This is a genomic window from Paenibacillus sp. Negev47, from assembly GCF_058313655.1.
Genome location: NZ_CM177754.1, coordinates 3,978,111 through 4,035,781 on the forward strand (window position 1 = coordinate 3,978,111; position 57,671 = coordinate 4,035,781).

Consider the following 57,671-nt stretch of genomic DNA (forward strand, 5'->3'; position numbering starts at 1 on the left):
ATTCTCATGGAAATGTATATCGAAAACCTCCCGTCATACCGGCTGGCTTATGTTCGACAAATCGGTCCTTACGGTCCAGCTAATGCCCAAGCGATGAATACGTTGAAACAATGGGCAGACAAAAACCAACTGCTTAATGAATCAGCAATTTTACTCGGTATTCCCCATGATGACCCGGCAAGCACACCCCCTCAGAACTGTAGATATGATGCCTCTATTGTTATTACTGAATCTGAACGTCTGGAAGATGATTCTATTGAGTTTGGCGAGCTATCAGGCGGAGATTATCTCATCAGTAAAGTGAAGCACACGGCAGAAGATATTCAGCATGCATGGAATGTGATCATTCCTCATTTGCAAACAAGTGGTTACAGGATGGATAACAAGCCGGTTATGGAAAGGTATCGATGGGATCTGCTCAATCAGCATTATTGCGAGATATGTGTGCCTGTAACACCCGTGTAATCTACGTTACGAGGAAACAAAAAAGTGACTTCATGTTGAAGTCACTTTTTCGTTAACGACTGCTACTACTAGCTAGTCAAGACTTGTTAAGAAATTAAAATGCCCAGTTGCCTTTACGGAATACCGGCTCGATTGTACCGTCTTGTAACTCACCATCGATATCCAGCTCTGCGGAACCGATCATGAAATCGACGTGAGTCAAACTCACATTGCACTCATGCTTTAACAATTCTTCGTTCGACATGGTTGTGCCATCTTTCATATTGAAAGGATACGCACTTCCCACGGCCAAATGACAGGACGCATTCTCATCAATCCCCGTATTGTAGAATATGCGATTCAGGTTGGAGATCGGGGAGTCATGCGGTACGAGAGCCACTTCACCCAGATAACGTGCACCTTCATCCGTAGCAAACAGGTTCTTCAGATGCTCTTCACCGGATGCTGCCGTAAACGCTACAACCTGACCATCCTTGAATGTGATTCTCATCTGGTCTACCAGTTGCCCGTTCAGATTCAGAGGCATGGTGCTGCTAACATAACCATTCACTCCGCTGCGCTTAGGCATGGTGAATACTTCTTCAGTCGGCATATTGGCAACCGTGTATACGCCTTGTTTATTTTCGCCACCACCGCCACCCCAGATGTGGTTATGGACTAGTTCAATTTTCAGGTCTGTACCTGGCGCACGGTAATGCAAGTTCTTATAGTTCTTCTTGTTCAGGAGATCACTCATGTTATTTAAGGCATCCAGATGCTCTCTCCAATTTTGTACGGCATCTCCGCCATCAACACGGTTCATTTTGAAGATCGTTTCCCACATCACGTTGATTCGGTCTTCTTCCGGGATATCTGCAAACACTTTGTTCGCCCAAGCCTTGGTCGGTGCCTTGATCAGACACCAGCTAATTTCATGGTTACGTGTATATTTTGCGTACCCTTTCCGTGCCTGAGCAGCCGCTTTGGTAGCCCGGGACACGCTGTCGGAGTCAATTCCGTTATACAGTTCTGGATCTGGAACTTTGATCGTCAGGGTGGCGCCGCCTGCTTCTGCAAATTTCTCCATCATATCCGCTTTCCACGCTGGATAGTAGTCGAAGCTGTCATTGGAACCATGCTGGAAACGACTGCGGGTAATGTTGTCATCATCGAAGTCCACCTGTACATAGTTTGCACCAGCCGCATAGGCTTTTTGTACAATCAGACGTGTGAATTCTAGCGTTTCGATAGGGGCGGTTACAAGCAAATCCTGTCCTTTTTGAATATTCACGCCGACTTTAACAACCAGTTCTGCGTATTGTTCCAACGATTTTTCAAAAGTTTGTTCAAATTGACTCATGGTTGTATTCACTCCTGTTTCAAATTTTATTATGACTCGGAATCTGCTGAGTGGCCGTTACAGCGAAGGATCGTTCTTTAGATCGTCGTTGTCTCCAAATTTTCTTCATCGTATTTTTCAAAGGTTATAATTTGGATACAAATACGACCGCTATCGCTTCTGCAGAATCGATTCCTTCTCTTTCACTACGCAGGCTTAATATCTAAAATTTCATTTATACAAAACGATTTAACTATTATGTTTTTCTTGTTCGCGAAGTTCGATCCGGCGGATTTTACCGGAGTTAGTCTTCGGCAGATCTGTAACAAACTCGATCTTACGTGGATATTTATAAGGTGCTGTGATTTCCTTGACGTGGTGCTGCAATTCACGCTTCAGTTCTGGTGAAGCCAACGAATCATCTCGCAGGACGACAAATGCTTTCACCACATTGCCACGGATCTCATCCGGACTTGCAACCACCGCGCATTCCTTCACACTGGCGTGTTTCATGAGTGCTTCTTCCACTTCGAATGGTCCAATCGTATAACCCGAACTGATGATGATGTCGTCACTGCGCCCTTCAAACCAGAAGTAACCTTCTTCGTCTTTACGTGCACGGTCTCCTGTTACAAAATAATCGCCACGCTGACTCGCTTCCTTCCGTCCCTCATCCTGATAATAGGACCGGAACAAAGCTGGCATCTCTTTGTGTACCGCGATATCTCCTACTTCACCCGCAGGAACAGGTTGTCCCTCTTCGTCAATAATTTCAATCAATCCTGGTGTAATCGACTGACCCATGGAACCAATACGTACAGGTGCATCTTTGAGACTGCCGATTAACAACGTGCTCTCGGTCTGTCCATATCCGTCCCGAATTGTGAGGTCGAAGTGACGCTGGAAGATTTCAATAACTTCCTGATTGAGCGGTTCACCCGCTGAAACAGCACTACGCAGATGGGAAAGGTCATAATGTCCAAGATCATCGGCTTTGGCCATCAACCGATATTCCGTTGGTGTACAGCAAAGGACATTAATCTGATGTTCTTGCATCAGCTCCAAATAACGCTTGGGTTGGAATGATCCATTGTAGACCAAGCCAGTCGCGCCTCTTCCGAGTACCGACAGGAACGGACTCCAGATCCATTTTTGCCAGCCAGGTGCAGCCGTTGCCCATACCGTGTCTGATGGCTGAATATCCAACCATAATGAAGAAGCGATCCGCAGATGGGCATATCCCCAACCGTGGCTATGTACAACTCCTTTGGGATTACCTGTTGTACCTGAGGTATACGCGAGAATTGCTGTATCATCACGGTGAGTCTCCACCGCCGCCATCTCATCGGGTTGATTCTGCATTAACTGATGCACATTGACCCAACCTTTAGCAGGTACGCTAACTTCACCATTCGGAGATGCCACGATGCGATGTGCAAGGGACGGCAGATCCGCGTCCATTTTTTCCACTTCCGAGGTCGTCTCTGACCATACAATAACAGCCCGCGCCTCAGAGTGACGCAGACGATATTCCAGATCTTTTGCCCGTAACATCTCGGAGGAAGGAATAACGGCAATCCCCAGTTTCAGACAAGCAATATAAATGACATAGGCAATAATCCGGCGTGGTACCATGACCAACACTCGATCACCCTTCTCTAGTCCAAGTTCACGCAAGCCACCAGCAAGACGATTCGCCTGCTTGAATAAATCACCATACGTAATCTCTTCCAATTCTCGTTGATCGCTGAGCCATCTAAGTGCAACCCGGTCTGATGGATGATTCTCCATCTCGGATGTCAGGTTATAGCTTTCAGGCGAAATCCACTGTTCAAAGTTCAAATGGAGCCTCTCCTTCATAGTTCAAATGTAAAGCTTCTATATATTATACCCTAAATCCTAGGACCAGGTGCTATGAACTAGGCTCATTCTGAAAAAAATAAACATAGGTCAATTAACGATAACTCCCATTATAATAGATCTGTTCTTATAAAGAAAATGACATAACTAAAAGTGGCACCTACCTGGTCGTCAGGAAGGTGCCACTTTTATAAGAGAATCTCACTATATTTTTTTCCTAGCTATACTGTGTATGTTACCAAGGATAATTACCCATTCCTTCCAGAATGCTCTCAATTTCATTGAGCTCTTCCGTTGTCAGATTCGGTGCCTGGAGCGCAGCCACGTTTTCTTCAATCTGGGACACACGGCTTGCACCAATCAGTGCGGAGGTAACACGGTTACCGCGCAAGATCCAGTTCAGAGCCAGTTGGGAGATCGTCTGTCCTCTTCGCTCGGCAACCGCCTGAAGCGCATCGAACTTGGCTATCCGCTCGTCTGTATATGCTTCTTTTTTCAATTGGCCTGTTGGATTGGCTCGTTCTGCCTTGATCTTGTCGACATATTTATTCGTCAGCTGACCGCGGCCGAGCGGACAGAATGCAATTGAACCAACGCCTTGCTCATCCAGTACGTCCTGCAAACCGTCTTCAATCCAGCGATTCAGCATCGAGTAGTTTGGCTGATGAACCAGGCATGGTGTACCCAGACGACGGAGAATGGTTACCGCTTCTTGCGTCTGTTCTGCATTATAATTGGATAAGCCCACATACAGTGCCTTACCTTGCCGCACGATATGATCCAGTGCCGTCATCGTTTCTTCCAATGGCGTATCCGGATCTGGACGGTGATGATAGAAAATGTCTACATAATCCAGCCCCATCCGACCAAGACTTTGATCCAGACTGGCAATCAGGTTTTTGCGGGAGCCCCACTCGCCGTAAGGTCCACTCCACATGTGATAGCCTGCCTTCGACGAGATAAGCAGTTCATCCCGATAAGGACGCAGATGTTTTTTGTAAATCACACCAAAGTTCTCTTCGGCTGATCCTGGAGGTGGGCCATAGTTATTCGCCAGATCGAAATGGTTAATTCCGAGATCGAAGGCACGCAAAATCATCTCTTCCTGAATATCCAATGTACGGTTGCCACCAAAGTTCTGCCATAATCCCAGCGCAATTTGCGGCAGTCTGATTCCGGATTTGCCTGAGCGCACATATTTCATCTCATCGTATCGTTGTTCACTCGCAGTATAGGGCATCGTTATTCTCACTTTCCTGTAAGGTTTGTTGAATTCCTTTTCATCTTAGACATTTTTCTGCCAAAACGATATGGCATTTCACTATAACCATATGGAAAAATGATTGTTATCTATCTATACTATTGTTAAATTCTTAATCTTTTCAGATATGTAGTATGTTAAAATGCAAGATGAGACGAAATCGTCAGGAGTGAATAACCTTGATTACGTATATGTTCAAGAACAATCATTTTCAGGAGCTTCAGCTCCTTCATTATGGAACCGAAGCCTGTACACCAGGTCATCACTTTGGCCCCGCGATGAGAGACTATTACAAGATTCATTATATTTTGAATGGCAAAGGCACCTTCGAAGTTGGTGGCAAAACGTATACCCTGCACAAAGGACAAGGATTTCTGATCGTTCCGCATTCCGTCGTGCATTACGAAGCAGATCAGGATGATCCATGGGAATACAGTTGGGTTGCTTTTCAAGGCAGCAATAGTCCATCCTTCTTACAGCAGGCCTGTCTGTCAGAGCATCACCCGATCTTTGATCTGGGCAATGAGGATGACGAGATGCGATCCTGCCTGCATCGAATGGTCCATTCGCGCAATACCCACAAAGGCTGGGAGATTAGCATGACTGGTTTGCTGTATCAATTCTTCTCCATTTTAATTGATCAGGCTAATTCAGAGCATCTTCAACCCATGCCGGATTATTCGAAGGAAACGTACGTAACGCAGGTAATGGACTTCATTGAAATGAACTATGCCAATGCAATTACCGTTCAATCCATTGCGTCCCATGTCGGTTTGCAGCGCAGTTACCTGTGCTCTCTCTTCAAGGATCAGATGGGAAGCAGTATTCAGTCGTATCTGGTCCATTACCGGATGCGCAGGGCAGCCGAATTGACCCTAGATCCGGGTCTGACCATTGGTGATATTGCCCGCTCGGTGGGCTATACGGATCAATTGCTTTTCTCCAAAATGTTCAAAAAAGTGATGGGTGAAGCTCCCACTTACTACCGCAAACATAAAACAGCACCCTCCCAGTTAAGTTGCTAATTGGGAAGGTGCTGTTTTTGCCAATCGTTTATCCTTACAATCGTTATTCCTTACATTCGTTTATACCGTCTCTTGCATGGATACGCCGACGACTTGTACTTTAATTTCATTCACCATAACACCAGCTAATTGCTCTACAGCCTGTTGAACGTTATGTTGAAGTTCACGGCAGACCTCGTGCATCTTGTTGCCATATTGAATGTTGATGCGTAACTGGATGGTTGCCTGATCGTCTTTGACATGCACATCAATCCCTTTTTGCAGACTCTTGCCACTGATACTCTTGGCAATCCCTTCAGTCAGTCCAACGGACATGGAGGATACACCATTCGTGTTCTGTGCAGCCATCCCCACAATCTTGGACAGCACATCGTTCGAGATGTGAATTGTACCCAATTGAACAGATTGAGGTGCGATATATTCAGGTTCATTGTATTGTTTTTCGATAATTTCAGACATGTGCTCCACTCCTTCGAATAATTTAAATTCTATGCATTCTGCCATTTGTCCTTGAAGAACATGTTATAGATTCGAACCAAAAGAATTTTAACGATCATATAGACCGGGATAATAATCAGTATGGCAATAATACCACCCAGGTCCCCCGCACCCAACACGAGAATGATGGTCGTGAGCGGGTGAATATCCAGCTTTTTGCCGAATACATAAGGGGCTACCAGGTTGTCCTGAATCTGCTGAGCGACGAGAATAATAATCAGAGACCAGATGGCAACCGATGGCGATACCACGAGACCCATGATCACAATAGGCACGGACGACACAATTGCTCCGATAAATGGAACAAAGTTCATGATGACCGCGATCACCGTTAACAATAATGCGTACGGCAGTCCAATGATGAGGAAACCAATATACATCAATACACCCAGCGCCAGATTGACCAAGACTCTTCCCACAATAAAACCACTCAGCGCCTGATCAATCTCAAGCACGACTTCACGGCTGTCATTTTGGAAACGTTTTGGAGCGATATGTGCCAGTTTACGGCCAAATTTCTCACCTTGTTTCAGCATATAGAACAGAATAATAGGTAGTGTAAACAAGATGATCGCAAAACTGGAAACCAGTGAGAGAAATCCACTTACATAGTTCGTCACAAAGTTAAATCCTTTGTTGATATACTCCGTGATTTGAGAGAATGGTGTCGAGCCCTCAGGGAACAAGGCTTGAATGGCACCATTTTGCTCCAGCTCTCTCAGCTGTTCACTTAATGAATTGATTATATTCGGCGCGTTATCGACCAGATTGATCAGTTGCTCACGTAACGATGGCCATAAGCCAATGATGAAGAACACTCCCAGAATAGCAATAACCAGATAGATTAGCAAAATACTTAGCGTGCGATTCAGTTTCTTTTTCTCCATGTAATTCACAAGCGGTCTTAGCAGATAATAAAAGAACACGGATAACATCATCGGCACGGTAATGACCGTGATCATGGTGACGAGCGGCTGAAAGATGAAGCTCACACGTGATAATAAATAGATATTAACCAATATCAGGGCCAGTGCAATACTGAACCGGACAAACGTATTTACTTTGAACAAAATATTCCCCTCCACATGACATTTCTTCTCTTATTTAATTCGGGATCTGAATGGTAAACACGGTGGTCTCCCGCCCACGCCGGGAAAGGATCAGCCGTCCGCCCATTTTCTCCGTATTACGACGTGCGATGGACAATCCAAGACCGGTGCCTCCGGTCGCCGTCCGTGCCTCATCCCCTCGTACAAACGGGTCAAAGATGGTTGACCACAGTTCTTGGGGTATTCCCACCCCGGTATCTGCCACTTCAATCACCACATGGGTATCCAGCGGAATGAGTTCCACACGCAGTTCTGTCCCGAGTGGATTGTAAGATAGGGCATTGGTAATCAGATTCTGAATGACTCTGGATAGCAGCTCCGGATCATACCTCGCGTAGATCTCCTGATCCGGAACAAGGACATGAAGGACAAACTGTTTCTGCTCAATCTCCCCATAGGTATCTGCCATAATCTCGCGCACGAATTCTCCAATTTCTCTTCTCTCAATCTGCATGCGGAAATCGGGTGAATCCACCTTAAGCAGCTCCAGCATATTTTGTATCATGCGTGCAACTTGAACGGACTTGTTATAGATGTATCCCAGGTACCTTTGTTGCCTGTCCTTGTCTTCCCCACGTCCTTCCACCAAAGCCTGTGCATATCCCTGTATGGATGTTATAGGTGTCTTCAGATCATGGGACAGATCTACGATCAGCCGCTGTTTGCTCTCCTCGGCGTAACGTTTCTCCGCAGAGGTGTTCTCAATGACATCCGCCATGTAGTTAAAGGTCTCACCAATCTGGACAAATTCTCTCTCGGCCGAGATTGACATCCGTGTACTATAATTTCCCTGGATCATCTGCGTAAGACCCGAGGACAGAATACTGAGCGGCTTTTTGATTCTCCGTGCGACCCAATAGCTATATACGAAGATTAATGACAACACTAAACCGATGCCAATCATAATGTAAAAAGATAACGGGTGCTTCAGATTGGTTATCAACTGGTTATCATTAATTCTTACGCTGACCAGATCACGTGGGATCTTGAGCAACACATACGCTGCCGCTCTTTCTGTCGAAAACGGAGTAATGGAGTAATAGTACGGCTGGTCGCTTCGATTTTCCAATCCAGCATACAGATCGGCTTCACTGTATTGGGTGAACGCATCTTGCTTGTCTCCCACATGATGAATGACGTTGCGATTCGCATCCAGAATCTCAATCCATCCTCCACTGTCCTTGAGACGTTGGATCTCTGTGTCTTCGTCTTGCGACACCGAACCTCCACCGGAGTAAAATTCGTTCTCCAGCTCTGCCACATATACATGGGCTTCGACATTCAGATCCGGATCAACCACTTGATCCGATATGCGGAAATCCACGACATCCAGAGATACCATAAGGTACACGATCAGTACCAGTAACAGCAAAAAGAAGTTGAACAGCAAGAAGTCCAGTGTCAGGGATGTCTGCAACAGTCGCTTTTCTCTAGCTTTCCATGGGCGCTTCAATTTTGTATCCCAGTCCCCTTATCGTTTTGAGATATTCCGGTTGTCTGGAGTCACGCTCGATCTTCTCCCGAATGTTGCTGATATGTACCATGATGGTGCTGTCCTCGTGCGCATAATAGTCGCCCCAGACCGCTTCGTATATTTTTTTACGGGTGAACACTCGGCCAGGTTGATCGAGCAACAATTCCATAATTTTATACTCCGTAGAAGTTAATGTTACAGGACTTCCTGAACGAAAAAGGATACATTGGGATCGATCCAGCGTCAGATCGCCTAATACCAGATTCTGTTCTTTCGCTGCAGGGATTTCTGTTGCATCAAAATGATTAACTCTTCTGAGCAACGCCTCTACCCTGGCGACAATCTCAAGCGGGTTAAATGGCTTCGCTATATAATCATCTGCACCGAGTCCGAGTCCAAGGATTTTATCGTGATCCTGACTTTTGGCAGATAAGAACAGAACAGGCATGTGATGTGTGGCCCTGATCTGTTTGATTAACTGCAATCCATCCATTACAGGCATCATGATGTCCAGTATGACCAGATCGATCTGTGTTGAACGTATGGTTTGCAGCGCTTCGGCTCCATTCACCGCAGTCTTAATGGTATAGTCCTTCTCCAGATAGAGCTGAAGCAGTTCCACAATCTCTGGTTCGTCATCTGCAATTAATACGGTGTATCTCATGTTATTCCTCTCATTTCCTATACTCTATGCCTATCTCTACATTATTACTATATACTACGTCTCTTAATTCAACCTAAATCATTTCTAAAGATAATCTAAATAAATAGAAATAGAGCCCTGGCGCAGGCCAAGGCTTTAACCATATCAGGACTTTCCTTCTTCATTCAGGCTTTTCATTCTTCATCCGGGTCATTCGTATTACATTATTTCTTACCCGCACGAAGCCACGGTTCAACTTTGCCCATTAATCGTTCCTTGTCGTACTGCATATATTGACTCGCCCGGTTACGCACAGGATCACCCGCGTAGAAACGTTCATATAGATCATGCCTTGCTCCGAGTGGACTTCCTGTCAGCTCCCATGCCAGTTGGAAGAGTCGAATCTTCTCAGGGGCTTGTAACGTCACACCCCCAAGATATTTGCCCATCATGGAGCCCATCGTTTCATTCATCTCAAACGTACTTGAAGGAATCTGAATCAGACCACCCGCAGCAATCGTCTTCAAAATCTCCACCGCGCGGGGGTAATAGCGATTGCCCAGATTACGTGCGGTTTCAATATACTTGAATTCCGGCAGCCAGTTGCCGAATGTATCTGGTTTGGACTGCGCTTCAGCAGCAATAATCAGTCCCTCGATGGTTTGCATCTGACTGATCATCTCTCCGAGTTGTTCCTGCACATTCAGGAAAGAGTCCACCCCAATCTCCTTGGCAATGGCAGTGGTGACGGCTGTGACGAACTCCAGTTTCGAGTGTAATCGAATGGCGCTCTGATGATAGGCCAGACTGGCCGAAGTTGTATTACAGCGAATCTGCCATACGGCTTCGGGGTTATTGTGCAGTAATACACGTTCCCAGGGCACGAATACATCGTCAAAAAATAAAACGGCATCCATCTCATCATACTGCGCACTGAGTGGATGAGAGTGATCCGAATCTTTGGCGGCAAAAGATTCCCGACACATCATGTGCAAGCCCGGACTGTCCGCGGCTACAATCAGCATATGGGCCAACTCTGGTCGATGGCCCGGAATTCGTTGAACGGGATAAGCGATGATATCATCCGCATAAGGCGCTGCTGTTGCCACCATCTTGGCCCCGCGGACCACGACGCCCTCCGCATTACTTTTGACAATCCGCAGCATGGCATCCTCATCTTCACCAACAGGCAAGGAACGATTAATCTGCGGGTCTCGCTGGACAATTGTCAGGAATGCATCTTTTCGTTTGGCTTGTTCAAAATAAGCGGATATTTTACCTGCAAATGCCGGGTCATGTGCTGTCATCTCATGTCGTGTTGCGTACCAACCTGTCAGGCGGGATCGGGCATAATCAGACAATCGGCTCATCACCCCATACGTCCGATCGGCCCATAGCCGAAAAGCATCCGCCCTGCTGTTCACGTCAAGAACTGAACGAGGCACAAGAAAGGAGCGATGCACGTAACTCCCCGTCTGTTCGTCCCAGTAGGCCACGATTTCTCTTGTCTCCTGATCATCCACCAGGTTGAACAATCCTTCTATGGTTTGAAGTGTTCCCTGAAAGGCCTGATGTCGGGTTACCTGGATACGCTCTCCGTCCAGCCATACATTCCGCTCATCATTCAAACGTTGAATGTAAGCTTGTCCACGAGACATCGTGATACTCATGATATGTCCTCCCTCTCAGGCACCGGCCTGACATTTCTGTAACTCCATCCTTCTAACTGCTTAAGAAACTATGTAATGATACATTATGTATCTAACAAAATAGTACTGTGCCTTGGCTAGAAAAGTCAACAGACACCGAACTAGAAGTCCAGTGTCTGTTGGGTCATGCGTTTTTTAGACTAACTTGGAATACATATGACGCAGATACCGCCAGCGCACGAGTGCAAAATACAAGATCTGCATGGAAGCAAACACCATGAAGATACGCAGGCTGTATCCAAAGACCGAGAAATCAACCAGTTGTTGCAACGCTACAAAGGCAACCGAACTGTGGATGACCGCAACCAGAATCGGTAGGAAGAACATAAGCAATAGCTGCCTTGTTACGATCTTGCGGAGTTCGGGACGACTCAGTCCCATTTTGCCAATCATGCGATACTGCGCTTCATCCCGTTCCAGATCTGCGTAGAGTCTGAAATACGTGAAACTTGCTGCAAAGGTGAAGAAAACAATGCCAATCAGACCGCTCAAGATCAGAATGATCCCGTTCGTTTGTTTGGAATTAAGCCAGTCCACCACAAGCGCGCTGATCTCGGAATAACCTCGATCGGATTGATCCTTTTGAATGGATGCTATTAGTTCAGGAGCGAAGCTGCGTGTACTCATCCAATCTTTTACCACAAATTGAGTCGTACGGTTGGAATAGAAATCTTCAGGCATCCCCACTTCCTGGTTATACGCTGGTCTCAACTTATCAAACAATTCGTCGGTTACGACGTAGAGATTAATTTCATTTTGAAAAGGAATCACAATATCGGTACCAGGTGTCACTAGCCGAATCTGTTCCGACCGATTATCAATCTCCAGATTGCCCTCCGTCCCTGAGAATCCTTGTTCGGCCTGATCACGGTACTTCTTACGAACCGCCAAATTGCTTGGTGTCATAAATGACTCATCGACCTGTTTCAATGTACGTTCTTCATACCCAAGTGCCTTCGCCAGACGGTTATAATCACTTAGCTTGATAATATTTCCATTGTTATTTTCATATATAGGAGCATAACTGCCCTTCACGTAGGGAACTTCATGATCAATCAACGTTTCTTCAATCTGCCGAATATGTCGCTCTGACTCGGGAGTATCCCACGAATTCATGTACGTGAATGCATACGGATTCGACATGGACGACAACCCCGGGTCAGCAATCGCGAGCATGGTGCCAATTCCCGTAAATGAGGAAGCCGAGATGATACTTACCATGAAAAACATGATCGCGTTATCTTTCATTCGATAGGTAAGTTCAGATAGGAAGAGCAGATTGGTTTTACGGAAAAACAACCTTGGATTTCTTTTGAGTGCCCGAATGATGTATACACTGAGCTGCGTGAACAGAAAGTACGTACCTGCAATAACGACCACGACACTTGCGAGTAATAACGGAAACGAGAAGCTTATCCATACAAAAGTGAATACTCCTGCATAGCCCCCGCCAATTAACAATACGGATAACAAGGCGAGCAGACGTGATGCTTTGGGTTCCGGTTTTGGTTTTTCCTCTGATTTCACAAGGTCAATGAGAGTTCCTTTGCGGATGAGCAAGGATGATGACATCGCGATAACAACAAACAGGAGCAGAAATGCACCAGCCGTCAGGGCAATGCCTTTTAGTGGAAAATAGAATCGAAGGCTGTTCTCGACAGCCAGCATGGAGCCACAGATCAGCAGGATCAATTTGCCGAAAATAATTCCGAGTCCGATACCGGTAACAATGGAAGCTAATCCGATACACATGTTCTCCATAAATAGAAGCCTGTTCATCTGTTTACGTGTCATGCCAATGATCAGGAAAATACCAAATTCTTTCTTGCGCGTCTTCAGAAATGAACCAACGGAATAAAGCAGGAACAGGAATGAAAAGATGAATATAATGATCTCTGCAATCATAAACCCCTGATTTGCAAGCAACGTAACCGTACCACTTGATCCCTTTAACCCCGCTTTCAGATCAGGATGGAACAGGAGCAATGCGTAAGTAAAAAAGATCATAACGGAAAATGTACTGCTCAGAAAATGAGCCAGATATATTCGTTTGTTGCGAACAACGTTATTAATGGCGAACTGGCGAAAATTCATGTCCTGACCCTCCCATTAGGGATAATACATTAATAATCTTCTGGTAAAAGGCTGCACGATTATCGCCGTAGTGAATTTCATTGTACAGTTTGCCATCCTTGATAAAGACAACCCGACTGCAATAACTTGCGGCTACTGCATCATGGGTGACCAATAGCATCGTAGCCTGATCCTCCTGATTGCGGGTTTCGAGAATCTCCATCACATCTCTTGCCGCCTTCGAATCCAGGTTGCCTGTTGGCTCATCGGCCAGAATCAGCTTCGGGGAATGGATGAGCGCTCTGGCAATGGCCGTACGCTGTGCCTGTCCACCTGAGATCTCATATGTCCGTTTGTTCAGAATACTCTCGATCCCGAGCTTGCTTGCCAGTTGTTCAACACGTGTGTTCATCTCTGCTAACGAAACACCGTCAAGAGTCAGTGGCAGCACAATGTTTTCCTTGACTGTCAGTGTATTTAACAGATTGAACGATTGAAAAACGAAACCAAGCTCTTTGCGCCGGAACAGCGCAAGTTCGTCCTGATTCAATTCAAACGGATTCTTCCCTGCAATCCGCAGTTCTCCTGATGTTGGATGATCAATGGTTGAGATCATGTTCAGCAGCGTTGTTTTGCCACTACCCGATGGTCCCATGATGCCAACAAACTCACCTTCCTGAATACTGAGGTCAATACCTGATAACGCTTCATAAGATACGATGCCTTTATAGATTTTACTGATCTGTTTCACAGAACAAATCTCCATGGTTACAACTCCTTAGTGATGTATGAATTCAAAATTAAGTTACATTCATGCTGTGTGCATGCGTATGCGCGTGGCCTTTCCTGTGATCTTCTGACTACAGTCTATCGAACTTTCGGCCGTTCTCCTATGGTTTAACCTTTCATCAACATGACAATGTTGTAAGGTTGCATCATGGAAATCAAAAAGACGCCTTCGCCCCGGCCAGGCAATAGACGTCTATACTCACACTTACACTGTAATTCATACTCCACTGACACTTCTTCAACAAAAATACACAACTCACGTCCCAATCTTATCTTCAACCTGCCTCTCAGGCATTGAATGTAATTCGGACGGTCGTACCTTCACCGTACACGGATTCAAGATCGATCCGATGATTCATTCGCGTCAGCACTTCTTTTGCAATATACAGCCCCATGCCTGTGGACTCCTTGAAATGCCGCCCGTTCTCCCCGGTGAAGAAAGGCTGGAATACCCGATTCAGATCAGACTTCGGAATCCCGATACCTTGATCCTGCACTTCCAGCATGATGGAGCGTTCCGCTTCATACGCACGCATATGGATCTTTTGCCCGCTGCCCGCGGAGTACTTGATTGCATTGGACAGTAACTGCACCAGGACGAAACGAAGCCACTTGGCATCGGATTGCACAACCAGGGAAGGTTCTATATGCATCTCTGGATAGACGTGATTGCGGATGAAGAATCGCTTCAGCTCATGGATCGCCTCTTCCCCAGCGGTCTTCAGTATCACAGGTTCAACACTAAAATCCTGTTCGAAGGTATCTAAGCGAGCCACATACAGCACAGTCTCCAACCCTCGTCTCATCTGGTCCGCTTCCTCCCGAATGCTTATGAGCCGAGGATCGTCATCCTCCTGATCTTCCACGGTCAACTCAATGACGGACAACGGTGTCTTCATCTGATGTACCCACTGATTCATGAACGTCAGATATTCTTGCTGCCGCTGTTCCAGCCGATGCAGATGAGCATGATACTGTCCGTATTGTGAATCCAGCAGCTTCTCCAGCGCCAGTGATAAAGGACTTGTTTCGTTCAATGGTACAAACTCCTTCAGCGAATCCATCGATCGTGACATCCGGTCATAAAAAGAACGATGTGAATAATAACGATACACCAAATATCCAACGTACAAAAATAATCCCAATGCTACGGCATAACCAGCCGTGATCCAATCGTTGTAACCGTCATACCAGAACACCGCAATAACGGTGAACAAGATGGCAACAACCCAGCAAGTTAAAGCGAGATGTTCTCGTATAAACAATCTCATGATGGAGAAGAGGCTTTCCAGTTATTGTTCAGTCGATAACCCGAACCTCTGACCGTTTCCAGTGCATCCGTAATGCCAAGCTCGGCTAATCGCTTACGCACCCGAGTAACGTTAACGCTGAGTGTGTTGTCATCCACAAAAGAGTCATCCCACAGCTTCTCCAAGATTGTCTCTCTGCTCACCAGCTTGGGACTGCGGCGCAGTAACGTTTCCAGCAGAATGGTTTCCTTCTTCGTCAGCTGCACTTTGCGATCACCGAGCTGAATCTCCAGTCTTTCCAAGTACACGACCAAGCCGTCCAGTTCCACCTTGCGTTCTTCGTCACGTGCAGCGTAATCCCCATATACCCTACGCAGCTGACTACGAATTTTGGCTATAACAATCTCATGCTCAAATGGCTTCGTGATATAATCATCCGCCCCATTCTCCAGAGCCATGACCTGATCCATCTTTCCACTCCGCGCGGAGATAAACAGAATCGGGCATGTAGACAGAGTACGAATCTGGCGACACCAATAGAAACCATCGTAGCTGGGCAAGTTGATATCCAGCAGCACCACATGCGGCTGTACCTGCTCAAACTGCTGTACAATCATCTCAAAATCCTCGACCAATACGGCCCTGTCTCCATAACGCTCAATATGAGATTTTAATAATCCCGCAATCTTGGGATCGTCCTCTATAATCATAATGGTATACATTGTTGGATCTCACCTCTGCCAAAATCATATCACAGGATTTATTATCGAGCATCGATTTGCTTACGCCAATCCACAATATCTGCGTTCAATTGCTTCAGGTCTCCGGAAGCTGTCTGATCATCCGACAACTTGTATTGTTGCTTCAATGTCAGGATGCGATATACACTTTCATCGATTCGAGACTCAGAGATCTCACCTGACTTTACTGCACTCATGAGTGTATCAAAAATCGTCTTGGCACTCTCATAACTGTGAGCGACCAACAGAATGTCACTTCCTGCTTTAACAGTTGCTAGGGCTGCTTGGTCAAGCTTGAAGTTCTTCGCGATTGCTCCCATACTCAGGTCATCTGTGATGACCACACCGTCATACTTGAATTTTCCGCGCAGATGTTCACCTATAATGACATCGGATAAGGAGGCCGGATGATCCGGATCCAGCTTCGGGAACAAAATGTGTGCAACCATGACGGCCTCCACTTGCTCTTTCACTGCGGCCTGGAATGGAATCCATTCAAGCTCGGCCAGTTCTTTTTCTGTTTTATTCACGACAGGCAGATCGAGATGGGAATCCACGGACGTATCACCATGACCCGGAAAATGTTTCACTACCGGAATAATGCCTTCACTTCGCAGACCTTTCATCTCAGCAATCCCCATACGTGACACCAGTTCTGCCGAGCTGCCGAATGAACGATCTCCAATGACCGGGTTCTTCGGGTTACTGTTCACATCCAGCACGGGAGCAAAGTCCACATTAAAACCCACAAGCTGAACTTGTCTGGCCAGCAATTCCCCCATCGTTTCAGCAAGCGCGCTATCTTTCGTCCGCCCTACCTTCCCATTGGAAGGAATGGACTCTACCGTCTCGGGCATACGACTGACTTTACCGCCCTCCTGATCTACGCTCATGAAGATCGGTACCGGGTTCGACTGATTCGCTTCCTTGATGGATTGCACAAACTTGGCTGTTCCCTCAAGTGTCGTTACATTGTTGGCATAGAAAATAATGCCGCCTACCTTTTGATCTGTAATCATCTGTTTGGCCTGATCGTCCAGCGTTGTCCCTTGAACACCGGCCAGTATCATCTGTCCAATCTTCTCTTCTAACGTTAATGAACTGAGCTGCTCCTGCACCGGATCGACTTCTTCTGGTACTTCTTCCTGCGGTGGAGCGGTATTCTGCTCCGGCGATGAAGATGATTGCCCTGTATTAGAGCCGGTGTTCGAATCCGTTGCGGAGGAAGGTTTCTGAGCTTGGCCGCATGCGGATAAAAGCAGCACGATTCCCAGTAGAATACACAGCATCTGCAGTGGTACTCTCCGTTTATTGTTCGAGTTGTCCCTATAGTCGTACAAGGATATTCATCCTCCTTATGTAATGTCGTCTCGGCAACCCATGGGTTCAGGCATAACCTTATCATAAGGTGATGGATTTTCAAAATGAATCATGTATGAAATTAAACCGTAGTGCAGATTTAGTTACAGCGAAAAAAATGGTTGCTTTGGGACCTGAGATGTGGAGCCTAATGGGGTTGTGACTAAGCGCGTGTGCGATGTATGGGGGCGATGTTAAGGAGTAACGGTGCACGAAATATTTTTTCTGTTGTGAATTTTTCATATGTTGAAATTATTAGTATAGGTAGATCGAAAAGCCGCCCAAAGGCGGCTCATTTGTTCGTTTTTGTTTCATCTTTCGTTGTAAATTGTTGCCGTTCAGGGTTGGGTCATCTTTCGCCAAACGTTCTTAACCTTCTATTAACGGAGTGTTTGCAACACTTCAGTTGTAAACGGAATGATTTCGGATGAACGACCTTCACGAACTTTGGCAGGCCATTCCGGATCACTGAGCAGAACGCGGCCCAAAGCAATCAAGTCAAATTCATTATTCTCCAGCTTCTCATTCAATAGATCCAGATGGGCATCCCCTGTTCCCTGGTTCTCGGTTGCTCTATCCACAAATTCAGCTTCAAGACCTACCGATCCAACCGAAATAGCTGGTTTACCCGTTATTTTTTGCGTCCAACCCGCAAGGTTCAGCTCGGAACCTTCGAATTCCGGTAACCAGAACCGGCGTGTAGAGCAATGGAATATATCCACGCCAGCAGCACTGAGTGGCGCCAAGAATTGCTCCAATTGTTCTGGCGTCTCCACCAGACGTGCCTCATAATTCCCCATCTTCCATTGGGAGAACCGGAGCACAATTGGGAAATCAGGACCAACCGCCGCACGGCAAGCTTCAATCACTTCAACTGCAAATTGGGTTCGCCGTACCAAATCACCACCATACTTGTCCGTCCGTCGATTCGTCTGTTCCCAGAAGAATTGGTCAATCAGATAGCCATGGGCTCCGTGCAGCTCAATTCCATCAAATCCGATTCGCTGTGCATCTGCTGCCGCTTGGGCAAATGCCTGAACAAGACCTTGAATCTCATCTTCCGTTAATGATTCACGTGATGGTTCACCTGCCATGCTAACGCCTGACGGACTTACTGGCTCAGCTTCTGCATTAGGCAAGTCGCCGGAACGACGCGCTGTACCCACATGCCACAATTGTGGCATGATTTTGCCACCCGCTTCATGTACTGCTTTCACTACGTTAGCCCATCCTTGCAGAGAATCTTCACCATGGAACAATGGAATACTCTCCCCGCTAACCGAAGACGGATGATTAATGCCTGTACCTTCCGTAATGATAAGTCCAACTCCACCTGCTGCTCTGCGGCGATAATATTCCACAACTTCTGGTCCAGGTACGCCCTCCGGTGAGAATCCACGTGTCATGGGTGCCATAACGATTCGGTTAGACAATGTCAGCTTGTCCGAGGTGAAGGGTTTAAATAATGCTGAAGGTACGTTCATGGTATATTGCTCCTTTGCAATTGGAAGTATGAAACTCCGCATTTACACGAAATGCGACACGCTTTTGTATAAAGTAACAGGTGTAATCCAGTTGTCTGGTTAACGTTATTTCTCTATCTATTTTATAGCTTCTTAATTTTATTTTCAAATTTTTGAAGTTGGGCGTTCAAACTAATTTTATAGACAAAAAAGAGAGCTACCTTGTGACAGTCTCTGTTTGAGCACACTGCCGAAGCAGTCTTCCCCGCACTCTACTACATCTTCAGGTGTTCTCCCGGTCACCAATAATGTGGATGTGGCATAGTATATAATCCATAATCTTCCTTCCAATTTAATTAGCATTTATCGGGATATCACTGCGGTTCACTCGAAGTAATTTTCCTGACGAAGTAGACAGGACATCAGGGTCTGTACCGAGACCAAAGTAGAAGTCACCTTCATTCTCTTCGAATGACTTAGCATACGTATCTTGATTGAAGCGCAGAATCTCATTCCATGTTGTCAGATCCGTTGATTGGTAGACCCGGTTAATGTACAGATTGGCACTTTGACGTGTGTACGTGAGTACATACACCTTGCCGTCCCGTAGCAACACATCCGTAGGAAGAGCCTTGGCATCTGGCAGTTTAACTCGCCTTGCCTGATTTATGTCGGTCATGACATTTAAGGATTTGGGCAGCAGCTGTCCATCATTGAACACGCCTCCCGCTATATAGAGCAACTTGTTATTAAAGTTAACATTTTTACCTATTTTATTATAAGGAATCGTACCCGTTTGATAAGTGAGTCCTGGCAGCATTTTGCTACCATAGATGACAACATCCCGTTTCTCAAGCTTTTCGTTAATCTCCAGGATATTGGTTTTGTCATTCCATAATTTATTGGCTGGGTACATCATGCCAGAGGCATATAATTTCCCATTGAGTTGGAACATTGTATAAGCCCGTAAGCCGAAGGTATTAATGGTCGCATATTTCTGCCAAGTTTCACCTTCATTATGAGAGATTAATATCGTTGGTTTGGAATCCGTACCCAGCGCGGCAAACATCTTGCCCTGATAAGATGCCAAATCGTATACGTGTACACCCAGCGGCAGATTGCGATATTTGGCCCACACCTCTCCATCCAGACGATAGAAGTTGCCCAATTCCCACTGTTCACTATCAGAATCATTGCCAGGAATATATAACTTGTCGTTTAGTACTCTGTAGATATCAATCTGTTCCTCATCCACATACATCTTCGTCGATGGCAAGATGCCCGGGTTGCTGTTAGTCACTGACTGGTTCTTGAATTTCGCATTCGCTGTATCATAATAAATGACTGGAATAGGACCTGAATTCGGCGCTACGCCCAGATTACTGCTATTCCCGTGGCCCAAATATATTTTGCCGTTGTACAGTTGCATGTCCCAGACGTTATTAGCATATGGTGTTTTGGTAAAAGGTCTGCCTAGCAGTTCGATCTTCGATGTTACATCTGCTGAACTGATCGGTTCATTCGACACCTTGGCAAGCCCACGTTCAGTCACAGGGGGTTGACTCGTTGACGGAGTATTTTTCGGCTTGGAGTTCCCCATAAGCATCCAGCTCATTCCTGCGACAATGGTCAAAATGACGGCTGTCCATTTCGTATGTCTCTGCATGTCCGCTTCCTCCTTCATTTTTTCATGATCATTACTTTCACACCAAAATGATACAAATTGTATCTTTCCATACTATGTAAAACCACCTGTACATGCAACAAATTCCGCCCTATTTACACAAAAAAAGTAGACAATACATCACTTGATGTGTTGTCTACTCGTTCTTATTGCCTGTGAATTCTATTCTGCTTTCACCAGAATCTTAACCTGATTTTTCTCTTTCAATAGTGCTTCAAATCCATGCTCTACCACTTCATCCAACGAAATTCGTTTGGTCACCAGCTTGTCTGCCGGGAAGAAACCTTTATCCATCAAACTAATAACCGCCGGGAAAACGTCGCGATAACCAATAATGCCATTAACCGTACGTTCTTTCATGACAATCGAGTTCGGGTGGATCGGCGCTTCCTGTTCAAAAATACTGACGATCATCAACTCTCCGCCAATACGTGTCGAATCAATGGCTTGTTGCAGAACACGGGGAACACCGGTTACTTCATAGGCTACGTTAACGCCGCCTTGAGTACGTTGATGGATCTCTTCCACTACATTAAACTGCATTGGATCAATCACAATCGCACCAAGTTCTTCGGCTTTTGCTTTTCGTTCATCCGACAACTCCACCACATAAATATCCGACGCTCCCGAAGCTTTAAGCGCTTCAATGACCAGTAGTCCGATTGGGCCTGCGCCAAACACAGCAGCCGTATCTCCCACTTTCAGTTTGCTTTGGCGCACAGCGTGAAGTGCTACAGCTGAGGGTTCAACCAACGCACCTTGCTCATACGAGATTGAATCAGGAATGGCATGTACCATTTTTTCTTCAGCAGTTACATACTCGGAGAACCCTCCTCCGCCTCCAGCGAGTCCAAGGAAACCCATCTGATCGCACAGATTGTATCTGCCCTGTTTACAAGCTTCGCAGTGTCCACATGCATAGATTGGTTCTACCACAACACGATCGCCTGCCTTGAAACGTGTAACGCCTTCCCCTACTTCAACCACCTGTCCTGAGAATTCATGCCCCATAACTATAGGTGCTTTCTCCCCTGTTAGCGGATGTGGTGCTTGAGCCGGAATGAAGATTGGACCTGCTGTGTACTCGTGCAAATCACTGCCGCAGATTCCGCACCATTCCACTTTTATTTTGACCTTACCTTCTTCAGGATGAGGTTCATTAATGTTTTCGAGACGTAAATCTTTGACTCCATGCCAGCGTAATGCTTTCATTTGTTTCATCTCCCAGATCATAAGTTTTGATACAATCGGAAACGTTTCCGTAAATTAAATATGTCACATTTGAGATACGCTGTCAAACATATTTCCCCATTAATATGTCTAAATCGTGATCATATCGAACTTAATATAGAATACTAATGTTTAACTCAATAGGCCCCAACATGAATCTGCTCCTTACGCGAGATACTTCATTGCTCAAATGTTATAATCAAGTTATATATTTGTCAGCGAATTCATACATATCCCAAAAAACCGGAATCGTTTCCGATTAAGTGAGGTAACCATACATTGAGTAAAGATCAGAAACTTACGATCAAGGACGTGGCCGAACGTGCTGGCGTGGGCATCGCTACCGTATCCCGGGCCATTAATAATTCAGAAGGCATCAGCAGTAAAACGCGAGATAAGGTGATGCAGGCTATTGAAGAACTGGGGTTTGTACCCAATACCTCCGCTCAGAGTCTGAAAATTCGGCAAACGCACCAGATCGCACTCGTTGTACCCGACATACGTAACGCCATCATTCCGGAAATCTCCTGGTCAGTGGAGCAAACCGCGAAGCAGCATGGATACCATGTTGTGCAGATCAATACGGCCGGCAATGCTCGAACTGAGCTGGAAACCATTCGTAATGTGAAAAAACTGCATGTGGATGGACTGATCTTCATGCCCCTGGCGTATCCCAAAACATTGCCCGGGCTGATTGATAAAGCTCCTCTTCCCATCTCCATGATTAATTACGGCAAGAAACTGGAACCGGGTATGAAGGCAGATATCGTCTCTCTGTCTCAACCTGAAGGCAAATTGGTGATGGAACATCTGTTCAAAATCGGCCGGACTCGAATCGCATATGCCGGAGCACCGAAGGACATTATTGAAGAACGCTTCCGTGCGTATGAGCAAGCCGTAGGCCACGTTGACATCTCGCTCGTTTACTTCGGTGAGGACTTTTCCTTGAATACCGGTGCCAATGCTGCAGATTATTTCTACGGACTTACGCATATGCCAGATGCAGTCTATGCCATTAATGACATGGTCGCCATCGGATTGGTTAATCGCTTCAAGGAGTTAGGGGTTCGTGTACCCGAAGATGTGGCTGTGGTAGGCGTGGATAATAATCAATGGACCACTGTCTCGTCTCCACAGATTAGTTCTGTATCCATCATGGGGGAAGAAGTCGCCAGGCTCGCTACTGAGCTGTTGTTAAAACGAATTCGGGAAATGAGCACGAGCGATTACGAACACATTCAATTTGAACCGCGCTTAATTGTTCGTGAATCAAGCGTTACCACGTTTCGTTCGTCTTCGCATGGACCGTACACGTAAACTTGGTGAGTGGATGGAATACTTTACGGCTATGACTATCCCTTCCCTTCAGTTCTTCTGCTACACGGATGCACAAAAAAGGTGTTGCTCAGGGATAATCATTTCCTGGCAACACCTTATTTATTGTTGAGTTCATATCAATTATAGGTGAGTCGTTATTCAGCACACGTTTATCTAAGGGAGCAGTTGCCTGATCGGTGTTCCCTTCAGAAACATCTCTATATTTTCTACGGTATGATTATAATAGATCTCATAATTGCCACGAGTCACATAACCCAGATGCGGTGTTGCCAGGACGTTGGGCAATGTTCGCATCACATGGTTAACCGGTAGCGGTTCCTGCTCATATACATCCAGACCTGCGCCAGCAATCACACCACTCTGCAATGCCTCCACCATAGCTTCCTGATCGACAATGCCCGCTCGCGACGTATTGATGAATAGCGCACTGGATTTCATATGTTGAAATTCAGCTTGTCCGATCAGATTCCGCGTACGATCACTTAATACCAGATGAATGGATACGATGTCGCTCTGTGCAAGGAGTTGCTCCTTGGTCTCAGACCAGATCACACCATGCTTTTCGGCTTTTTCTGGTGTCAGATTCTCGCTCCAGGCTATCACATTCATGCCAAATGCTTGTGCGATCTCAGCCATACGAGTACCTATTTTCCCCAAACCGAGTAATCCAAGTGTTCTTCCATGCAGATCCAAGCCTACAGTGCTCTGCCAGTTTCGATTGGAGCGAAGTGCATTATTTTCCGTAACCAGTTGTCTGGACAGTCCCAGTATAAGAACCCAGGTAAGTTCTGTTGGCGGATTGGAGCTTCCCTCCGTTCCACACACAATGACCCCGTGCTGCTCTGCAGCCCTGAGGTCTATGGACGCATTGCGCATACCACTTGTAATCAGCAGTTTTAGCCGGGGAAGCTGAGAAATGACCTTTTCCGGAAACGGTGTACGTTCCCGCATGAGGACCACCATATCGAAATCCTGCAATTCCTGAATGACTTTCTCTTCCGAGCCCATATAGTTATTGAATGTCTGAATCTCTACCCGATCCATCAACGGACTCCAGTCCGCTGACGTCAGCGCGACGTTCTGATAATCATCCAAAACGGCACAGCGCAACTTCGTATCCATTTCCGATCTCCTCCTATATCTGCTCCATTCTTATCTATATTGTAGCAACTTCGGCTTAATCTGCCCAATGCCATCAGACATAGATAGCGCAGGGAAGCGACTTCTAAAACCCTCCTATATTGAAATACTCTGCATCACTTTAAACAGGATCATTCCCCTATTAATTCAGCAAAGACAACGTAACCTGAATGCTCTGCTCTACAAACAAGCGCTCTGGCCCCGATTTCATCAATACAGTTAATCCAATCATGGATACAACCAGAGACTGTGCGACCGCACTCGCGTTCATGTCAGTAGACAACTCCCCACTCTGTTGCCCTCGTTCTATCGTTTCCTTGAAAAGAACACCCAGATACATCTGATGCTCTCGTGTAAGGACAGCGAATTTGGGATCATGCGGAGCCAGTTCAACCATCGTATTAATACAAAAACAGCCGTGACTGGGCTCGGTTACACTTCCCTCTGCTCCAATATGTTCAAACAGTCCACGAAAGGCTTCTCGCACAGAGCTGCCCTGTTGAAGTCTGGCTCTGATTTGAGCCGCATGCTGAGTGGTATACCGTCGCAGCGCTGTTTCGAATAATTCCTTTTTATCCCCAAAGGCTGCATACAGACTGGGACGTTGAATGCCCATTGCAGTCGTCAAATCACTCAAAGATGCAGCTTCGAACCCCTTATCCCAAAATGTGTGCATCGCTGCATCAAGTGCTTTATCCGTATCAAATTCCCGTTGTCTAACCATACAATCCACCTCTTTATGTATCGATCAGTATTTATTATATTGTAATCTCATCCCAAGTAAGAAGTCAAAGCTAATTAACACAGAAGTAAGTATTTTCAGACACACAGTGTAATTAAATAATTTTTTAACTCTTCACCCACTTCTCTGTTGACAGAATTCCCAGAATTAAAGTATGGTTATGCGGAATCATATCATACCAATCGGTACAAAATAGAAAGGTGAAATCCATTTATGCAAACTCCTTCTTCAGATGCACAGTTATCCAACAAAGATCGTCCCGCCATGTCAAGTTTAGTCGCTCTACTCTTTGCCGTGTGCAGCGGACTCGCGGTGGCCAATATCTATTATGCTCAGCCTTTGCTGGACTCCATTGCCCAGGAATTCGGTATCTCTCCATCCTCCATAGGGATTGTCATCACAGTAACTCAAATATGTTATGCCCTGGGGCTGTTTCTTCTCGTTCCACTTGGTGACCTCTTGAACCGCCGCAAGCTGATCATCATTCAAATGCTCTTATCCGTGCTTGCGCTGGTTCTCGTAGGAACCGCACAATCCAGTTCCCTGTTGTTCATGGGGATGGCTGTTGTTGGTTTATTAGCCGTCATTACGCAAACATTGGTTGCCTTTGCTGCATACTTGGCAGCCCCTTCAGAACGTGGCCGCATTGTCGGACAGGTAACCAGCGGAATCGTCATCGGCATTTTACTTGCACGAACTGTTGCAGGTACGCTGAACGATTGGCTCGGCTGGAGATCGGTATATCTCTTCTCTGCCAGTCTTACCTTACTCGGCATTCTTGCCCTTTTTCTTGTTCTCCCAAGGCAGCAACCCCAACGAATGAAACAAAGTTACTTCCAATTACTCAGATCTGTCTTGCTACTGTACCGTGAGTTGCCTGTATTACGAGTACGCGGTGTTCTGGCTATGCTCATTTTTACAGCCTTCAGCATCTTGTGGACTTCCATGGTTCTGCCACTAAGTAGCCCTCCACTGTCCCTGTCTCATACGGTCATAGGTGCATTCGGTCTAGCAGGAGCGGCTGGAGCACTGGCCGCTGCCCGTGCAGGTAAGCTCGCTGATCGGGGACTTGGGCAAAAAACAACGGGTATCTCTCTTGTCATTCTACTCTTGTCCTGGCTGCCCATCGGTTATGTCCATCAATCTCTGTGGTTCCTGATTCTGGGCGTTATCCTTCTCGATCTCGCCGTTCAGGCAATACATGTTACCAACCAGACCCTGATCTACGAAGTTCGTCCTGAAGCACAGAGTCGCCTGACCGCAGCTTATATGATCTTTTATTCCATTGGCAGTGCGACCGGCTCGATTGCCTCTACACAGGTATATGCATGGGCGGGGTGGACAGCTGTTTGCTGGTTAGGTGCTGGTGTTAGCGCAGCAGCCCTTCTGTTCTGGATGATCGATCGTTATATGCATCGGAATTAGTCCAACTTATTCCAGACAACTATAAAAAGGGTTGCTAACGGACCAAACAACAGGGAAATCAGAAACCAGTTCCGACCACTTCTGTTTTTTCCCTGAGCCAGTCCGGCATTTATCAAGGCAAGTGTCCCCCAACCTACAAAGTATTCATTATCCATCAAAAATCACCTCCCCCTTATCCAATCAATCTGAATGCTGTTCAAGCATCTCTTTGAGCTTACGATTGCGGCTCTCCAGAAATGCCTGCATGTATCTCTTCAATACAAGTCGTTCGGTTGCCCATCCCAGCAATCCAAGTGGAGCTTCGAAGCGAAGGGTATCTCTCATGAAAGTCATCTGATCTCCAATTACGCTGAAATGATGTTCATGTCGCATACTCTTGAAAGCCCCTTTCTCCATCTGATCCACAAAAAGGAAAGGTCGTTCAAACTGCACAATACGGGACTTCAGCTTCTGTCTTACACTAAAATGAGTAGCCTGAAATGTAACTGTATCCCCTGCTCCAATTCTTCCTGTTGTTACTCCTGCAACTGCTCGCTCTCTCGTATGTTTCCAGACGGTCTGAGTATGTACATCAATGTCCCGGGCAGCGTCGAAGCACCGTTCAATCGAGGCATGTATCGTAATCTCGGTTGTTACTTCAATCATGGCAATCGCTCCCATAGGAAAAATATGATCTTTGCAAAGTATACTCCTGCTTTTTTGCTTGAACAACACATCATGGTTGATGCAACAAAAAACGGGTCCCCTGTCTTAGTGCAGGAGGCCCGTTCTCAATATAAGTAAGGAATACAGATAATATTTAGATCAAATAAGTAATTCATCAATGGCAAGTGTACGCTCTTTGGAGAGATCACGATATTCCTCAGACTCTACTTTGATGAGCGGTTTGAAAATATCAGATGTATTGTTCATGACAATAACACCTTTTTCTCCGTTGCTGAGTAAAACCTGTTTACCAATGAAATTAGGAAGCAAATGTTGCATTAATGCCTGAACCGGCTTTTCATTCAATTTACCAAATCCCATACCATAGATATCTCTAAGGTTGTTGATCAGGTTCGGATTGCTGCCTCCGTGATTCCCGGATCTCATGCCAATATAGATATCGGCTACAGATACAATCTGGGTGTAGGGATGAATCTCTTCTTTTTTCAATTGCATCGGATAACCGGAACCATCTTCCCGCTCGTGATGCTGCAGGGCAACCAATGCCGTCGCTTCATCCGTCATGGAATTTTTGATAATATCATGGCCATAGATCGTATGACGTTGCATTTCAAGCTGCTCATCAGCCGTCAACGGTTCTGTCTTGTTACGGATCCGGTGGGATACTTTGCACTTTCCGATGTCATGCAGATAGCCACCACGACTAATCTGATAACTTTCCTTCTGAGAATACCCAAGCCAGTTCGCGAGGTAGAAGGACAACAATCCTACCTGGATTGAATGTGTATAGTTATTCACGTCATCCCGCTCCAGCATCATCAGGAGATGAACCACATCTTTCTGCTCATCCAGTCCCTCAACCATCGGTTGCAGTGCGTCATCCACCATGGTGGCGTTGAACTTGCCAACGGTCAGAGCTTCAAGAAAAGCATTTTGATAATTATGTACTGTCTGAATAAATTGGGACTTCATCTCTTCTTCAGGCGGCTCTTCCTTGGTGCTTGTGGTTGACCCGGAAGCATGCTTTGCCGCTGCAGCAAAAAACTCGGCCTCAGTAATTTCCTCTTCGCGTGATTCAATATCTACATAATCTACACGGTGCTGCATGAGCAAGGAGATATCCTCACTTTTGATTACAGTCCCCTTCCCGAGAACGTGTAATCCTGCATCGCTGAATGTATCTGCAGTCAGACGGTCTCCGTCTTGCAGGTTCATAATATGGATTCTCAAATCGGTATTCCCCCTGAACAATTCATTATAGTAACAGCACCCAATGGATCGGGTCCACAAAAATACCTATACTTCTTTATATCGTTATAATTCTTCATTTCATACATAGTTCAAACGACCTTAATCGCGAAGGTAAATACGAACATATAAGACTTTATCCTCACTCCTGAATCCAAATTAGTCCCGGTTTTGAACATGTAGACACTTTTTGGTGTCTATTGACTGGATCAGAGTAAGCAAAAGAAGTCCAAACACTTCCGTTTGAACTTCTTACAACATCCCAAAATTAGATTTTAATTGATTCCAGACTTGCTCCTTTAACAAATAAACGTTCAATACTCTTCTCCACCGAAGCATCCGGGATCAGCGGCGGTGCCTGGTGCGGTTTGGTGCGCGCATCAATAATAATCTGATCACAGCCCCAGTGTTTGTGGTCATACCCGCTATTCACTCCATACATGTCATGTGAAGGGTTGCTGCGGGTAAACGTTGCCCACAAGAAGTTGCTGAGGTTAGCACTCAGGAACGAACTGTCATCACAGAGAATGATCATCGGACATGAGTCCAGACCTCCCTGCTCCTTCAATAGAGATGTGAATGCCTTCATCTCCTGTGCTGTATCCGTATAACTCGTGAAGGCCGATGTCTGGATCGAAACAATCCCTGGCATGATGAGTTGCGGATTTTCATAACCGCGAATGTTCTTCAAAGACTCTGGCACATCCGTGCACAGATCCCGAACCTTGTCGCCATACGCTGCAAAAACAACCTTGCTACCGCTGTTCAGCCCGGTACCCGAGTAATCCAGTGTATCAATCGTCGTATGCGTATAGAAATGAATATCCCGTTGCATATCCATGCGCTCCAAGATATAGGTCAGGAATTCAACTTCCTTATGGGTGTCCAAAGGCTGCTGATCCTCAGCAGTAATAAACAGGTACTTCGCCAAACTGAGCTGACCCGTACCCAAAATGCGATTGGCAATCGTAAGCAACTCTGTCGGCTGCTTCACGGCCTGATAAGGCGTGTAACGTTCACTACCAATAGCGAACAGCAACGGATGCACTCCGGCTGCATCGACTGCATGCACTTCTTTGACGCCCGGAATCTCCTGTTTGATCGCGTCTCCTGTAATCTCATGTATCAAATCACCAAACGCTGTATCCTCTTGCGGTGGACGACCCACAACCGTAAACGGCCAGATGGCATTAGGTTTGGCATAGACTTTATGCACTCGCATTAACGGGAATTCATGCGTCAGACTGTAGTATCCCAAGTGATCACCAAACGGGCCTTCAGGCTTCGTCTCGCCTGGGTAGATATCACCCGTAATGACAAAATCGGCATCATTGCTGATGCAATATCCATCCTTGTAACTGTACCGGAAGCGACGTCCTGCGAGCAGGCCGGCAAATGTCATCTCACTGAGTCCTTCAGGCAAAGGCATAACCGCGGAGAGTGTATGTGCCGGTGGACCCCCGATGAAAATGCTGACTTTCAGTGGTTCTCCCTTTTTGACCGCCTTGGCTTGATGTATACCAATTCCGCGATGAATCTGATAGTGCAATCCAATTTCCTTGTTCATTTCAAAATCATTGCCATCCAGTTGAACCCGGTACATCCCCAAGTTTGAATTCATAATTCCTGGTTTGTCCGGGTCTTCCGAATAAACCTGTGGTAGCGTCACAAATGCTCCACCATCCATCGGCCAGTGCTTGATTAGCGGCAGGTCCGAAATTTGAATCTCTTGAGCAGACACGGGTAGACTAATAGACTTCTGTTTCGGCAAAGCTTGCCATGCAGCCAGACCTGTGCGGACATGCTGAAATGGCGTCTTAAGCGCCTTCATGGGATCGTCACGAACAGCCATCACCCGTTGTACGCCTTCGAGCGTACCACGGAACATGAATTTGCTTCGTTCCACCGTGCCGAACAGATTCGATACGGCCTGGAACTTCGAGCCTTTTACATTTTCGAATAACAAAGCCGGGCCTTTAGCCTCGTGCACTTTCATATGGATCGCTGCCATCTCCAGATGAGGATCAACCTCTTCTTTGACCCGAATCAAATGACCATGCTGCTCCAGATCGTTAATACAATCTTCCATATTGCGATATTTCATTGAATGGCTCCATTCTCTATATGATTAAATTTAATTAAGTTCATAGATTCACATAACGTCTCTTCTATATTATCAAAAGATCCGTGGCTAAACAAAACTATATATGAAAATCTATCGCCTAGACAAATATCAAAAAAAGCAATATGGAAACCATCTGAACCCTGAATTCACAGAGACCGATTGATTATTTCCATATTGCTGCTCTCTATTCCAGTTTGCCTTAAGGTGTAATGACCGATCTGGGGATCGTGACAATAAACTGCGTACCTTTTCCTACTTCACTCTCGACATCAATTGTACATTGATGCAATTTCAGAATTTTAATGACAATGGATAACCCTAATCCGTTACCTCGAAGCGAGCTGCTTCGTGCTTTGTCCACCATATAAAATCGATCAAAGATATACGGAAGGGCGTCATCAGGTATGCCTTGTCCAGAATCTCTAATCAGCACCTTCACAAATGAAGATGACGTCTCAATTTCGACATGAATGGTACCCTGTGAACCGGTGTACTTGATCGCATTGTTTATTAAATTCTGCCAGACCTGATCAAACAAATCTTTGTCCACTGTGATCTCGCAGGGCAACAAGTCCAGTTCGATCTGTATGTCCTTCGGCGCCCACTGAGGCTCCGCCAATAGGATCGTCCTTCTTAATTGTTCATCTAATTGGAATGTGGTGAGATGAACCGGATGATGCTCCGAATCTAGTGAGGCTAGCCGAAGCAGATTATCACTGAGCTTCGATAAGCGCAGCGTTTCCTCATAGATGATATCCAGATGCTCTTTCTGCTCTTCTAGTGGAATAACGCCGTCTTGCAGCGCTCTGGTAAACCCTCTAATCGATGTTAGCGGAGACTGCATTTCATGAGAGACGTTACTGACAAAGTCATCACGAACAGAATCGATTTTCTGCAACTCACTAGCCATATGATTAAAACTCTCCATCAGTTCGCCAAACTCATCCTGTTTATTATGTTTTAACCGCACCGAAAGATCCCCGGATGACATCTCCTTCGCGGCAACGGTTAATCTCTTAATCGGTTTCACAATGTACCCTGACATGAAAAGGATTAATAAACTCCCAGTGATCAGAACCGTTAACAATGAAGTTAAGAGCGTGTTTCGCAGCGTATGAAAAAGAGAGGAAAAATCGCTTTGAATCAGAAATGTGCCTATCCCCTCGTTCGTTCCGGGAACACCTATGGTCGCAATGCCATCTTTACTGGATAGAAACATAGCATCGGTTGTACCCTCCTCAAATAACGAATGAACTTTGTCCTCTGGCAAGGAAGATAACACTTCACTTTGTTCATTCACAGGAGTAATGTTCAAGCCGTACCGGGCAAAGATATCCATGCTTGATTTCACTTTTTCCGGATCATCGATCAGGTTAATCAGTGCAGCGATGTCTTCAGCAAAAGTAACCATAAAACGATTCGGCGTTTTCTCTTGGGACCCGCTATTCAGCATAAAGGAGAGAATCAAACTCACCAGAACAATTCCGATAAACGTAGCTACGATTCGAAGTCGCAGGCTTTTCCTCAACATCTTCATGTACGCTCCAGCCGATATCCAAGACCTCTGATCGTCGAAATCGACAGTTCAGTTACAGGTTCCAGCCGTTCCCTTAACCGTTTGACATGTACGTCAACCGTACGCTCATCACCTTCGTAATCCATGCCCCATATATCATCTATAAGCTGTGTACGTGTGAATATTTTCCCTGGCGAGCTTGCCAGAGAAAATAACAATTCACATTCCTTCTTTTTCAATTCGATGGTTCGCCCGTCGGCAGCGACCATCAGATTGCCCAAATCAATGGTTACACCGCCGATCTGAATGATGTTCGATGCACTTTTGTTATATCGTTTCAGTAACGATTTCACACGCAGGATTAATTCCACTGGATCAAAAGGTTTAACGAGGTAATCGTCTGATCCTGCATTAAATCCTCTGACTTTGTCCTTGGATTCTCCCTTGGCAGTCACCATCAGGATCGGAATATCCAGGTAAGATCGGATATCTTCCGTCAGTTCAATGCCGTCTATTCGTGGCATCATTACATCGACAATCGCCAGATCAACTTTCGTATGAGAGAGAATATCTAACGCCTCTTGACCGTCTGGTGCTTCCAGCACGGAAAATTGATTTTTTTCAAGATAGATTCGGATTAATTTGCGGATATGGGAATCATCGTCCACCACCAGAATTGTGTTCATGTGTCCATTATCCTTTCCGCAACTGGGTTTATTCGTATCGTAAGGATTCCATCGGGTCCAGCTTCGCAGCTTTTGATGACGGCATCAAACCGGCAACAATACTAATCGCTGTACTTACTACGATACCGAACAAGATATAATATCCCGAGAGATTAATCAATTTTGCCCCAAACGCATTGTCCAATAGAATATTTAACACATAACTAATGATCACTGCAAAGATTACCGCAATAATACCACTAAATAAGCCTAATAAAGCAGATTCGGAGAAGAATATTCGCTTGATATCCTTCTTTCTCGCTCCAATCGCCCGAAGAATTCCGATCTCCTTCGTCCGTTCCACGACACTAATATAGAGTACAACCAATATCATGATACCCGATACGATCAACGAAATGCCTGCAATACCAGCGAGTACAATCGAAGCCATACTTACATATGTCGTGATATTCTCCATGACCTTGGCCATTTGAGAGCCTGCGAAGCCAGCATCAACAGCAGCTTCATTGATATCATTTACATATTTCATATCAGTTGCATAGGCGTTAACCTGAATCGGTCCAATTGTTATTCCTTTGTCCATATACATCTGCTCCAACGTCTCTGATGAAATGTATCCTGGGGATTGTTGCATTGGAGATCGTTGATCTGCTGCTTCATAGACCCCTGAGATGGTTACTTCTTTCTCCAAAGTTACTGGTTTATTTTTGCCATCCATCTCATTGATATATAGAAACACAGACTTGCCGATCATCGATTCAGCCTGGTCATTTCCGCTTAATTGTTTCGCCGTATCCAGAGGTAACAGCATCTGATTTTCTACCGGCAGAACACCCGTTGTCATCATTGCTGGATCAAAAGTATCTGTTAACGTTGTTAGCTGCGTGAGTCCCACACTTTGTTCTTCATTCACCATCGTGGATTTGCCTGTAATGGTCGTGATCGTCTCTACATAGTCCACATTAGGAAAATTGCGAATCGTCTCAATATCAGCTTCTGTGAACGGTTTACCTGGTGCCATCAAGGCCTCGGGGCCTTGCATGTCCTTCGCTTCTTCACTCGGTTTCGTTATGTCCACAAGCAAAGGGTCCATACTTGAATTGATCTCGTCATTCATATACGTTGTTATACCATTCCCCAAGGAGAGCATCAGGAGTACACTTAATATACCTATAGATCCACCCAAAGCTACCAGGACATTACGCTTGGCGTTGAGTTTCATATTTTTAAGTGCCATCTTAAATGAAGCAAGCAAGCCCAGACTCCGGGAAGAATCCTGACCACTCTCGTAAACAGCCGTTGAAGGATCTTTCAGGTGAATATCATCACTAATGCGCCCCTCTTCAACCTTCACAATACGTGTACCTGAGTCAGCGACTTTCTGCGAGTGAGTTACGGCAATCACCAGCATTCCCTTTTTGGCTATGCTGTCGAGCAGAGCGAGGATTTGATCTCCGTTCTCCTTATCCAGAGCACCCGTCGGTTCATCTGCGAGAATAATATCCGGATTGTTGGATAAAGCCCGTGCAATGGAAACCCGTTGCTTCTGACCTCCAGATAGCTGGTTGGGACGTTTATTCAGATGATCCTTCAGTCCGACCTCCGTTAATATATCAACAGCACGTTGGTTCCGCTCCTTCTCATTTGTATCCGTCATTTGCATCGCGATGGTAACATTTTCGAGGACAGACAGATGCGGGATCAGATTGAAATTTTGAAAGACAAAGCCGATGTTATTCTTCCGATAATCATCCATTTCCTTCTCCGTCATGGCACTTAAATTCTTGCCACGAACAACGACATCCCCTTCATAATCGGAGTCCATCCCACCAATGATATTCATCAGCGTTGACTTGCCACAGCCAGATTCGCCAAGGATCGAGACGAACTCACCCGTCTCAAAACTCAGGTTCAAACCGTGGAGTACCGGAACTCTTTCTTTTCCATATAAGGTGTATGATTTCTTCACATTTTTCACTTCTAGTATTTTCATAAGAATCTCTTCCTCTCCTGATCATGCACGATATCTATCTATTTGATGTTCATATCGTAACAAATCAGTATGAACTGATAATGAACTGGACAGGTTCCTGAGTATCTCCTTATATGCGGAAAAACACCCACGACTTGCTTGTACAGAATCAATTCAAGAACGTGTAGGTGCAAAACAACCCGAATCCTTATACACAAGGACTCGGGTTATCTTATTTTGTTATCGAATTTGATTATATAAGTTGAACTAATCATTTACACGATAACGGAGAGGACAGAAAAAACCTGAAAAAGCGAAGTTGGAGATAACAGTGATTGGAAGGTTATTCTGTCATCAGCTTGCCATCATCGCCGATGCAACCGGCTCAGCTGCCCATGCCTGTACTTTAGCACTACCGCTACCTCTAAAAATTAAATTCCCTCAACAATCCGTTTAGCTCTAACCTTCACCTCACGGTATAGTTCTTCCTCATCGATCGTGAGCAGCTTTCTGCCTCTCATGAGGATCTGGCCGTTCACTATCGTGGTGTCCACGTCTGCCCCATTTACACTGTAAGCCAGTAACGATTCTATCTGATGTACCGGTTGAAGATGTGGTTTCGCCAGATCGATCAGGATTAGATCGGCTTTGCGCCCTGCTTCCAACACACCAACTTCATGCTGTAATGCAAGCAAATTAGCACTCCCGCATGTTGCCATGCGCAGAACTTCCTTGGCTGGCAGACGGGTGGGGTCGTTGTAATCCAGCTTTTGCAGCCACGTTGCGGCTTTGATCTCCTCGAACATATCCACGGTTGTGGCACTTCCCGCTCCATCCGTTCCGATTCCAACATTGATCCCCTGTGCCATCATCTCCGTAATGGGAGCAATTCCACACCCCAGCTTCAGATTACTAACCGGATTGTGTGCTATCCCGCCACGCATGCCCTTCAACCTGCCGATGTCCCTTCGATTGAGGTGAACGCCATGTGCAAGCAGCACATGTGCCTGTTCGAACATACCCGCTTCCTCCAAATACTCCGTCGGTGTCATGCCATAGCGCTCGCGAATCTTCACGACTTCTTCCTTCGTCTCAGCCAGATGAATATGCAGAGGGATATCCTCCGTGACAGCCAGAGCAATGACTTCACGTAGCGGCTCTACAGAACATGTATAGGGTGAGTGGGGTCCATACATGGTTGTAATTCGCCCATCGGCCGCTCCAGACCAGCGTTGCACAAGATCAATCGCCTCCTGCAACCTGCGTCCCCCATCATCCTCCATGAATACCATCCCACGTGTAAGCGATGCACGCATACCCGTTTGCTTAACCGCTTCTGCAATCTCATTCATATGGATATACATATCCGCAAAAGCAGTGGTACCCGAACGGATCATCTCGGCGATGGATAACGTGGCTCCCCAATAGATGTCTTCCGGGTTCATCTGTGCTTCGGCAGGCAGCATTTTGCGTTCAAGCCAGTCCATCAGCTTCAGATCGTCTGAGAATCCCCGGAGCAGACTCATCGGTGTATGTTGGTGGGCATTAATCAGACCCGGCATGGCAACTTTATTGCGGCCATCGATAATCTCATCTTCAGGCTGAGGAGGAATGTGATTCGCAATCTGTATAATGCGATCTCCTTCAACACGAATATCCCCCGTAAAGGGGGCATCGGCATCTTTCATCGTTAGGATCGTAGCTTGCTGAATCAATATACTCATTACATTCACGGCTCCTCTGGATTGGTTATCGTTCCTTCCATACCCGAGGATAAGCCTTTACGTAACGGCAAGGTCAAGTCATTTTAATTTTTGGATCGTCATATTTCTGAAACTTTGTATAAAAGGTTTGGGGTCGATTTCTACCATATATGGGTATACTCCTGTGCTCGTGTGCAGATAGAAAAATCCACCTGCATCACCCATACGGCGAAATGACATGTCAAACACTTCCGTGATGTTGAACTCGCGGTATTTGGTCACGATTTTATCTGAATACAGAATCATGGAGCGGGCATTCATCTCAATCTCTTGGGCGAGACCCGTCACTTCTCTCTGTACTTTGTAATAAGGTAATACAGCAACGCAGTTCATGATCTCCCTCCATTCATGCCATCATTATTGTTCCATCATAGCAGATCAGAGGGTCCTAACAAAAGAAATGAAATCAAGTGATCGTGGTCGTCACGCTTAGCGGCGTAGGAAGTGCATCCTGAATGTCCTGCAAAGAGAGACACTGTTCAATATGAAACACACCATGAGGTAACTTTGACTCTTTTCTATATACGCGTTCGGCCACAGCTGCTGCCACGGCCGCTGTCGCATCTGCTTCCTTGTCACCAACGAGTAGTTGTTCGACGCGGACTTGCTCACCATTTTCCCAACCTACGGCATCGACCTTGACCGCATGCATTGGCTCTCCTCCGGGAATAAGGCCAAATGCCTTGACTGTTCCATTGCGAATAGACGGGATGCGGAGCAAGGAAAACAATCCTACACGTTTGGAAAGCGCCATGGAACTTGTAATCCAGCGTGAGTCCAGACAGAGTCTGGTAGATACGGTTGGAATACGTAACGTTCGAGCAACCACGTGCTGATCGGAAAAGTTAAATCGGTATGCCTTCCGGTTTCCCAGTTCCGCTCCAAAATCAATCCTTTTCCCATCTCCGAAACTTTGTACCTCAGTAGGCTTGCCTTTTTGCATCACTTGGTAGGTGGCATTCATCTGATCAACGGTCCACTCTACGGCAGCTTTTCCGTGCTTCTCTCCAAGTCCCAGCATTACGGTAATGTCTGCTTCCTCCACCTGATCCATATGCATGGTCGCTTCGCGCACAAGCAAATTAGTCACTCCGGGTGATAATCCAACGCTGAGTATCGCGGTCGATTTGGAACGTTGCATTTTGGTGTGCAGCTGTTCAACCTGAGCGAGAAAATCATATTTTGCAGAAATATCAATATAGTCGGTTCCGGCTTGGGCACAGGATTCAACGAACCGGGTATCGCTCTGGTCCACACACATGATTACCAGCTTCACAGACCGCAACATGGATGGTTCTACAGGTCTGGTTACATCCAGTTGAAGCGGCAGCACAACACCACCCGTGGATCGGCTGAATTCTTCCGCACGGTTCATACGTGTACCTGCTGCCCATACTTTACCCGGGAATAAACGTCCCAGCTGAGTACATATCATCTGCCCCACTTGGCCATACCCACCAACCACCCAGATCTGATCTTTCACAGACTTTACGTTAGTTTCGACTTGCATAATACCCCTCCACCCAGAACGCCCCGAAGTAACGTGTAATATGTGAATAGCCGCATTCGGCCAGTAGCTGAGTCATCTCTTCAGATGTTATGGGATCGGATTCATTGCTCAAGGAAGCAGCAAAGCGCTCCCACTCTTCAGGAAGGACGCCAGCACTCAGCATGTGATCCTTCCAAGCTCGGATTATCACAGGATACGCTGGTGAACGAAGATCGGCATTTACAGCCGCAATGATCAGTGGGGCACCCGGTTTGAGTCTTGCTGCAAGGCTGGTCAGAAACGTTCTCTTGGCCTCCATCCCCTGAAGGAAATGTAACATGAGCATGCTCGTCGCTCCATCATACAAAATGTCATCGGGCAATTCTTCAACTGTAACAGGTTGTAGCTTTACTCTGAAACCTATGCCTGCTTCCGCGACTCGTCTCTCAGCAAGTTGCAGCATGGGCTGTGAAGGGTCTACTCCAGTCAATGTCCACTCAGCATGGCGTGATCCAAGCAGAGCAATCTCTCCCCCCCCTCCTGCTCCGGTAACAAGTATACTAATATCGTTGTTATCCGCAAATGATGCTGTAAGCAACCGTTCCATTAGATCATGCATATGAGAATAACCCGGAATCTTCAGGGCTATCGATTGTTCGTAACGATGAACATCTGCCGTTTCCCAGCTCATCGGTGATGGATTCTGATTCATGGATACTGCACTCCCTCTTGAATTGAAGTTAGACTTGACTCGTTGTTCGTCTAATTTCATTATAGAAGGATACGCCGAGCCTACAATCCCAGATCTATGGGATATACGCATAGAGAGAGGAGATATCTTTTTGACATCACGTATTAATCGGAACTACAGACTTATCACTTCTCTTGAAAAAGGAACCTGGACCTCGCGTACCTACCGGGAAGCGGTTCTCAAGCAGATCCATACGGTTGTACCTTACGATGCGTACTGTTTCACTACCGTTGATCCTCTGACTCTTCTTTCCACAGGTGCTGTGACAGAAGATGGCATTGAAGCCATTCATGATCGGTTATTCATCAATGAATACATGGAAGAAGATATACATAAATACGCTGAATTAATTCGCAGCGGTGAACATACAGCTACACTCCACACATCCGTGAACGCACAGCCTGAACAAAGCCCACGTTATATCAACATTCTTCAGCCAGCGGGGTTCGGTGATGAACTGCGCGCTGTATTGGTTAGTGGAGACGCTTGTTGGGGATACCTGACCCTGTATCGAAAGGCAGAGAACTCTGTCTTTACAGAGGAGGAACGGCTGATGATTCAGACCTGGACCGCTTCTATTGCATCCATGCTGCGGTCCACCAGTCTGACACTGATGGATGAGATCACGAGCAGCAGTCCCAAGGAAACAGGCATTCTGATCATCTCGAATACGTTCCAGCTCTTGTCCCTGAACGCCCCTGCTCAGTATTGGCTGTCCCAGTTACGTATGCTGGAACATATAGGGCCAGACGTCCTGCCCCGTCCGGTACGTGCAGTGAGTTCCCACTTGCAGCGCAAGAATCGGATAGAACGGGCTGACGATACTCAGTTCACTCCCGAATCACCATCCAAAGTCTGCATTCAACTTCCGGATGGGCGTTATCTTATCCTTCATGCCAGTCTCATGCAACAACCCGCGGGACCGGACCAGATTGCCATCCGCCTGGAGCAGGCAATGCCGCAGGATTTGCTGCCCTTACTCGCCGAGAGAGCTGGATTATCCAGTCGAGAACGGGAACTGCTCGGTTATGTACTGCGTAGCTATTCTTCCAAAGAGATTGCTGCCGCGATGCATATTTCTGTGTACACGGTTCAGGATCATCTGAAATCCATTTTTGCCAAAACCAAAGTATCTTCACGTCGCGAGCTCATCTGGTATTTCGTTTCTCGTTTCCAGCTGTCGGATGAGTCTGCTATATAACATGACAGATGAACAACCGCTCAACACACTGCGAGCATTAAAAATTCTTTAATACAGCAAAAAAGAAGCCAATCCTAAGGATCGGCTTCTTTCTTAGGCTTTTGCTACGTATAACACGTACGATACGTGATTACGTCCATATCATATCCTACGACTTTGCAGGTTTCGGAGAAGATTTGGATGAGCCATTTTTTTTATTCTTTTTCTTACTCACTTCCACAACTACAGGTTCCTGCGGGTGTTCTACCGGGTACATTTTACGGAACAATAACGTCTGTAGTACCAGGAATGAACCCCCAACTGTCCAGTAGAGCGGCATGGCTGCCGGGGCTGATAGAGAAAAGAATGCCATCATCAATGGGGAGAGATATCCCATGATGGCGAACTGTTTTCGCTGCTCAGGCGCCATGTTGGCTTGTGATACCTTGGCTTGAATCAGATAAATGACCGCGACAACTACTGCGAGTACATAGTCCGGCGCTCCCAGTTTGAACCATAGAAACGAATGGGAGGACAGTTCCGGTGTCAGTCGGATGGCTGTGTAAATCCCGGACAGAATAGGCAACTGAATGAGCATCGGCAAACAACCGATATTCAGCGGATTAAACTTGTGTTTCTTGTATAGTTCCATCGTTTCCTGTGACAGCTTTTGCTTATCAGCAGGGTCATTTTTGCCTTCATATTTTTTCTTGAGCGCATCCATCTCGGGTTTCATGGCGTTCATGATAACTCGGGTCCCCTGCTGCGACTTGGCTTGACGCATCATCAATGGCAACAGTGCTAGACGAATGACAAGTGTAATTACAATAATCGCGATCCCGTAGCTTCCACTAAATATGGTCGCAATGTGCTGAATCAGGTACGACAGTGGAAATACGATATAGTGATTAAAAAATCCCGGTGTCGATGAAGTAATCTCCGACACGTTGTTGCTGCATCCGGCAAGCATCATAACTGCAAACAATATAGCAATCAGGCAATAAATCCGTCCCTTGCCCGATCTAAAAGTGAATCCCTTGTTGGTCTTATTTTCCATATATATCCTCCTCGTTGATTTGTTGACCAATCGTTCAACGAGGAATGACAATCTGAATCATCTTCATCGGGCGCTTCTCTTCGTCTGATCATGCGACTCCAGACTTCCTGTCTGTGTTGTCTGTCCAAACACAATGCAGGAAGTACTGGTTCAAGTCCACCACCGGCGCCACCTTCCATCCAATACTCGGTCATACCACAGTGAAGATGAGCGATATAGGCATAACTGACGGTGACGATGAGTCCTATCGAGAATAAATACGGTAATAATTCCTGAAGTTCAAACAAGGGATTCACCCCCTTTATAGGTTAGTTTTTATATTATAACACTTACATATTGCTTTTGCATAAATCCGTGCTTGAAAACAGCGATTATTCATCTATTCTGTTCTCAATTTGGACAATTCTATCTCGGCTCTGTGTCTCGCTACATTATAAGAAGGCCAGGAACGTTCTGATGAGTACATGTCCAAGTAGGCTTGACGTTCCAGCATTTCTCTCTTGAGATCCGGGTACTCCTTCAGAGCAAACTCTCGAAGTAGCGGAGTTGCATCTGCCGATAGACTTGCCAGGTAGGATGCATCAATATTGCCAGTCTGATGATAACGTTCTATGTTCAATTCGGCAATCCGGTTATCCATGCCCACATAATTGACCGCAACATAGGCAGTGAGCGCCAGTACAATATAGCAGCGGATCAGCGGAATCGACGTGTAGCGTATACGAAGACCAGCGATCAGCAACAAGAGTACCAGAAAAATCATAAATGCATGTACCAGGAAGCGGATATACGTATATCCATACGCCTGCTCATAGAGATTAAGGCGCATGAACGCGGAATACAGCATGATTGCTGAACAACTGACCAGAATCAGGAGAAGCACTTGATGCAGGATTAATCCCGCTTTGCCACTCGGACGAGTATACTGCAAAGCAACAATAAGGATCAAAAAGTTAATCCCCGTGACAAGAACCAATTCTGCGAATCCACTTCTCGCATACTCTGCGTAGGACAGATCCACCGGGAGATGCCCCTCACCCGCACCAAACAGGTACGAAAATTGTACGAGCACAAACAGAACGTACACGCAGTTGATAACGATCAGCATCGTACCCACAATAATGGGGTCTAATCTGAATGGTTCCCGATGAGTCGGAGTGTGGGAGGACTCGGGTGTGATTTTATTCGTAACCTGACCTTTAGTGACCGGGTCCACAGGAGAGAATATATAGGTGTGATCACGCTTATCAACCGTGGGTACTGCTCCATTTTTCCAATGTGCGTTCGCTCTCTTGTCTGCCTCATATTGCATCGGCTGCACGAATCCCCATACATAACCGAAAAACAGTATACCTGCGATGAACACCCAGATGATTCTAGGCAATCCTGGCGTAAAAGCCAGTTGATTCAACCACTCTGGAAAACCGGATAAGTACTGATCGAAAACCCCGTCAGCTGACGACAACAACGCGATGACTACAATAAGGATGGGCAGAGATGCCACAAGGCCAATAAGCACTTTGAAAACAACCGTTTTCTGTGATTTGCCCATGCCACGTCCGCCTGCCTTCACAGCAATGGCCGCAACGGTTCCCCAGTGACGTATGGTCTGTGGCAGCACATGGTCAATAGCCGTTCCGATTAAACCGATCTCCCACCACTGCCTCTGTTTCCTGCCCATGAGATACGTCATATGTAAAATAATAAGACCCGGTACAGACAGAAAATTAAGAACACGCAATAGTTCATTGTCATATAACAGGAACGTTAGTGACAGCAACAGTACAACACTCGCCACAAATGCATCACCCCACTGGAAAGACCTCATGCGGTCCCGAGCGAACAGATACATGAAGCTATAAAAGAGAATTACAAAGATGGGATACGATACGCCAATCTCATTGTCATAGAACAAATACTGGTGAATGATAGCCAGCATCCATGCAGATAGTAGCGTGATGAGTGCGCGTTGTGGTGAAGCCATTATTTTATCAATCATGGGAAAAACCTCCATTAACCTTTCTATGCTTTATTCTAGATGATAAAATAGGAATATAAATAGAAATTAAAATCAATAAAACTTCTTATTTTAGAGAATTACGGCAGGGATCACCTCCAGGAGGGAATCAACACTTTGAAATTACACCAGCAATACCTGCTGCTGCATCGCCATTACGGTCACCATACAGAACATGAACTTACGCTCGCCGACCTTGCTGAATTGCTCGATTGTACGCACCGCAATACGTTAACGATTGTCAAAAAGATGGTAGCCCACAATTGGATTCATTGGGTTTCCCAGCGCGGCCGTGGTCGGCGTTCTTCACTGACCTTGCTTGTCCCGGCTGACCAAATCGCCGCAGAATACATGATGCAGGCCATGAATCGCCGGGAATTGCAGGAAGCTGCCGAGCAGGTGAGCGCATTCTCCAGTTCAACAACCATGCAGGATCATCTCAATCAGTGGTTGCTTGGTTATTCGGGTCATCATACGGAAGCTGGCACCAATAATGAGCAGATTGATACGCTTCGGTTGCCCCTGCGCCAACAGCTCCATGCGCTTGATCCGCTATATATTAATTTACTCGCTGAGTCCTTTGTTACCAGTCATGTCTTTGACGGGTTGGTTCAACGGGGCGAACAGGATGAGATTCTTCCCTGTCTTGCTCATACCTGGGATGTCAGTGAAGATCGGCAGACCTGGATCTTTTATTTACGAAAAGGCATTACTTTTCACAATGGTCAGATGCTGACGGCTCATGATATTGTGCATACGTTCGAACGGCTACAATCCACAGAACGCAGGACACTGTACCGCGATGTAAGTAAACAGATACTATCTATTGAAGCGGTCGATCCCTTAACCGTGTGTTTCCAGCTTAAAGACCCTCACGAATTGTTTCTGTCCTTTCTTACAACAAGTCGTGCGGCGATTGTACCCTCACCAGGAACAAACGAACAGAAAATAAAGCATACGGGTGATGTGCACGGGATGCAGAAACCTGTGGGGACTGGCCCTTTCAAGGTCACCGCATGGGATGATCACTTATGCAGACTTGAAGCATTCTCATCGTATTTTCAGGGTAGAGCGCATATGGACCGGGTGGATATTCTGCAGATTCCGTGGAGTGCCACGACAAAATGGGATCATAGCCAGGATATTGAAACTCCATTTATCCATCTTGTTCATAATCCGTCTTCGTCTGAGGGTGCAGACTGGACACAGATTCGTGCAGGTGTGATGGTTCATAAATTACTCACGTGTAATACGCAAAAAACCGGACCGTTAAACGATCCGGAAGTAAGAGCACACCTTCAGTCATGCCTTGCTGGAATGTATAGAGATGATGGACATGCAGACGAATCTGAAGTCATGGTTTCAAATTCTGATGCCGTGAATACCTGGGCTGTTCACCCAGAGAAATTTAGCGATATATCTAAAAGATCCGCTTCCACCAGTCCCATCTCCCTGCACATTGCAACCATTCCACAATATCGCAGGGATGCCCAACATCTGGCGTCTATTCTAAAGAAATGCGGTTTCTCCTGTACCGTCCGTACCGCTACGATGGAGCAGTTCAAAGGAAATCTGCGGCTGGAGTCTGATCTGATTCTTTTCTCGCTGATTCGGGACAGGGATGAAGAACTACGCAGGTATGATCTCTACTCCACGTTGTCTGAGCATCTTGAAGATTCTGCTCGAAGAACGATCCATGAGATGTTGCAAATCATCAGCAGCTCTCCACTCGTAGCGGATCGAACTGCTGGATTAGATCAAATCGAGCAATTCTTGGTAAGCCAGAAACTACTGTTCCATTTATCTGAAAAACCGGTAGAGACGGCTTATCTGCCTTCCGTGCGTGGTCTATCTTTTAACAGTCAGGGCTGGGTGAACCTGCGTCATATCTGGTTTCCTTCGCAAGTAATCAAGTGAGACTACAATGTGGACTATGCTAAAATAAACAAAATAATATTAGCTTACATTCCACACGATCTTCTCACATAATAAGGAGGCATTACATTCATGAGCAAATTGATTTTCTTTCTCGGCGGGGCTGGGAGCGGCAAGACCACACTTGCCAAAGCCCTCTCACGTAAACATAAAGCTGCTTTCTTCGATATGGATATCCTGCTTCGCCCAGCAGCTGAGGCGATCATGAATCTTCAGGGATTGGATCCTTCCGACCGGGACTCACCTGAATACAAACGTCTGTGCCGTGATCTTGGGTACCGCATTACGATGGACGCTGCTCTGGATAACGTGCAGTTGGGTATTGATACGATCGTTGTCGGACCATTCACCAAAGAAATCGGAACCCCGGATTGGATTGCTCAGGAACTTGCACGAATTGGACGTTCTCTGGATGATACCGATGTTCGTGTAGCCTATATTTATCTGGAAAATGAAGTCTTGTATCACGAGCGAATCACAGCGAGACAATCCCCACTGGATGAATGGAAACTAGCCAACTGGGATGCCTTCACAGCTTCTCTCGTCCGAAAAGAAGTAACCTGGCCGCTCCCTGCTGCATCCGTCGCTTATATCGACAATTCCAGTAATGAATCAGCCATTGCCTATGCCGAACTTGAACGACGGATGTATGAGTAGCTTAGAAAATCTAACTACCAATCCCTTCGCACTATAACGCTACGCTGGGAAAATAAAAGGTGGAACAAAAAACCGTTGTTCACGATCAACAGATCGTTTTGTATAAAGGATATGGTTATGCCAATGTGGGAAAACAAATCCCAGTCAATGCCGACTCCACTCTATTCCGTGTAGCCTCCATCTCCAAAACGCTGACAGCAACTGAACGGGAAGTGCTTAACCGCATTGCACTGGAGATGACCACCAAGGAGATTGCACAGGATCTGGCGATCAGTCAACGTACAGTGGAGTATCATATTACCTCTATTACACAGAAATTTGGTGTTAAGTCCAGAATTGGTGCTGACGCGCCGCATGACGTTCAGCAATACGAGCTGTAATCAATCCATGACTCTCATCGATCTCCTCCGGTGTACAAGCGGCTTTTAATTCATATACTTTCACTGGAGAACGGTCAATGATATCCAAAAATGAATCAAAGAAGGTCATGTCTTTACTATGGATGTAAGGACACCAATGATCTGCCAACCCTACGGTTTCATGAATATGCACGCCAACCACGTGATCAATCAACGCGTTAGCCTCACGTACATTATCGTACAGGCCCATTCGATCCATCATCATGCCGTGACCAATATCGTACCAGAGACCAAGCGGCGCGCCCTTCATTTGTCCAATAATCGTTCCCGCTTCATGCAAAGTCGGCATCTGATTACAGCGTGAGCGGGTCTCAATACCGAAATTCACCCCATATCCCCGCTGCTCGGACAAGTCGCATACCTCTTCGAGACTTTCCTGAATCCGGCTCAGGTAATGTGTGCTGCCATCTTGCCTCTTCTCGATCATCTCTTGCCATAAAGCTTGATACGCCGCTGAGTCCGGCCCCTGATCGTGGTATATCTTTTTCAATGCTTCATCTATGTTGTATTCGAACGGAACTTCACCGGGATGTACAACGACAGCCTTGGCACCATAACGATGTGCGTACTCGGCTGAGCGAAGTAACAGTTCAATCGCCCGTTTGCGGCGCGGTTCATCATCAAATCCGAGCAGAACGGAATCCGTTCCGTAATCCGGATCAGCCACATGTGGAAATGTATTATGCACACTGGATACATCGATCTCTCCCCGTTCAATCATCGGCTCTATCGTCTGCAGCATCTCTTCCGTAACGTTATAGTTCAGTTCAACCTGTTTAAATCCGAGAGACTTGATCTCCTCGATCATGCCTTGTCCGGTCGTATGACGTTTGATATTCCAACATGTTGAGAACGAATATTCTTGTTTGTCTGTGTACATTATTGGTCCTCCTGTCTCTCATTCTATCGCCCATTCATATTCCATTTATCTCTATCTACCTCTACCTACTCGTTCATTCCTCTATCCGTTGTCTTCACGAAGGGTCAATTCGAATCTCATCTTGTTCGCAGTTTTTCCAGGCACATAACGATAGATGATCTCGGCATGATTGACATACAATAGTACGGAGGGCTCAGGCGCCTCGGCCTTCACGGTACACGTAAGTCCAGGGAACTGCCATAACGCTGCTGTAATATCCTGCTGACGAAGGGATGGCCCCCTGATTTCAAAATAAACATCGATCTCTTCCGCCGTATAAAGCTTCACATCAATGGTTAACGTATCTGGCGTGAGATCCGCATCGAACGTTATTCCGCTCAGATGACTATTCCACCCCTCGCCCACCTCGCGACGGATCAAGCGGAGATAATAGCGCTCACCCTTCTCTGTCTGCCAGTGGATCGTGGCTGGATGCATCTGGCCGTTGGTATTCACACTTCCCGACATGGCCCCGATCATCCGGTGCTCTCCGATCCAGGCTTTGGCCGTACATAGATTCCGGTTAGACGCTGGATCATTGCGCTCACACAGCTCCATGAACTGTCTCTGCACAAGACGATCCTCTTGATGAGCCTTGAAATACGGCACAGCTTCAGCGGGCACATCCACCCCGAGGAGCGCAATCAGCGGATCATGGCCTGACTCACAGTTGATTCCCGCCAGATATTCGTACCCTTCACCAAGCAAGAGATAGATAAATACACCGATCGAACTATGCTCTCGCATCTCCATGTCGTACGCCCGGGAGAACGGGCCGGAGAGATTCTCCAGGTTGGCATTGTAGTATAGCGCAATGTTATTCCACAGCCCATGTTCAATCCGGTGGCCAATTTCGATCAAACGTTTGGTGAGTCCATACTTTCGATACATGCCAAGCACGGACAGATCCACCCCGTAATACGTTGTCGTATTGAACTCTGCGAATGTACCATCGTACTGTTCAAACTCTTTCATCAACCCCTCCGCCTGTTCCTCCGAATGACGAATCCAATCTGTTTGGTTCAAGCGATGACCATAGTAGTGGGTGATGAAAATGTGCATCAACTCAATATTCGTGTTCATGGGGATTACGTCGGATAGCCTGCGTTCTATTGACCCTTGAACAGCCAACTCCATCGCATGGTCCATCCGTTTCATGAGCGTCTCCGGAATAAGTTCAGCGAATTCGGCAGTCACGACCACACAGACACATGCGGTAAATTCGCGCCAATTGGGATCATAGCTGATCCAGACCGGTGGCAGAACCTGATTCACTGCCGAATTAAAAAGGTTTTTCAGTTGTTTGAGATCTGCTGCCTCAGTGAGCAGAGAACCCTCTTCCTGTAGTTTATGGATAAACTGCGCAGACACCTTCTCAAAGGTGCGTTCCAGGAAATAGGCCGTGCCTGGCGCAAAAGATTTCCAAGCATAGTGACCCGCTGGTGGATGCACATCATTGGGTCGGGTCGCGAAGGTTCCGTGATAGATTTCATCCGGAGCGTCATATTGATAATCGAGCACTTTGTGGAACACCCGTATCGCGCGTTCCACATCACCAGGCTCATTGCGAATCAACAACCCGAGCGCATAATGTGCACTGGCTCGTGTGCTGTGCTGCGAGGAATCCTCCTCTTCAAAACTCCGAATCAGATTCAATTCCTCATCATAGAAGCTATCCATCATCAACATCGACTGATTTACAAGATACTGCTGCTCTTTCGACATCTTCTCTACCATTCGTTGTGTCATGTCATGCGACCTCCCGAGATTGTTAACCTTTTACAGCACCTACCATTACGCCACTGATAAAGTACCGCTGCAACCACGGATACACAAGCAGGATCGGTAACGTTGAGAATATAACGCTGGCTGCTTTCAGACTCTCAGGCAGGACCTGAACAGCACCAATTCCTTCGTTCTGCATGAGCTCTGTAATCTGGTTTTGCTGAATCATCTGATACAATTTCAATTGCAAAGGATATAGCTCAGGCTTGGTGATATACATGAGTGCATCCTGGAAACCATTCCAGCGTCCTACCGCGTAGAATAGGCTCAGTGTCGCCATAACCGGAAGGGACAGCGGCAAGATTATGCGCATAAGTGTTCCGAAGTGGCTGCTTCCATCAATACCTGCTGCTTCTTCCAGACTTTCAGGAATACCTCGGAAGAAGGTAATGAGGATGATCATGTAGAACGGACTAATCAAACCAGGCAGAATAAGCCCCCATGTGCTATCAAGTAAATGCAGATTTTTGATCAGAATGTACTCGGGAATAATGCCCCCACTGAAGAACATCGTCACCACAATGACGAGCATGAACCACTTGCGCCCTTTCAGATTACTCTTCGCCAGTGGATAAGCTGCTGCGATAGTCATCGCCATGCTTAATACAGTACTCAAGACGGTCAGCCATATTGTATAGATAAGGGAACGAATCATCGATCCATCTGCAAACACTTTGGTATACGCCTCAAAGGACAACTCTTTTGGAAAAAAAGAAACTTCTCCTGAACCGATCGCCCGGTTTGAACTGAGCGAGATCGCAATAATATGGATGAATGGTGCAAGACACAGCACCATCGTAATGACAATAAGAATGACGTTTACCGTGTTGAATATTCGATTCGCCGTGTTTTCAGACATCCCACTCACTCCTTACAGATCATATGTGATTCAATCCACTACATAATGCTCTCATCGGTTAATTTCTTGGACGTATAGTTCGCTCCGAGTATGAAGACAAGTCCAACCAAAGCCTGGAACAAACCTACGGCTGTTGCGAGCGTAACCTGACCAGACTGTAAACCGACACGATAGACAAACGTGCTGAGTACATCCGAGTATTCACGCACAGCCACGTTTCCGATAATAAACGGTCGGTCGAAGCCGATGGAGATCATGTTGCCAACATTGATGATCAATAAGGTAACAATCGTCGTTTTGATGCCTGGCAAGGAGATGTGCCAGATTCTGCGCAGCCGACTTGCTCCATCCACTTCTGCCGCTTCGTATAGTTCCCGGTTAATGCCTGTCAGGGATGCCAGATACAGAATCGTACCCCAGCCTGCACTCTGCCAGACGCCTACCGCAAGATACGTGAAGAGCCAATAGTTTTTGTCTGAAAGGAACGGCAATGGATCGAATCCCATGCTCATTAAGATATTGTTAATGAATCCGGATTGCGTGCCGAATACCTGAAGTACGATTCCTCCAATAATCACCCACGAAATAAAGTGTGGAATGTACAGTAAGGTCTGTGCCAACTTTTTGAACCAGGCCTTCTTCAGCTCGAACAATAAGATGGCCAATATAAGTGGTGCCGGGAAGGAGACCAGTAAATCCAGCATGTTAAGCACTAACGTGTTACGTAATGCAGTGTAGAATCCCTGATTTTGAAACACTTCTCTGAATGCATCCAAGCCAATCCACTCACTACCGGAGATACCTTGAAAGAAGTTAAAATCCTTGAACGCAATCTGCACGCCATACATTGGCCCATACTTGAAAATAATGAAGTAGATCATGGGCAGTAGGAGCAACGCATATAGTTGCCAGTTTCTGCGGAAATAGATGCTTGTTTTCATAAACCTTCCCCCCATGTCATACAGGATGTCTCCATCAAGGTGATGTTGTCATCAGCTTGATGGAATCCCTGTTCTTTGTCGCCGTACGCATTAGATGTGATCTCTACTCTACTTATTTCATTGCATTGTAAGCTTCTGTACGTTCATCCAGGATCGCTTGACCACCGCTCGCCATGTAGTCCTTCATCATGCTGTCATACGTGGCTTCAAAATCAGCTGGTTTGGAAATCGTTGTTTTCACGAAGAACTCCATAAACTTGTCTTTCAGGCCGTTACCGTAGCGTGCTTCCGCCTCAATCGGTTTGGAGAAGCGCACTGGTTGAATCGTGTCCGTGTTAGAGATTGCTACCGACTTACGCATATCATCCCGATACTTCGACTCTACCTGAACGACATAGGCCTCTTCATTTTTCTTGTCATCTCCAACGTATTTACCATTGACGATAATGGCAATGTCACCGGAATTATAGATACGACCTGCGATTTCAGGAGAAGCATCATCTTTGATCAATGGAACCCCATCCACAAGTTCATAGTTCTCGTTTTCAACACCGAATTGCAGGTCGAACAAGTTATTGCCTGAAGCCATCCAATCCAGATACTTCATCGCTGCTTCCGCATTTTTGCTCGATTTCGGAATCATGACATACATTGCATTTGGCGCATATGCCGGTTTGGCGAATTTGCCTTCCGAGTTTTTGAATGCATCAATCGGTGTGATCACTGCACCCGGTTGATTGGTTTGCAGGTTTTTGTACGTACCGGAGATGTAGATCTCCCCTGCATCCTCGGTGTAGAATCCAACTTTGCCGTTAGATACATCTTCCCATAGCTTTTTCTTGTCTTTGTCGAGTCCAAAGTCCTTGCTCATTAATCCTTCATTATAAAGTGTGTTCATATATTTCAGGGCGTCCTTGAAACCAGGCAACAACGTTGGATAGTCATTGGAACCCAGTTGCTGCGTTAATGTATATTTCTGTTCTTCCGTCAGCGGTTCAATGAATGACCAGATCAGTGGTTCATATTGAGCCGAGGCAATGGACATCCCCATCGGAATAAGTCCTGTACCGACTTTACCCGGATCTTTTTCCTTAAAGGCCTTCAGTGTGGTATGCAGCTCCTCAGCTGTCTCAGGCGAAGGCAGTCCGAGTGCGTCCAGCCAGTCCTGACGAACATAGGATGCGTACTTGCCAAGTACAAGACGTTTACCTGGAACCGCAAACTGCTGTCCATCGTATTGACCGTAGGCCAGCGTTTCATCTCCCAGGAACTTCTTCAGGTTAGGACCACTTTGATTGATCAGATCCGTAAGTTCGGTCAGACCTCCTTGCTCTGCATACCGGTTGAATGTTCCCGAATCGTAGGTAAAGACGATATCAGGTACTTCAGAGCCACTCGCCATCAGAACATTAAGCTTCTGTACTTCCTCCGAACGTGGTACTGGAACAAATTGAACATCGATGTTGTTTGGATCACCAAACTTCTCTTGAATGAAGCGTGTCAGATAACTGTCCGAAATGGTGTAGCCCGCCGGAGTATTTCCCCGATCGAAGATTTCTACTTTCAAAGTTGTTTTTTCCCCCGAACCCGACTCTCCTGATGAAGATGTAGATTCGCTTCCTGATGAACATGCGGATAATAATAGAGTGAATGCTGTTACCACTGCGAGGATTGAACTTGCCTTGCCTGCCTTACGTCTTTGAAATAATCTCATTTGACCTTTCCCCTTTCGCACACACTCTGATATGAATTCACATGATTGCCACTCCACTTTGTTCAGCCCATTTCGTTGCACCTGTGAATGTCACTAATCATTACATACGATTCGATATTTAGACAATAAACTATTTTCAAAATGTAAAAATTACGGTTTTTAAGTTAAACACCGCGATATATAAACATATTTCCTGACAATATACAATTTTCATACCTATAATGTTAACTATAATAACACATAGTGTTGTATTAAATATGATTAATCGTATACAGTCTGCCATAGCCCAGAATGCAATAATCCTTTTTCCACAGATACTCCATCAAACCATAACAAAAAGAGACCACCTCTGTAGTGATCTCCATGTGTAGCACATATAAATGCATTTGCCGCACTAATTCCTCGGTGGAAGATTAAACTTCACTTGACCAAACAACGTATCGATGGCATTTCCTGCACGTAAAAAATCTCCTGCAAGGGCGATAAGGTACGGACCTTATCGCCTCATACAGGAGATTTCATATGATATCTCTAAGAATATTGATTTTCATGCGATGTTTGGATATTCTAACACGTGCAATCCCGTTATTGATCCCCTTGTTTTCCACTCTGCTTGCGATAATCCCCTGGCGTCACGCCCATAATCCGTTTAAATACTCTGCCGAAAGAGATGGCATTGGCATAACCCACTTGCAGAGCAATATCCTGCACAGCCATATCGGATGCAGACAACAGACGGCAGGCCTTTTCGACCCTCAGTTTCACCAGAAAATCAACAAACTTCATCTCAAACTCTTCCTTGAACAGATAACTTGCATATTTGCCCGAGATTTGGAATCGATCACTCAGATGTTTCAGCGACAGATCCGGATCATCAAAATGCTCTTCAATATAGATCCGCAGCTCATTGATCATCGCGCGATGACTTTTGGTTTCATTCACAGAAACATAATTGCGATAGACCTCTTTAAGCCATTCCTGCAAAATCTCCTGAATTCCCTCGAGTGTCTCCACCTGCTGGATATCACTGCGAAGGCGAGTCAGGATTTCTTCGGAAAATTGACTTTGCAACCGCTCAGACAGCTCTCCGAATTCACGAGACAACATCTGGATTAACGCCTGCAGCAGCATGCGAATATCGTTATCTGTAATCTGATCTTCGCCGAACGCTACAAACATCTGATCCAGCTGCGTTCGCCACCCATCACCGGTTAGTCTGAATTCACGGACAAAGTCCGCTAGCATCTGCAAATACTTGTATGATTGCATCTCAATACGATCCGGAAGTTGTTCACTGAGAACAATGGCATCTTTACCAAGAGTAAGTCTATGCTGCAATCCGGCATCTGCACTGGCATACGATCGTGTAATTTCCTCCCAACCTGAAACGGTTCGTCCGATTCCAAAGGTAAACCGCAGTCGGAAATGCTCCGCGATCCACATATGCATCTGTTTAGCCAGATCCATAAGCAATTCACGATCCAGTCCTTCCTGCTCATCCGATGCAATCACGACAATAAGTCTGCGATTCCCGAACCATTCAGCCCAACCACCGAATTCCATCTCGTTCTGCACAAGTTCTTCTACTACGTTCATGAGTGCAATCTTCAGAATATTCTGATTGGTCGAGAGATCCTCACCATTCATCTCTGCAATAAGCACGGCAACACTCTTCGGTTCCATGAATCGTTCCTCTAGAGGTTGCAGATGGCGAAGTCGCTGACGGAATGAATCCATCCGCTCCCCTTCCATCAGATCAACAAGCAATTGCCTGCGGTGAATTAACAGGTTTTCATGATGCTGTTTCTCATAGTCAACCGTCTGAGCAATCAGATGTTCCAGCGCACGGTCGATGAGTGCCAGTTCATCTTTGACAGATGGAGCTGCTTCATCCTCCTCGGCACGTGGCTGTAGCGCCTGAATTCGATTCATGATCAGCTGAATGGGGCGTGTATTTCTTCGAGTAATGTAGATTAGTCCAGCCACCGCACCAACGATCGTTAATAATCCAATACCGATCCACACATAAGAGACAAGGGATACCCATGAATACAGTTGTCCGGATTGAATACCACTCTCGAAGACCAGACCTAGCTTGTCCGCAGACACACGATTAAGTATTTCACCTGCTGACGGGTCCATTTGATGCGCCGTATAGATCAGATTATCACTCTTGTCCCGAACCTGAAGTACAGACAACTTTTCATTGGTCATATGATCAATCTGACGTTCGACTGCATACATGTTAATAGTAATAACGAGCAGACCTTCTCCACCCCACGGTAACGGAAGCCACTTATTCATGCTAATTACCTGTGAAGGCAAGTCGAAGGAACGTTCCTTGTATTCACGCGGCAAGTTCCAACCAAGGTTCTCTCGATTCTTCAAGGCTTGTTCAATATAAGCACGATCTTCGAAATCTTCCATGCGCATCATGCCTCTGGGCGTAAGAATCTGTGAATCAGACAACCGATAGAGATAGATGGATTGAATCATATCCTGCTGGTCCAGCATACGTCCCAGCCCACTTGCCGCATCATAGATGAACTGGCTTGATAATTGTCCCTGCCCGGCTTCCAGAAAACGACTGTATGTCTTGTTCGTGCTGATATCTTCCAACAACCGGAGTTCAATGTCGCTTAGCGAGCGCTCCAGCGTGTCTACGATGTAGCGGGTAGAGATCATGTCGGCTTTTTGAGTTTCGTTACGTGAGAGTTCGTTGACAATCAGGAAGGAGAGAAAGATCAGAATGGAAATCGTAAGCAGAAAAATGGGAAAATACGAATACATCAACTTGGTGTGCCAATTCCGCTTCAAATTTACTTTCATAGGCTCCAACTCCTTCCATCTCTATTCTAATGTATATGATCTTCTCTGTTCTTTGGCCTGCCTGCTGACGATATACAGAATCACTGATCCTAATGCCGCACTGATCGTACAAGCCAGATACATCAGTGATGGACCACCGGAATCGAGCAAATATCCATTCAGCATATTACCAACAATTCCGCCCAATCCGGCAAACACCATGTTAAACAAACTTTGACCTGTGGCCTGCATTTCCCGTCCCGTAACGGAAGCCACATATTCCACTGCTGCGATATAGAAGAATCCAAAGGATAACCCGTGCAGCACCTGAACTCCAATCATCACCTCAGGCGATGGCCATAACCATTGTATGCCCCAACGTAACATATACGCCCCAGCTGCAAGCAGCATCGTTCGTTCATGTCCCCATTTTCGGAGTATGAATGCCGCTGCCAACATGGATGGAACATTGGTAATCGACGCTAACAACAGTGCTGTACCCGTCATGGTCACAGAACCACCAGCCATTTGAAATGAAATAACGAAAAAGGAGTTAAACGCAGTGAGCGTTTGGTTAACCAGGAAACAACCTGTTAGAAATAGAAGGAATGTCCGGTTTCGGAGCAATCTTGCCAAACCTACGGAGAAGGTTACCGAGGACGAGGATATGCTCGTCTGCCGGGGAAGTGTACTTGCCAGTATAGCGCTCAGAATATTAAACAGGAGAAATGGCAGCCATAACATGTGAATGGAAAACTGGGAGAGATACATTCCAGCTGCAAATCCACCAACTCCCGTTCCTATGCTCCCGAAGAGTCGGATCATGCCATATGAGGTGTTCGCTGCTCTCGCGGCTGTAACCGCATAGGAGTCAGCGACGGGTATTTGAGTCACTTGGAATATAGTGCATAAAGTATAAATCAATATTAATATAAAGTACACTTGAATATTGTAGAAGTACGCTAACGATGCAGGAATAAGCAGACTTATTACCAAAACGAACCGTGTTTTTTTAAACTTATCTACCAGAATTCCCCATATAGGTTGAAGAATAATGGATACAAGTGTGCCAAACGCCATAATAAATCCGGTTTCTTTACTGGTAAAACCTTGTGCTACCAATATGGGATTAATATACGGGTTAAACATTCCCCCCGCAAGTCCCATAAACAGGTACAGGCCCTGTAGTTTGAGTAGAACACGTCTTGCATCATTGGAATCGGCTTTTATTTTCTCTGTGTAAGCCTTCATATGTCTGCTTCTCATCCGGATCTCCATCCTTTAATTCTGTAGTTGCTTCGTCTATTCTCTATGGTTATGTGCGTGTCAGACTCGACTTGATTGCAGCCAATGCCCCGATTGCTCCAGCTCTGTTCCCCAGTTCAGCTACAGCTAAAGGTGTAGGCAGAACGGTGTAACGTTGGAGCCGTGTACGCACTTCATTTAGATAATAGGATGGGTTGGATGCAGCCACGCCACCACCGATCACTATAATGGAAGGATTAAGTAAAGCCGTAATATTCGCCAGACCTCTCGCCATATAACGCATGGGCAGTTCCAGGATCTCCAGTGCAGCAACATCACCTGATTCAGCTGCTTTGAATACGTGCCTGGCTTCGATCTGTTCGGCTTCTCCTCCTGCCAGACTCATGATCAGGGATAAGGAACTTCCCTTTCCATCAGCAAAATACCGCCTCGCCTGTTCCTTAATTCCGGTACCTGAAGTCGCTTGCTCGAATACACCAAATGAATCAGCATCCGCAACGTAGCCTGAATGTAGCCCTTCGTCTCCTGCAATAAAATGCCCAATCTCGCCGGCTGCTCCATTCTGACCGCTATACAGCTGTCCATTCAGAATTAGTGCGGCTCCAATGCCTGTTCCAACCGTGACCATCACACAGTGGTGATGTCCCTGCGCTGCACCTTGATCATATTCTCCCATTGCGGCCATATTCACATCGTTATCCAACATGATGTTCCCGGTGTAATACTTCGCAATAATCGGACGAATATCTTGTTCAGGCCACTGAAAAGCCGGAGCATTTCGCAGTATTCCTTCCACCTGCAGAATCACACCAGGGAATCCCAAACCCGCACCTGAAAGTTGATTCAGACTGCACCCCACCTCACGGCAGAACGTTTCCAGTTCAGTGAATAACCATCGGAAGAACTTATCCGGCTGATCACTTACTAGAGTAGGTAACTGGCGTTCATGAACCTTAATTCCATCCGCCTGTGATGACAACAGGATTAATGTTTTGGTACCTCCAATATCAACACCTGCAATCCAACTGGATGCAATACTACCAAGCGTACCACCTTGATTGGGTTGAAAATCCTTATTAACGTTTTTCACGGATTCTGTCATCCCATTCCCTCCCCACATGTGTATATCCAATTTCTTATTCCATGGCCTCCTGCTGAAGATTCAGCATCGTTTGTTGTACAGCCACCTGTACCGCGCCAGTGACAACAGCCTGCTCACCAAGCATGGAACAGATTAACTGTGGCTGGACCGGGAATTGCTCAGATATGATCTGTCTCAGTAATGGCAATAACACATCCCCAT

General features: G+C 46.1%; 49 protein-coding genes (1 of these 49 only partly in view). 8 read left to right on the forward strand and 41 right to left on the reverse strand.

Annotation, left to right across the window (positions count from 1 at the left end; genetic code table 11):
* The first annotated feature begins 6 nt into the window (after positions 1 to 6).
* The gene (locus AC4G47_RS17670; RefSeq protein ID WP_491102032.1) at positions 7 to 465 is read left to right on the forward strand and encodes an AraC family transcriptional regulator; all 459 of its coding nucleotides are present in this window, start codon (positions 7 to 9) and stop codon (positions 463 to 465) included.
* Positions 466 to 559: 94 nt separating this feature from the next.
* On the opposite strand, the gene AC4G47_RS17675 is transcribed toward AC4G47_RS17670, so the two are convergent.
* From AC4G47_RS17675 to AC4G47_RS17685, 3 genes are all read right to left on the reverse strand, one after another.
* A complete protein-coding gene (locus tag AC4G47_RS17675) occupies positions 560 to 1,804 on the reverse strand; it encodes an aminopeptidase (protein ID WP_491102033.1) in 1,245 nt (414 codons plus the stop codon).
* Between the two features lie 228 nt (positions 1,805 to 2,032).
* Entirely contained in the window at positions 2,033 to 3,643 is a 1,611-nt protein-coding gene (mbcS, locus tag AC4G47_RS17680; RefSeq protein WP_491102034.1) for an acyl-CoA synthetase MbcS, read from the reverse strand.
* 235 nt (positions 3,644 to 3,878) lie between these two features.
* Positions 3,879 to 4,883: an aldo/keto reductase gene (locus tag AC4G47_RS17685; RefSeq protein ID WP_491102035.1), complete on the reverse strand. Its 1,005-nt coding sequence runs from the start codon at positions 4,881 to 4,883 to the stop codon at positions 3,879 to 3,881.
* Between the two features lie 200 nt (positions 4,884 to 5,083).
* On the opposite strand from AC4G47_RS17685, the gene AC4G47_RS17690 reads away from it, so the two are divergent.
* Positions 5,084 to 5,929: an AraC family ligand binding domain-containing protein gene (locus AC4G47_RS17690; protein WP_491102036.1), complete on the forward strand. Its 846-nt coding sequence runs from the start codon at positions 5,084 to 5,086 to the stop codon at positions 5,927 to 5,929.
* 60 nt (positions 5,930 to 5,989) lie between these two features.
* On the opposite strand, the gene AC4G47_RS17695 is transcribed toward AC4G47_RS17690, so the two are convergent.
* From AC4G47_RS17695 to AC4G47_RS17755, 13 genes are all read right to left on the reverse strand, one after another.
* The gene (locus AC4G47_RS17695; RefSeq protein ID WP_145317999.1) at positions 5,990 to 6,388 is read right to left on the reverse strand and encodes an Asp23/Gls24 family envelope stress response protein; all 399 of its coding nucleotides are present in this window, start codon (positions 6,386 to 6,388) and stop codon (positions 5,990 to 5,992) included.
* Positions 6,389 to 6,417: 29 nt separating this feature from the next.
* Entirely contained in the window at positions 6,418 to 7,497 is a 1,080-nt protein-coding gene (locus AC4G47_RS17700) for an AI-2E family transporter (protein ID WP_458126643.1), read from the reverse strand.
* A gap of 34 nt (positions 7,498 to 7,531) precedes the next feature.
* Positions 7,532 to 8,989 (reverse strand): sensor histidine kinase, encoded by a 1,458-nt coding sequence (locus AC4G47_RS17705; RefSeq protein WP_491102037.1) that lies wholly within the window; start codon positions 8,987 to 8,989, stop codon positions 7,532 to 7,534.
* The gene (locus AC4G47_RS17710; RefSeq protein ID WP_145318008.1) at positions 8,967 to 9,674 is read right to left on the reverse strand and encodes a response regulator transcription factor; all 708 of its coding nucleotides are present in this window, start codon (positions 9,672 to 9,674) and stop codon (positions 8,967 to 8,969) included. The genes AC4G47_RS17705 and AC4G47_RS17710 overlap by 23 nt, the downstream gene beginning before the upstream one ends.
* A gap of 203 nt (positions 9,675 to 9,877) precedes the next feature.
* A complete protein-coding gene (locus tag AC4G47_RS17715; RefSeq protein WP_491102038.1) occupies positions 9,878 to 11,323 on the reverse strand; it encodes a 4-hydroxyphenylacetate 3-hydroxylase family protein in 1,446 nt (481 codons plus the stop codon).
* A 174-nt stretch (positions 11,324 to 11,497) separates the two neighbouring features.
* On the reverse strand, positions 11,498 to 13,456 hold the full coding sequence (locus AC4G47_RS17720; RefSeq protein ID WP_491102039.1) for an FtsX-like permease family protein: 1,959 nt from the start codon (positions 13,454 to 13,456) through the stop codon (positions 11,498 to 11,500).
* Positions 13,431 to 14,201 carry an ABC transporter ATP-binding protein gene (locus tag AC4G47_RS17725; RefSeq protein WP_339301078.1) on the reverse strand — a complete coding sequence of 257 codons (771 nt, stop codon included), beginning with the start codon at positions 14,199 to 14,201 and terminating at the stop codon, positions 13,431 to 13,433. The genes AC4G47_RS17720 and AC4G47_RS17725 overlap by 26 nt, the downstream gene beginning before the upstream one ends.
* Positions 14,202 to 14,511: 310 nt before the next feature.
* On the reverse strand, positions 14,512 to 15,495 hold the full coding sequence (locus tag AC4G47_RS17730; protein ID WP_491102040.1) for a sensor histidine kinase: 984 nt from the start codon (positions 15,493 to 15,495) through the stop codon (positions 14,512 to 14,514).
* Positions 15,492 to 16,196 (reverse strand): response regulator transcription factor, encoded by a 705-nt coding sequence (locus tag AC4G47_RS17735; protein WP_091031246.1) that lies wholly within the window; start codon positions 16,194 to 16,196, stop codon positions 15,492 to 15,494. The genes AC4G47_RS17730 and AC4G47_RS17735 overlap by 4 nt, the downstream gene beginning before the upstream one ends.
* A 41-nt stretch (positions 16,197 to 16,237) precedes the next feature.
* The gene (gene nagZ / locus AC4G47_RS17740) at positions 16,238 to 17,554 is read right to left on the reverse strand and encodes a beta-N-acetylhexosaminidase (protein WP_491102041.1); all 1,317 of its coding nucleotides are present in this window, start codon (positions 17,552 to 17,554) and stop codon (positions 16,238 to 16,240) included.
* Positions 17,555 to 17,953: 399 nt separating this feature from the next.
* On the reverse strand, positions 17,954 to 19,057 hold the full coding sequence (locus AC4G47_RS17745; RefSeq protein ID WP_491102042.1) for an NADH:flavin oxidoreductase: 1,104 nt from the start codon (positions 19,055 to 19,057) through the stop codon (positions 17,954 to 17,956).
* A gap of 331 nt (positions 19,058 to 19,388) precedes the next feature.
* Positions 19,389 to 20,702, reverse strand: coding sequence for a hypothetical protein (locus AC4G47_RS17750; RefSeq protein WP_491102043.1), 1,314 nt, complete (start codon positions 20,700 to 20,702; stop codon positions 19,389 to 19,391).
* A gap of 180 nt (positions 20,703 to 20,882) precedes the next feature.
* Positions 20,883 to 21,932, reverse strand: a complete 1,050-nt coding sequence (locus tag AC4G47_RS17755) for a 2,3-butanediol dehydrogenase (protein WP_491102044.1) — start codon at positions 21,930 to 21,932, stop codon at positions 20,883 to 20,885.
* 297 nt (positions 21,933 to 22,229) lie between these two features.
* Between AC4G47_RS17755 and AC4G47_RS17760 the strand changes: the two genes are divergently transcribed.
* Positions 22,230 to 23,267, forward strand: coding sequence for a LacI family DNA-binding transcriptional regulator (locus tag AC4G47_RS17760; RefSeq protein ID WP_491102045.1), 1,038 nt, complete (start codon positions 22,230 to 22,232; stop codon positions 23,265 to 23,267).
* Positions 23,268 to 23,441: 174 nt separating this feature from the next.
* Here the strand turns inward: AC4G47_RS17760 and AC4G47_RS17765 are convergent, their stop codons facing one another.
* Positions 23,442 to 24,410, reverse strand: a complete 969-nt coding sequence (locus tag AC4G47_RS17765; protein ID WP_491102046.1) for a D-2-hydroxyacid dehydrogenase family protein — start codon at positions 24,408 to 24,410, stop codon at positions 23,442 to 23,444.
* 160 nt (positions 24,411 to 24,570) lie between these two features.
* Positions 24,571 to 25,152 (reverse strand): TetR/AcrR family transcriptional regulator, encoded by a 582-nt coding sequence (locus AC4G47_RS17770; RefSeq protein ID WP_458126630.1) that lies wholly within the window; start codon positions 25,150 to 25,152, stop codon positions 24,571 to 24,573.
* 231 nt (positions 25,153 to 25,383) lie between these two features.
* Here AC4G47_RS17770 and AC4G47_RS17775 point away from each other — a divergent pair, with 231 nt between their 5' ends.
* Positions 25,384 to 26,595 carry an MFS transporter gene (locus tag AC4G47_RS17775; RefSeq protein WP_491102047.1) on the forward strand — a complete coding sequence of 404 codons (1,212 nt, stop codon included), beginning with the start codon at positions 25,384 to 25,386 and terminating at the stop codon, positions 26,593 to 26,595.
* Here the strand turns inward: AC4G47_RS17775 and AC4G47_RS17780 are convergent.
* The 11 genes from AC4G47_RS17780 to AC4G47_RS17830 all read right to left on the reverse strand — a co-directional run bounded on the left by AC4G47_RS17780 (position 26,592) and on the right by AC4G47_RS17830 (position 38,772).
* On the reverse strand, positions 26,592 to 26,750 hold the full coding sequence (locus AC4G47_RS17780) for a hypothetical protein (protein ID WP_017688805.1): 159 nt from the start codon (positions 26,748 to 26,750) through the stop codon (positions 26,592 to 26,594). The two genes, AC4G47_RS17775 and AC4G47_RS17780, sit on opposite strands and share 4 nt — an antisense overlap.
* A gap of 25 nt (positions 26,751 to 26,775) precedes the next feature.
* On the reverse strand, positions 26,776 to 27,240 hold the full coding sequence (locus AC4G47_RS17785) for an SRPBCC family protein (RefSeq protein WP_491102048.1): 465 nt from the start codon (positions 27,238 to 27,240) through the stop codon (positions 26,776 to 26,778).
* A gap of 159 nt (positions 27,241 to 27,399) precedes the next feature.
* A complete protein-coding gene (locus AC4G47_RS17790) occupies positions 27,400 to 28,491 on the reverse strand; it encodes an HD-GYP domain-containing protein (protein ID WP_458126627.1) in 1,092 nt (363 codons plus the stop codon).
* Between the two features lie 286 nt (positions 28,492 to 28,777).
* Positions 28,778 to 30,613 carry a UbiD family decarboxylase gene (locus AC4G47_RS17795; protein ID WP_458126626.1) on the reverse strand — a complete coding sequence of 612 codons (1,836 nt, stop codon included), beginning with the start codon at positions 30,611 to 30,613 and terminating at the stop codon, positions 28,778 to 28,780.
* 220 nt (positions 30,614 to 30,833) lie between these two features.
* Positions 30,834 to 32,165 carry a HAMP domain-containing sensor histidine kinase gene (locus AC4G47_RS17800; RefSeq protein ID WP_491102049.1) on the reverse strand — a complete coding sequence of 444 codons (1,332 nt, stop codon included), beginning with the start codon at positions 32,163 to 32,165 and terminating at the stop codon, positions 30,834 to 30,836.
* 2 nt (positions 32,166 to 32,167) lie between these two features.
* Positions 32,168 to 32,836: a response regulator transcription factor gene (locus AC4G47_RS17805; protein ID WP_491102050.1), complete on the reverse strand. Its 669-nt coding sequence runs from the start codon at positions 32,834 to 32,836 to the stop codon at positions 32,168 to 32,170.
* A gap of 28 nt (positions 32,837 to 32,864) precedes the next feature.
* Positions 32,865 to 34,829 (reverse strand): ABC transporter ATP-binding protein/permease, encoded by a 1,965-nt coding sequence (locus AC4G47_RS17810; protein WP_491102051.1) that lies wholly within the window; start codon positions 34,827 to 34,829, stop codon positions 32,865 to 32,867.
* 410 nt (positions 34,830 to 35,239) lie between these two features.
* Positions 35,240 to 36,532, reverse strand: coding sequence for an amidohydrolase (locus tag AC4G47_RS17815; RefSeq protein ID WP_491102052.1), 1,293 nt, complete (start codon positions 36,530 to 36,532; stop codon positions 35,240 to 35,242).
* Positions 36,533 to 36,610: 78 nt separating this feature from the next.
* Positions 36,611 to 36,904, reverse strand: a complete 294-nt coding sequence (locus tag AC4G47_RS17820; RefSeq protein ID WP_458126621.1) for a hypothetical protein — start codon at positions 36,902 to 36,904, stop codon at positions 36,611 to 36,613.
* 73 nt (positions 36,905 to 36,977) lie between these two features.
* Positions 36,978 to 38,081, reverse strand: a complete 1,104-nt coding sequence (locus tag AC4G47_RS17825) for a saccharopine dehydrogenase family protein (RefSeq protein WP_491102053.1) — start codon at positions 38,079 to 38,081, stop codon at positions 36,978 to 36,980.
* Positions 38,065 to 38,772 carry a class I SAM-dependent methyltransferase gene (locus AC4G47_RS17830; RefSeq protein ID WP_491102054.1) on the reverse strand — a complete coding sequence of 236 codons (708 nt, stop codon included), beginning with the start codon at positions 38,770 to 38,772 and terminating at the stop codon, positions 38,065 to 38,067. Before AC4G47_RS17830 ends, AC4G47_RS17825 begins: the two co-directional genes overlap by 17 nt.
* A gap of 130 nt (positions 38,773 to 38,902) precedes the next feature.
* Between AC4G47_RS17830 and AC4G47_RS17835 the strand changes: the two genes are divergently transcribed.
* Positions 38,903 to 40,012 (forward strand): helix-turn-helix transcriptional regulator, encoded by a 1,110-nt coding sequence (locus tag AC4G47_RS17835; protein ID WP_491102055.1) that lies wholly within the window; start codon positions 38,903 to 38,905, stop codon positions 40,010 to 40,012.
* Between the two features lie 148 nt (positions 40,013 to 40,160).
* Here the strand turns inward: AC4G47_RS17835 and yidC are convergent, their stop codons facing one another.
* The 3 genes from yidC to AC4G47_RS17850 form a co-directional block, all read right to left on the reverse strand.
* Positions 40,161 to 41,048 (reverse strand): membrane protein insertase YidC, encoded by an 888-nt coding sequence (yidC, locus tag AC4G47_RS17840; RefSeq protein ID WP_491102056.1) that lies wholly within the window; start codon positions 41,046 to 41,048, stop codon positions 40,161 to 40,163.
* Entirely contained in the window at positions 40,985 to 41,335 is a 351-nt protein-coding gene (locus tag AC4G47_RS17845; protein ID WP_491102057.1) for a hypothetical protein, read from the reverse strand. Before AC4G47_RS17845 ends, yidC begins: the two co-directional genes overlap by 64 nt.
* Positions 41,336 to 41,427: 92 nt before the next feature.
* Positions 41,428 to 43,047 (reverse strand): DUF4153 domain-containing protein, encoded by a 1,620-nt coding sequence (locus AC4G47_RS17850; protein ID WP_491102058.1) that lies wholly within the window; start codon positions 43,045 to 43,047, stop codon positions 41,428 to 41,430.
* Between the two features lie 135 nt (positions 43,048 to 43,182).
* Between AC4G47_RS17850 and AC4G47_RS17855 the strand changes: the two genes are divergently transcribed.
* From AC4G47_RS17855 to AC4G47_RS17865, 3 genes are all read left to right on the forward strand, one after another.
* Entirely contained in the window at positions 43,183 to 44,982 is a 1,800-nt protein-coding gene (locus AC4G47_RS17855) for an ABC transporter substrate-binding protein (protein ID WP_491102059.1), read from the forward strand.
* Between the two features lie 90 nt (positions 44,983 to 45,072).
* A complete protein-coding gene (locus AC4G47_RS17860) occupies positions 45,073 to 45,657 on the forward strand; it encodes a P-loop nucleotide/nucleoside kinase family protein (protein WP_491102060.1) in 585 nt (194 codons plus the stop codon).
* A gap of 59 nt (positions 45,658 to 45,716) precedes the next feature.
* The gene (locus AC4G47_RS17865) at positions 45,717 to 46,037 is read left to right on the forward strand and encodes a response regulator transcription factor (protein WP_491102061.1); all 321 of its coding nucleotides are present in this window, start codon (positions 45,717 to 45,719) and stop codon (positions 46,035 to 46,037) included.
* Here the strand turns inward: AC4G47_RS17865 and AC4G47_RS17870 are convergent.
* From AC4G47_RS17870 to AC4G47_RS17910, 9 genes are all read right to left on the reverse strand, one after another.
* Positions 45,982 to 46,956 (reverse strand): sugar phosphate isomerase/epimerase family protein, encoded by a 975-nt coding sequence (locus AC4G47_RS17870; protein WP_491102062.1) that lies wholly within the window; start codon positions 46,954 to 46,956, stop codon positions 45,982 to 45,984. The genes AC4G47_RS17865 and AC4G47_RS17870 overlap by 56 nt on opposite strands.
* Before the next feature lie 81 nt (positions 46,957 to 47,037).
* Positions 47,038 to 48,744: a DUF8769 domain-containing protein gene (locus AC4G47_RS17875; RefSeq protein ID WP_491102063.1), complete on the reverse strand. Its 1,707-nt coding sequence runs from the start codon at positions 48,742 to 48,744 to the stop codon at positions 47,038 to 47,040.
* 22 nt (positions 48,745 to 48,766) lie between these two features.
* Positions 48,767 to 49,639, reverse strand: a complete 873-nt coding sequence (locus tag AC4G47_RS17880) for a carbohydrate ABC transporter permease (protein ID WP_339169794.1) — start codon at positions 49,637 to 49,639, stop codon at positions 48,767 to 48,769.
* 38 nt (positions 49,640 to 49,677) lie between these two features.
* The gene (locus AC4G47_RS17885; protein ID WP_062834078.1) at positions 49,678 to 50,580 is read right to left on the reverse strand and encodes an ABC transporter permease; all 903 of its coding nucleotides are present in this window, start codon (positions 50,578 to 50,580) and stop codon (positions 49,678 to 49,680) included.
* Between the two features lie 112 nt (positions 50,581 to 50,692).
* On the reverse strand, positions 50,693 to 52,294 hold the full coding sequence (locus tag AC4G47_RS17890) for an extracellular solute-binding protein (RefSeq protein ID WP_491102064.1): 1,602 nt from the start codon (positions 52,292 to 52,294) through the stop codon (positions 50,693 to 50,695).
* 585 nt (positions 52,295 to 52,879) lie between these two features.
* On the reverse strand, positions 52,880 to 55,123 hold the full coding sequence (locus AC4G47_RS17895; protein WP_491102065.1) for a helix-turn-helix domain-containing protein: 2,244 nt from the start codon (positions 55,121 to 55,123) through the stop codon (positions 52,880 to 52,882).
* A 21-nt stretch (positions 55,124 to 55,144) separates the two neighbouring features.
* Positions 55,145 to 56,368 (reverse strand): MFS transporter, encoded by a 1,224-nt coding sequence (locus tag AC4G47_RS17900; protein ID WP_491102066.1) that lies wholly within the window; start codon positions 56,366 to 56,368, stop codon positions 55,145 to 55,147.
* A gap of 49 nt (positions 56,369 to 56,417) precedes the next feature.
* Complete coding sequence (locus AC4G47_RS17905) at positions 56,418 to 57,470, reverse strand: ROK family protein (protein ID WP_491102067.1); 1,053 nt, start codon at positions 57,468 to 57,470, stop codon at positions 56,418 to 56,420.
* A gap of 34 nt (positions 57,471 to 57,504) precedes the next feature.
* Positions 57,505 to 57,671, reverse strand: the final stretch of a protein-coding gene (locus tag AC4G47_RS17910; RefSeq protein ID WP_491102068.1) for an ROK family transcriptional regulator. The gene runs 1,060 nt beyond the window's last position; only the last 167 of its 1,227 coding nucleotides appear in the window; the start codon falls outside the window, past its right edge; its stop codon occupies positions 57,505 to 57,507.

Bases quoted from the DNA above. Each gene is read 5' to 3' on its own strand.
- AC4G47_RS17695 (WP_145317999.1), bottom strand. From the start codon at position 6,388: ATGTCTGAAATTATCGAAAAACAATACAATGAACCTGAATATATCGCA.
- AC4G47_RS17905 (WP_491102067.1), bottom strand. From the start codon at position 57,470: ATGACAGAATCCGTGAAAAACGTTAATAAGGATTTTCAACCCAATCAA.
- AC4G47_RS17710 (WP_145318008.1), bottom strand. From the start codon at position 9,674: ATGAGATACACCGTATTAATTGCAGATGACGAACCAGAGATTGTGGAA.
- AC4G47_RS17825 (WP_491102053.1), bottom strand. From the start codon at position 38,081: ATGCAAGTCGAAACTAACGTAAAGTCTGTGAAAGATCAGATCTGGGTG.
- AC4G47_RS17685 (WP_491102035.1), bottom strand. From the start codon at position 4,883: ATGCCCTATACTGCGAGTGAACAACGATACGATGAGATGAAATATGTG.
- AC4G47_RS17725 (WP_339301078.1), bottom strand. From the start codon at position 14,201: ATGGAGATTTGTTCTGTGAAACAGATCAGTAAAATCTATAAAGGCATC.
- AC4G47_RS17765 (WP_491102046.1), bottom strand. From the start codon at position 24,410: ATGGATACGAAGTTGCGCTGTGCCGTTTTGGATGATTATCAGAACGTC.
- AC4G47_RS17810 (WP_491102051.1), bottom strand. From the start codon at position 34,829: ATGAAAATACTAGAAGTGAAAAATGTGAAGAAATCATACACCTTATAT.
- AC4G47_RS17800 (WP_491102049.1), bottom strand. From the start codon at position 32,165: ATGTTGAGGAAAAGCCTGCGACTTCGAATCGTAGCTACGTTTATCGGA.
- AC4G47_RS17770 (WP_458126630.1), bottom strand. From the start codon at position 25,152: ATGGTTAGACAACGGGAATTTGATACGGATAAAGCACTTGATGCAGCG.
- AC4G47_RS17670 (WP_491102032.1), top strand. From the start codon at position 7: ATGGAAATGTATATCGAAAACCTCCCGTCATACCGGCTGGCTTATGTT.
- AC4G47_RS17885 (WP_062834078.1), bottom strand. From the start codon at position 50,580: ATGAAAACAAGCATCTATTTCCGCAGAAACTGGCAACTATATGCGTTG.
- AC4G47_RS17875 (WP_491102063.1), bottom strand. From the start codon at position 48,744: ATGACACAACGAATGGTAGAGAAGATGTCGAAAGAGCAGCAGTATCTT.
- AC4G47_RS17815 (WP_491102052.1), bottom strand. From the start codon at position 36,532: ATGAGTATATTGATTCAGCAAGCTACGATCCTAACGATGAAAGATGCC.
- AC4G47_RS17830 (WP_491102054.1), bottom strand. From the start codon at position 38,772: ATGAATCAGAATCCATCACCGATGAGCTGGGAAACGGCAGATGTTCAT.
- yidC (WP_491102056.1), bottom strand. From the start codon at position 41,048: ATGGAAAATAAGACCAACAAGGGATTCACTTTTAGATCGGGCAAGGGA.
- AC4G47_RS17895 (WP_491102065.1), bottom strand. From the start codon at position 55,123: ATGAAAGTAAATTTGAAGCGGAATTGGCACACCAAGTTGATGTATTCG.
- AC4G47_RS17780 (WP_017688805.1), bottom strand. From the start codon at position 26,750: ATGGATAATGAATACTTTGTAGGTTGGGGGACACTTGCCTTGATAAAT.
- AC4G47_RS17755 (WP_491102044.1), bottom strand. From the start codon at position 21,932: ATGAAAGCATTACGCTGGCATGGAGTCAAAGATTTACGTCTCGAAAAC.
- AC4G47_RS17715 (WP_491102038.1), bottom strand. From the start codon at position 11,323: ATGAGTATCACGATGTCTCGTGGACAAGCTTACATTCAACGTTTGAAT.
- AC4G47_RS17730 (WP_491102040.1), bottom strand. From the start codon at position 15,495: ATGAGATTGTTTATACGAGAACATCTCGCTTTAACTTGCTGGGTTGTT.
- AC4G47_RS17775 (WP_491102047.1), top strand. From the start codon at position 25,384: ATGCAAACTCCTTCTTCAGATGCACAGTTATCCAACAAAGATCGTCCC.
- AC4G47_RS17785 (WP_491102048.1), bottom strand. From the start codon at position 27,240: ATGATTGAAGTAACAACCGAGATTACGATACATGCCTCGATTGAACGG.
- AC4G47_RS17880 (WP_339169794.1), bottom strand. From the start codon at position 49,639: ATGTCTGAAAACACGGCGAATCGAATATTCAACACGGTAAACGTCATT.
- AC4G47_RS17750 (WP_491102043.1), bottom strand. From the start codon at position 20,702: ATGCAGAGACATACGAAATGGACAGCCGTCATTTTGACCATTGTCGCA.
- AC4G47_RS17675 (WP_491102033.1), bottom strand. From the start codon at position 1,804: ATGAGTCAATTTGAACAAACTTTTGAAAAATCGTTGGAACAATACGCA.
- AC4G47_RS17890 (WP_491102064.1), bottom strand. From the start codon at position 52,294: ATGAGATTATTTCAAAGACGTAAGGCAGGCAAGGCAAGTTCAATCCTC.
- AC4G47_RS17900 (WP_491102066.1), bottom strand. From the start codon at position 56,368: ATGAGAAGCAGACATATGAAGGCTTACACAGAGAAAATAAAAGCCGAT.
- AC4G47_RS17860 (WP_491102060.1), top strand. From the start codon at position 45,073: ATGAGCAAATTGATTTTCTTTCTCGGCGGGGCTGGGAGCGGCAAGACC.
- AC4G47_RS17805 (WP_491102050.1), bottom strand. From the start codon at position 32,836: ATGAACACAATTCTGGTGGTGGACGATGATTCCCATATCCGCAAATTA.
- AC4G47_RS17820 (WP_458126621.1), bottom strand. From the start codon at position 36,904: ATGAACTGCGTTGCTGTATTACCTTATTACAAAGTACAGAGAGAAGTG.
- AC4G47_RS17720 (WP_491102039.1), bottom strand. From the start codon at position 13,456: ATGAATTTTCGCCAGTTCGCCATTAATAACGTTGTTCGCAACAAACGA.
- AC4G47_RS17850 (WP_491102058.1), bottom strand. From the start codon at position 43,047: ATGATTGATAAAATAATGGCTTCACCACAACGCGCACTCATCACGCTA.
- mbcS (WP_491102034.1), bottom strand. From the start codon at position 3,643: ATGAAGGAGAGGCTCCATTTGAACTTTGAACAGTGGATTTCGCCTGAA.
- AC4G47_RS17870 (WP_491102062.1), bottom strand. From the start codon at position 46,956: ATGTACACAGACAAACAAGAATATTCGTTCTCAACATGTTGGAATATC.
- AC4G47_RS17745 (WP_491102042.1), bottom strand. From the start codon at position 19,057: ATGAACGTACCTTCAGCATTATTTAAACCCTTCACCTCGGACAAGCTG.
- AC4G47_RS17795 (WP_458126626.1), bottom strand. From the start codon at position 30,613: ATGAAATATCGCAATATGGAAGATTGTATTAACGATCTGGAGCAGCAT.
- AC4G47_RS17735 (WP_091031246.1), bottom strand. From the start codon at position 16,196: ATGTATACCATTATGATTATAGAGGACGATCCCAAGATTGCGGGATTA.